Origin of the sequence: Kribbella lupini (genome assembly GCF_039529595.1) — a bacterium.
Classification (GTDB): domain Bacteria; phylum Actinomycetota; class Actinomycetes; order Propionibacteriales; family Kribbellaceae; genus Kribbella; species Kribbella lupini.
This window is the reverse complement of the sequence record NZ_BAAANC010000006.1, coordinates 1-57,671: the sequence shown is the minus strand read 5'-3', so window position 1 is coordinate 57,671 and position 57,671 is coordinate 1. Positions and strand designations below refer to the sequence as shown.

The following is a 57,671-nucleotide window of genomic DNA, read 5'->3' as shown; positions in this document are numbered from 1 at the left end:
CGTGAAGATGAACCGCAGCACCGACAGCAGCGCGATCACCGGCATCAGCTGCGGCAGCAGGATGAACCGGAACCGCTGCCACGGCGTGGTCCCGTCCATCACCGCCGCCTCCTCGAGCACCGGCGGCACGGCCTGCATCCGGGCGATCAGGAACAGGAACGCGAACGGGAAGTACCGCCAGGTCTCGAACGCGATCACCGTGAACAGCGCCATCGGGACCGGGACTCCGAGTACGTCGTACGAGCGCTGGGTCAGGAAGGCGATCGGCCGGTCCCAGCCGAGCCACTCGACACCCCAGTGGTTCACGACGCCGAGGTCGGGGCTGAGCAGCACCTGCCAGACGAACGCGACGGCGACCACCGGAGCGACGTACGGAAGCAGCATCGCGCCGCGGATCAGGGCCCGGCCGCGGAACGGCTTGCGCAGCGCGAGCGCGGCGATCAGACCGACCACGATCGAGCCGAGCGTTGAGCCGACCGTGTAGACCACGGTGGTCCACAGCGACGACCAGAAACCGGGCGAGCTGAAAACGCGTTCGAGGTTGCGCAGGGTCCAGTGGCCCCACAGCCCCTGGCTCTGGATGTCGACCAGGCGGACGTTCTGGAACGCCAGCATCACCGTCCACAGGATCGGCAGTACGACGACCACCAGGACGATCACGAGCGTCGGCGAGACCAGCGTCAGGCCGGCCCGGTTCTCCTCGCGGCGGCGGGCGTTCTTCTGCTTGCGGCGCTGCGGCGTCGGCGCCGATGCGGCCGCGGGCTTTTCGGTCACGGTTGTCATCTCTGCCTCACCCGAGCGAGTCCTGGATCGCGGCGACGTCGTCGGTCGCCTGGTGCGCGGCTTCGTCGGCATCGACCTGCCCACTGGCCAGCGCGCTGATGGCCTTCGGCACCGGAAGCTCGCCGAGCGTGGCGCCCACCAGCGCGCCCTGGCCCTCGGTGATGCCCCAGCGCTGCATCTTGCCGACGCCGTCGCGCAGTTCGTCGATCACCGGCGCCGGGTAGATCGCGGCCAGCGGCTTGCGGGTGTCGACGCCGATGTCGGCCTTGTCCCAGGCCTGGTCGAACTTGTCCGGGTCGGCCGCCGTACCGTGCCGGACCGGGAACTTGCCCTCGGCAGCCATCCCGAACCAGTCCTCGTAGCCCTGGTCGAGCATGTACCGGACGAGCTGCTCCGACGCGTCGGCCTTGGCCGTCTTCGTCACCGTCCAGCCGGTCACCTCGCCGAACTGCGCCGGCTCGGCGCCGTCCGGCCCTTGGACCGCGGTCACCACACCGGTGTTGCGGGCCAGCCAGCCCTTGTCCTTCGCGCACGGCTCGCAGCTCGGCAGCGCGTCCTCGCGCAGCCCGGCGAGCTCGTCGAGCAGGAACGACGACCAGACCACCATCGCCGACTTGCCCGCGAAGTACGCCGCGCGTGTGGAGTCGACGGTCTGTGTTCCGGCCGCGGAGTACTTGGTGGCCAGGTCACCGTAGAAGCGGAACGCCTCCCGGCACGGCGGACTGTCGAGCGTGATCTTGCCCTCGGCATCGACCAGCTGACAGCCGTTCGCCAGGGCGAAGTACTCGAAGCTCTGCTGGGTGAACGGGTCGGCCGGATCGGTGGCGATCGAGATGCCCTCGGTGCCGCCCTTGTTCAGCGTCTGCGCGGCCTTCTCGATCGCGTCGTACGACGTGGGCGCGGGCAGACCGCCCGCCGCGAACAGGTCCTTGCGGTAGTAGAGCAGCTGGGTCCAGCTGTCCGACGGTACGGCGAGCTGCTGGTCGCCGTTGCGGGTCAGGTCGAGCGCGCGCTGGTCGAAGGTCTTCGGGCCGAGCTCGTCGACCACCTTGCCCGCGGCGTCCGGGTTGAGCAGGCCGTTGCTGGACAGCTGCTGGATCGCGGCCAGCGGAACCGCGCCGATCACGTCGGGGAGCTTGCCGGCCGCGGCGGCCGACATCACCAGCTGGCTCAGCTGCGGCTCGTCGACCCCGACGAGCTTGACCTGGATGCCGGTCTCGGCGGTGAACTTCTCGAAGATCGCCCGGGTGGTCTCCAGCCGCCCGGACACGTTCTCCAGCGACCAGACGGTGATGCTGCGCTGGTCCCCGGCGCTGGAATCGTTGCCGCAGGAGCTGAGCACTCCGGCGGTCAGCAGGAGCGCGCTCGCGACGGAGAGCGCCCTGGTGAAGCGTGACATACATCCTCCTCAGGGGAGCTGACTTACGCATAACATCAGGACTATTGTGTTTTGACAAGACCTAAGTCTGGTGCTTGTCTCGTTCTTGGTCCTGGTGTTCGTCTCTGGAGGTTTCCGTGGCTCGCGTCGTGCAGTTCTCCGCTCCCCGGGTGGCCGAGGTGGTCGACTTCGACCCGCCACCGCTCCCGCCCGGTCACGTCCGGGTCCGTACGGCGTACTCCGGCATCTCGGCCGGCACCGAGCTCACGGCGTACCGGGGCACGAACCCGTACCTCACCCGCACCTGGGATCCCGAGGCCCGCATCTTCCGCGACGCGGAGGCGGGGGTCTCCTTCCCGGTCGTCGGCTGGGGCTACTCCGAGTCCGGCGAGATCACCGAGGTCGCCGCCGACGTCGACGGCCTGTCCGTCGGCGACCAGGTCTGGGGCATCTGGGGCCACCGCAGCGAAGCAGTCCTCCCCGCGGACAAGCTCGCCGGCCACCAGCTCCCCACCGGCGTCTCCCTCGCCGCCGCCTCCTTCACCCGGGTCGGCGCCATCGCCTACAACGCGATCCTCTCCGCCCGCATCACCCTCGGCGACGTGGTCGCCATCTACGGCCAGGGCGTCATCGGCCTCCTGGCCACCCGCCTCGCGACGCTGTCAGGCGCCCAAGTCCTCACCGTCGACGGAGTTGAAGCCCGCCGCGAGGAGTCGCTGAAGTACGGCGCCGTCGCCTCCTTCGCTCCCGGCACAGCCGCGGAGCAGATCCGCGAGTACGGCACCGCTGACACTGCCATCGAACTTTCCGGTGTGTACCCCGCGCTCCACGAGGCCATCCGGTCCGTCGGAGTCGGCGGGCGGGTGGTTGCCTCCGGCTTCTACCAAGGCGAAGGCAACGGTCTGCGGCTCGGTGAGGAGTTCCATCACAACCGCGTCGAGCTGATCAGCTCGCAGATCGGCGGAGTCCCGCCCGAGCTGGCCAACAGGTGGTCGGTGGACCGCCTGCAGCGCGGCTTCCTCGATCTGGTCGGCCGCGGCGCGGTCGACCCCGAACCCCTGATCACCCATCGCGTCCCGGTGGAAGACGCCGCCGACGCCTACGTCCTGCTCGACACGCGTCCCGGTGACGCCCTGCAAGTAGTACTGGAGTTCTGATGAAGATCGCATGCCAGGAGCAACTGTTGCCAGGGGCGACGTTGCAGGAGAAGTGGGAGTTCGCCACCGCCGCCGGGTACGACGGGATCGAGCTGCGCGGCAAGGGCGACCTGTCGTTCCGCGACCGCCTGCCCGAGCTGCAGAAGGCCAAGGCCGACGGCGTCGTGATGCCCACGGTCTGTGTCGACATGCTGCACTTCTTCGGCGCCTTCGACCCCGAGCAGCGCGCCGACGCGATCGTCCAGATGAAGGTCGAGCTGTCGGTGATCGCCGAGCTCGGCGGCCTCGGCGCGCAGACGCCGGCGTCGTACGGGATGTTCTCCCGCCGGCTCCCCCCGTTCGAGCCGCCGCGCGACGAGGCCGGTGACCGCGAGGTGCTGCTGGACGGCCTCCGCGAGCTCGGCGAGCACGCGGCCCGCGAGGGCGTCGAACTGTTCCTGGAACCGCTGAACCGGTACGAGGACCACATGGTCAACCGCCTCGACCAGGCCGCCGAGCTGATCCAGGCAGTCGGGCTGGACTCGGTCCGGATCGGCATCGACAGCTACCACATGAACATCGAGGAGACCGACCCCTCGGCCTCGATCGTTGCCCAGGCGCCGTACATCGGGCACGTCCAGCTCAGTGACTCGAACCGCTTCCAGCCCGGCGCCGGCCACCTCGACTGGGCCGCGTTCCTCGGCGCACTCGATGCGATCGGCTACGACCGCTACCTGGCCGTCGAGTGCCGCCTGACCGGCGACCCGATCGAGGCCGTCCGCTCGATCCCGGCGGTCGTCAGGCGGTACGTATGAGTTTGCGCCAAGCGGCGGAAAAGGTGCTGCTCGGCAACTGGACCGGCCACTCCACTGTCCCCTCCCGCTCGCTCTACCCGCACCAGTGGAGCTGGGACTCGGCCTTCATCGCCATCGGCCTGCGCCACCTCTCACCCCGCCGCGCGCAGGTCGAGCTGGAGTCGCTGCTCGGCTCCCAGTGGTCCGACGGCCGGATCCCGCACATCAGCTTCTCCCCCGCCGTCGCCCGCGACGCCTACTTCCCCGGCCCGGACTTCTGGCAGGCCACGACGACGGGCGGCGTCGAGACCTCCGGCATCATCCAGCCGCCGGTCCACGCGCTGGCCGCCTGGCTGACCCACCAGGCCGACGAGCAGGAGTCCGTACGCCGAGGCTTCCTGCCCCGCGTCTATCCCAAGCTCGTTGCCTGGCACACCTATCTGCGGACCCGCCGGGACCTCGGCGGCCGCGGACTGGTCGCGATCGTCCACCCCTGGGAGTCGGGCATGGACAACAGCCCGGCCTGGGACGCCGCGCTGGCCCGGGTCACTCCCGCGCCGCTCGACTCGTTCACCCGCCGGGACACCGACCACGCCAGCCCCGGCGACCGCCCGACCGATCTCGACTACGGCCGCTACGTCCAACTGGCCGCCACCTACCGCGACCACGCGTACGACGACGCGACGACACCCTTCCAGTTCGCCCTCGAAGACCCCGCGTTCAACGCCTTGCTGATCGCGTCCGAGCACGCGCTGGCGGACATCGCGGAGGCCCTTGATCTGGACCCCGCCCACCACCTGAAGGCAGCCGACGAGCTGACGGCGGCGCTGGGCGAGCTGTTCGCCGACGGCCTGTTCCACGCCCGCGACCTGCGCGGAACGCCTGTCACCGCCGGCACGATCTCGGGCCTGATCCCGCTGATCGTCCCCGGTCTCCCGCAAGCCGCCGAGCTGTTGACCACAGCCCGCGGAGACCGCTTCGGCCTCGGCCGCGTCCACCTCGTCCCGAGCTACGACCTGACCGGTCCCGCCTTCGAGCGCGGGCGCTACTGGCGCGGCCCGAGCTGGTTCAACACCGCCTGGCTGATCCATCGCGGGCTGACCACGCTGGGCGAGCAGCAGCACGCCGACCAGCTCCGTGACGACGTGCTGAAGCTTGCCGAGAGCACCGACTTCGCCGAGTACGTCGACCCGTACGACGGCTCGCCGCGCGGCGCCCAGACCTTCAGCTGGACGGCCGCGGTCGCGCTGGACCTGCTCAGCTGTACGTGACGTCCAGTACGCCGATCACCTTGTCGAGCCGGGCCGCGACCCGCCCGGCGTCGAACCCGTTGCCCTCGACAACGATGCGCAGCTCGCACCGCTCCAGGCACAGGGTGATCGTGCGGACGTCGTACGGGTTGAGCAGGACGGCGATCCGCGCGAGCAGCCCGCGCGTCTCGACGACCTGAGCGGTGAAGACGGTCATCGGGCGCTCGACCGGCACCTCGACGGCAGCCAGCGCGTGCCGCGGTACGTCGGCCGCCCGGCTCGGTGCGGTGACGCTCATCGCACAACCTCCTTGTGACGCAGCAGTCCGAAGGTCACTCCGTCGACGAGCGCCTCCCACGACGCCTCGACGATGTTGTGGCCGACGCCAACGGTCACCCAGGACCCCTCACCGTCGGCAGTCTGGATGAGAACTCTGATCACCGCGTCGGTCCCGTGCCCCTGGTCGAGGATCCGCACCTTGTAGTCGACCAGGTCGAACTTGTTCACCACCGGGTAGGCCCGCTCGATCGCCGCGCGCAGCGCGTGGTCCAGCGCGTTGACCGGCCCGTTGCCCTCACCGGTGACGACCTCCCGCTCACCGCCGGCCACCAGCTTCACCGTCGCCTCGGAGACGGCCTCGCCTTCGGCGCGCGACTCGGTGATCACCCGCCACGACTCGACGTCGAAGAAGCTCGCCCGCTCACCGGTGACCTCCTCGGTCAGCAGCAGCTCGAACGACGCGTCAGCCGACTCGAACGTGTACCCGCGGGCCTCCATCTCCTTGACCCGCTCGGTCACCCGCCCGACCAGTTCCTTGTCGTTGCCGAGGTCGAACCCGAGCTCGCGGCCCTTCAGCTCGACGCTCGCCCGCCCGGCCATCTCCGAGACCAGCATCCGCATGTCGTTGCCGACCAGCGCCGGATCGGTGTGCTGGTAGAGATCCGGGTCGACCTTGATCGCGCTGGCGTGCAGCCCGGCCTTGTGGGCGAAGGCCGACAGGCCGACGTACGGCTGCCGCGCGGACGGCGGGACGTTGGTCACCTCGGCGATCGCGTGCGCGATCCGGAACGACTCGGCCAGCTTGCCCGGCGGGAGCAGCTCCATCCCGCGCTTGAGCTCGAGGTTGGCGACCACGGCCAGCAGATCCGCGTTGCCGGTACGTTCGCCGTACCCGTTGATCGTGCCCTGCACGTGCGTCGCCCCGGCCTCCACGGCCGCGATCGAGTTCGCCACCGCGCAGCCGCCGTCGTTGTGGGCGTGGATGCCGAGCCGCGCCCCGGTCGTCTCCAGCACCTCCCGTACGACGTCCTGCAGCTCGCGCGGCAGCGAGCCGCCGTTGGTGTCGCACAGCGCGACCACGTCGGCGCCGGCCTCGGCCGCGACCCGAACCACCTCGAGTGCGTACGCCTTGTTGGCCCGGTAGCCGTCGAAGAAGTGCTCGGTGTCGAGGAAGACCCGCTGCCCGTGCTCCCGCAGGTGCCGCACAGTGTCGGCGACCATCCGCAGGTTCTCGTCGAGCGTCGTCCGCAGCGCCCGCTCGACGTGCGCGTCGTGGCTCTTGGCAACGAGCGTGACGACGTCCGCGCCGGAGTCGCGCAGCGCGGCGACCTGCGGGTCGTCGGCCGCGACCACACCCGGCTTGCAGGTGGCCCCGAACGCGGCGAACGTCGCGTGCCGCAGGTGCAGCTCGGTCCGCGCCCGCGCGAAGAACTCGGTGTCCTTCGGGACCGCGCCCGGCCAGCCACCCTCGATGAATCCGACGCCCAAGTCGTCCAGGTGCTGCGCGATGGCGATCTTGCCGGCCACGGACAGCGCCAGACCCTCCTGCTGCGCGCCGTCGCGCAGGGTGGTGTCGTAGACGTGGAAATCGTCGGATCTGCTCACGGGGTCACCTTCCGGTGGATGGGGGCATCAGGCAAACAAAAAACCTCCCGCAAGGTGCGAGAGGTCTGCGCGCTCAGGTACTGCTGCTGAGCGCGCCTAGCCAATAATGACCCGGAAGTTCTTCATGACATTTTTCAGTCTGCCACAGCCCGTGCCGGACCGGCTGAAATGTCTCGAAAAGCGAACATCCAGTACGCCGACCAGTACTACGGCGTGCGCCGCAGTCCAGTCCTCAGGCGGTGAGCGACCATTCGGGGGTGTCCCAAGCGGCGTAGAAGTCGTCACGCTCCAGCGCCCGCAGGCCCCAGTCGTCGCGGTCGAGTGCTTCGTCGGTCAGCCCGCCGCGCTCGTCCTCGATCCGCTGCCACCAGTACCGGGTGATCGTGCCGTCCTCGCTCACGTGCAGCTCCCGGACGACGACCCACTCCCGCTCGTGCCAGACGGCCTCGTACAGCCGGTCCGTTCCGTCCTCGTCGGCCCGCGCCCCGAACGTCCGCGCCGCCGTCCCGCGATCCAGGTCGCGGATCAGCTCGGCCGAGGCCCGGAAGGCCTGCCGGGTCTCCGCACCCCACTCCCGCTCCCGCGCAAGCTCCGCGTAGTACGCCTCGACGTCATCCGGAAAGCCGCTCATGGGCCAGACCCTACCGACACCACCTGAAAGCTTGCTGTGAATCCACCGGTGCGATGCTGGTCGCCGTGCCCGACCACTCCTCCGGCAACTCCGCCGAGACCCGCGCGCAGGACTCAGCCGACGACCGCCTCCACCCGTTGCTCCGGACCCGCTGGAGTCCGATGTCCTTCGACGCCGAGCACCGGTCCACCCGCCAGGAAACCGAGCTCCTGCTCGAGGCCGCCCGCTGGGCGCCGTCGGCGGGGAACTCGCAGCCGTGGGCGTTCATCGTCGGCTGCCGCGGCGACGACACCCACCAGCGACTCGTCAAGCACCTCGCCCGCAGCTCGTCGCGCTGGGCGCCGTCGGCCGGACTGCTGATCGCGAACCTGGCGCACCGCTACGTGGAGGACACCGACTGGGAGTACTCCGAGTTCTCGCAGTACGACCTCGGGCAGGCGGTCGCGCACATGACGATCCAGGCGCAGGCCCTCGGGCTGGCCGCGCGACAGTTCCGGGCGTTCGACCGGGACGGCCTGGCGGCCGAGTTCGCCGTACCGGACCACTGGGAGGTCACCACGATGACAGCCATCGGGAAGCCCGATGCCGCGCCGGCCGCGCCGGCCGTCGGGGACTCGTCCCGGGACCGCCGTCCCCTGCTTGACCTGCTCTGGCCCCACTGAACGCACAGCGCCCGGAGAACAGGAAGTCCTCCGGGCGCCAGGTGTCAGCAGCCACCGCTCAGCAGATGCGGGTCATCCAGCCGTGGGTGTCCGGGGTGCGGCCGTACTGGAGGTCGAGCAGCGCGCTGCGGACCGCCGCGGTGACCGGGCCACCGTTGCCGTCGGCGACCTGGACCTCGCCGCCGTTCCACTTCAGGGACGCGACCGGGGTGATCACCGCCGCCGTACCGCAGGCGAACACCTCGCGGATCCGGCCGGACGCCGCGCCGTCGCGCCACTCGTCGATCGAGATCTTCCGCTCGGTGACGGTGTGGCCGAGGTCGGTGACCAGCTTCAGGATCGAGTCCCGGGTGACGCCCTCGAGGATCGTGCCGGACAGCTCGGGGGTGACCACGGAGCCGTCGTCGAGCACGAAGTACAGGTTCATCCCGCCGAGCTCTTCGACCCACTTCTTCTCGACCGCGTCCAGGAACGCGACCTGGTCACAGCCCTGCTCGATCGCCTCGGCCTGGGCCAGCAGCGACGAGGCGTAGTTGCCACCGGTCTTGGCCGCGCCGGTCCCACCCGGGGCCGCGCGCGTGTACTCCTCGCTGAGCCAGATCCGGACCGGCTTGACGCCCTTGGCGAAGTACGAGCCGGCCGGCGACGCGATCACGCAGTACGTCACCTGCGCCGAGGGCCGGACGCCGAGGAACGGGTCCGACCCGAACATGAACGGCCGCAGGTACAGCGAGGTCTCGCCGCCACTGGGCACCCACGCCTTGTCCAGCTCGACCAGCTTGGTCAGCGAGTCGAGGAAGGCCGTCTCCGGCAGCTGCGGCAGCGCGAGCCGCTTGGCGGACCGGTTGAACCGGGCCGCGTTGGCGTCGGGCCGGAAGGTGTGGATCGAGTCGTCGGGGTGCCGGTAGGCCTTCATCCCCTCGAAGATGGTCTGGGCGTAGTGGAACACCGAGGTCGCCGGAGACAGCTCCAGCGGCCCGAAGGCGGTGATCCTCGCGTCGTGCCAGCCGTCCTCACGGTTCCACGTGGCGATCGCCATGTGGTCGGTGAAGTACTGCCCGAACCCTGGGTTCGCCAGGATCGAGGCGCGCTGGTCGTCGCTGGCCGGTTGGGTGTTGGGCTCAACGGTGAACTCTAGATCGGCGCTCATGAGCGCACCGTACCTCTCGGACAACTGGTCAGGCGAGCGCCGAAAAGCGCGCCTGACGCCGGTGTCCGGCAGTCGAGCGAAGCCATCTCATCACCCGGCCGCGCGCTTGGCGATCGCGTCACCGATCTCCGACGTGGTGCGCGTGCCGCCGGCCGTGCGCTCCTCGATGTCCGCGGTCACCGCGGCCTCGATCGCGGCCGCCGCCTCGGTCAGGCCGAGGTGGTCGCACAGCAGCGCCGCCGACAGGATCGCCGCGGTCGGGTCCGCCTTCTGCTGCCCGGCGATGTCCGGCGCGGAGCCGTGCACCGGCTCGAACATGCTCGGCGCGGTCCGGTCCGGGTTGATGTTGCCGCTCGCGGCCAGCCCGATGCCGCCGCTGATCGCCGCCGCCAGGTCGGTGAGGATGTCGCCGAACAGGTTGTCGGTGACGATCACGTCGAACCGCGCCGGGTCGGTGACCAGGAAGATGGTCGCCGCGTCCACGTGCAGGTAGTCGACCGCGATGTCGGGGAACTCGGTCGCGACCGCGTCGACGGTCCGCTTCCACAGGTGCCCGGCGTGCACGAGCACGTTGTTCTTGTGCACCAGCGTGAGCTTCTTGCGCGGTCGCGCCTGGGCCCGCGCGAACGCGTCCCGGACGACCCGCTCCACGCCGTACGCCGTGTTGACCGACACCTCGGTGGCGATCTCGGCCGGCGTCCCGACCCGCAGGGCGCCGCCGTTGCCGACGTACGGGCCCTCGGTGCCCTCGCGGACGACGACGAAGTCGACCTCGCCCGGGCTGGCCAGCGGGGAACCGACCGACGGGTAGATCTTCGACGGCCGCAGGTTCACGTAGTGGTCCAGGGCGAACCGCAGCTTGAGCAGCAGACCACGCTCGAGAACGCCGGACGGCACGGTCGGGTCGCCGACGGCGCCGAGCAGGATCGCGTCGTGCTTGCGGATCTCCGCGAGCTCGGCGTCCGGCAGCGTCTCGCCGGTCTCGTGCCAGCGCTTCGCGCCCAGGTCGTACTCGGTCCGCTCGAACGTCACGCCGTGGACCGCGCTGACCGCGTCGAGCACCTTGAGTGCCTCGGCCGTCACCTCGGGCCCGATCCCGTCGCCACCGACGACGGCCAGCGTGAAGTTCTTCTGAGTGCTCACTTCTTGGGTTCTCCCCCGTTGTCGCGGCGGTTCATGGCTTCTTGGACGGCCCGGGCCTCGGACGCGGTCTCGCTCGCCGCGCGGGCGGGCCGGCGGCGCCGGGCCGCCTTGCGCTCGGATGCGTCGATCGCCGGCCAGTTGGCTGGGTACATGTCGTACATGCTGCTCCTCCCGATCAGGGTCTCGCGGGCGGCAGGGTGCTCCAAAATTACTCTGGTGTCCGACTATTTCACCACAATGCGGGCAGCCTGTCCCACGATGTGAGATCTCAGTGACAGCACTGGACCGAAGCTGTGCAACTCTCAACCGGTGAGCGCTCCTCCAGAACTGCCGCCGCTGGTGTCGGCGGCCCTCAGCCTGTCCGGCCGGCGCGGATTCGTCAGCTCGACCCGTAACGAGACCGGCCGGCTGCTCGCGACCCTTGCGGCGTCGCGGACCGGTACGGTCGGCGAGCTCGGCACGGGCTGCGGGGTCGGCTCGGCCTGGCTGCGCAGCGGCGTGGCCGAAGGGACGAAGATCGTCACCGCCGAGAGTGACCCCGAGCTGGCCAAGGCGGTGGCCGAGCTGTTCGCCGCCGACGAGCGGATCGAGGTCGTCGAGGCGGACTGGACCGCGCTGATCGAGCGCGGCCCGTTCTCGCTGCTGTTCGTCGACGCCCGCGAGGCGAAGCTGTCCGCCCGCGACGTGGTCGCCGAGGTGGTCGAGCCCGGCGGTTTCGTAGTCCTCGACGACTTCACCCCGTCGGCGGTCTGGCCGCCGATGTACGAGGGCCGCGTCGACACCCTGCGCCAGGAGTGGCTCCAGGACAAGCGCTTCACCACCGTCGAGGTGATGGTCGCCCCCGACGCCGCCGTACTGCTGGCCACCCGCCGCTAGCTCGATGCCGCCAGGCGCCTCCCCCGGTCACCGGCGGGAGGCGCTGCTACGTCGGGCGGACAAACAGGTGGGCCCGAGCCGCACCTCCCGGGTGGGAGGGGCTCGGGCCCTGGCCGGCCGCCATGCGCCTGCGGGCGGCAGGCCGGTCCTGCTCTTCCAGTGTGACTGGCTCCTGGGGTCAGTGCGTCCCCAGGAGTGTCACGCCTGCTCAGGCCTCCAGGTCGACCGTACGCGCCGTGTCGGCCTGTACGGCGGACGCGATGTCGTCCAGCTTGGCCGGCGGGATGCTCGAGTCGACGCTCAGCGCGACCAGCGCCTTGCCGCCCTTGCGGTCCCGGCTGACCTGCATGCCGGCGATGTTGATGTCGGACTCGCCGAGGATCCGGCCGACCGCGCCGACGATGCCCGGGCGGTCCTCGTAGCTGAGGAACGCCAGGTGCGCGGACAGCTCGATCTCCAGGTCGAACCCGTCGATCTCGACCAGCCGCTCGGACTGCTTGACGCCGACCAGCGTGCCGGACACCGACACCTGCCCGCCGTCGGCCAGCGTGCCGCGCAGGGTGATCAGGTTGCGGTGCTCCGGGCTGTCGTGGTCGGTGACGAGCCGGACCTCGAGGCCCCGCTCGGCGGCCAGCAGCGGCGCGTTCACGTAGGAGACGTTGTCCTCGACGACGTCCGCGAAGACCCCCTTCAGCGCGGCCAGCTCGAGCACCTTCACGTCGTACTCGGTGATCTCGCCGCGGACCTCGACGTCGAGCTGCTGCGCGACGCCGCCGGCCAGGGCCGTGAAGATCCGGCCCAGCTTCTCGGTCAGCGCGATGCCCGGGCGGACCTCTTCGGCGATCACGCCGCCCTGGACGTTGACCGCGTCCGGGACCAGCTCGCCGGACAGCGCCAGCCGGACGGACTTGGCGACCGCGATGCCGGCCTTCTCCTGCGCCTCGTCGGTGGACGCGCCCAGGTGCGGCGTGGCGACGACGTTCTCGAACTCGAACAGCGGGGAGTCGGTGCACGGCTCCTTGGCGAACACGTCCAGCCCGGCGGCCGCGACCCGGCCCTCCTTCAGCGCGGAGTACAGCGCCTGCTCGTCGACGATGCCACCGCGGGCGGCGTTGACGATGATGACCTCGGGCTTGACCTTGTGCAGCTGCTCGTCACCGATCAGGCCGATCGTCTCCGGCGTCTTCGGCAGGTGCACGGAGATGAAGTCGGACGCGGCCAGCAGCTCGTCCAGGGACGCGAGCCGGACACCCATCTGCGCGGCGCGACCGGCCTGCACGTACGGGTCGTAGGCGATCACGTTCATGCCGAAGGCGGCCAGCCGCTGCGCGACCAGGACGCCGATCTTGCCCAGGCCGACGATGCCGACGGTCTTCTCGAACAGCTCGACGCCGGAGTACTTGCTGCGCTTCCACTCGCCGTTCTTCAGCGACTGGTCGGCGGCCGGGACCCGGCGGGCCGCGGCCAGCAGCAGCGCGACCGCGAGCTCGGCGGCGCTGACGATGTTCGAGGTCGGGGCGTTCACGACCATGACGCCGGCCTGGGTGGCGGCCTTGACGTCGACGTTGTCGAGGCCGACGCCGGCGCGGGCGACGACCTTCAGCTTCTTGGCCGCGGCCAGGGCCTCGGCGTCGACCTTGGTGGCGCTGCGGATCAGGATCGCGTCCACGTCGGCGATCGCGGGGATCAGCTCGGCGCGGTCGGCACCGTTGGCGTGCCGGATCTCGAAGTCCGGCCCGAGGGCCTCGACGGTGGCGGGAGAAAGCTCTTCGGCGATCAGGACGACGGGTCGGGTGACGTCAGTCATGACAGACAACTCCTGCTGGAAGCGGTAGGGGGCTCGATCGATCAGAGCACCGCGCTGTGCCCGCTGTCTGCGATGTTACCAGTTGCCCAGCGTCACCCTCAGTCGGTATCACACCCTGGCTGGTTGCCCTCGGTCTTGGCGCTGTCGATCCGCAGGCCCTGCTGCTCACGGACCAGGTGGTACCGGATCCGCAGCCGCCCGCAGGTGTGGCCGTTCGCCCCGGCGCTGTTCGGCGAGAAGAGCACGGTGAAGGTCAGCAGCGCGTCCGCGTTGTTGTCGCCTCCGGCCGCCGTGACCGCCTCCACCACCGGACGGAACGCGTACGACGTCAGGTGCTTCTTCGCGTCCTCCGCCGGGTCGCTGCGCGCCCGCAGGGCGTCGGAGTAGGTCGACTGCATCGCGACGAAGTCGTGCTTGTTCAGCGTGTCGAGGTACCGGCCCAGGATCTCCCGGACCTCGCCCGCCAACGGGGTGTTCGCGACCGCGAGGTCGGGCTCGACCGGGCTCTGCGGCCCGCGCGCCGGGCAGGTCCCGAGCTTCTGCGGCGTCAGCACCGCACTGCCGTCGGCGAACAGGCGCAGCTCGTCCAGGCCGATGATCTTGCTGGTGGCAACGGTTTCGCCGGCCAGCAGACCGATCACGCGGCCGTGCTTGTCCACCACCGGCGCCCCGAGCGCGCCGCCGTCGACGACCTGGCCCAGCTCGGCCGGCTGCTCCGCCGTACCGAGCTGGCGGGCGACCTGCTGACCATTGAGCTCGAAGCCGACCAGCGCCCGGTCGGCGGCCGCGTCGGGCAACTTCGGCGCGATGGTCGCCGTCGGCCGGTCGGCCGGGCCGGCCATCGCCAGAACCGCGACACCGTTGGGATTCGCGCCGCGCAGGGTCGCCCGGCGGACCTTGCCGTCCTGGGTCACGATCGCTACCGAGATCGGCTCGCGGACCGCCGACAGAGCGGTCAGCACGACACCTCCCGGCAGCATCACGCCGGACGCCTGGCCGGTGCCGTCACACGTCGTCGCCAGCACCTGCACCACCGCCGGTCCGGCCTTCGCCAGCACGTCCTCGGTGTCGAGGCTCAGGCTGTACGCCCGCACCAACCACCCGGCGGCCGCCCCGAGCACCAGCACGAACACCACCAGCGGCCAGACGAACCGCGGCCGGAACTTCGGCGGCAGCGGCTCCCCCGGCGCGTCGTCCACCGGCGCCCGGCGGCGCGGTTCGATCGTCGTCCGGGGTCCGAGCGCGGGCGGCGGATCGTCGTTCTCGACCGCCCACCCCGGCACCCGGCGCGGCGGGCGCGGCAGGTCGCTGCGACCCTGCTCAGCCATCGCTGCCCTCCCCTGTCCGGTCCAGTCCTGATTCTGTCAGACAGAAGAGCGACGCCCAGGCCACACACGGTGGCCTGGGCGTCGGTACGACGTACTGCGCGTGATCAGCGCGCCGCGGTGCCCTCGACGTAGTCGTCGGCGTCGTGCGACTTGACCCACGCCATCAGCGCGCGCAGGTCCTTGCCGACCGCCTCGATCGGGTGCGACTCGCTGGCCTTGCGGAACTCGGCGAACTCCGGCGCGCCGGCGTCCTGGTCGGCGATGAAGCGGGCCGCGAAGGTGCCGTCGGTGATGTCGTTCAGGACGTCCTTCATCCGGGCCTTCACCGACGCGTCGATGATCCGCGGGCCGGACACGTAGTCGCCGTACTCGGCGGTGTCGGAGACCGACCAGCGCTGCTTGGCGATGCCGCCCTCGTACATCAGGTCGACGATCAGCTTCAGCTCGTGCAGGCACTCGAAGTACGCGACCTCCGGCTGGTAGCCGGCCTCGGTCAGCGTCTCGAACCCGGCCTGGACCAGCGCGGAGACACCACCGCAGAGCACGGCCTGCTCACCGAACAGGTCGGTCTCGGTCTCCTCGGTGAAGGTGGTCTTGATGCCACCCGCGCGCAGGCCGCCGATGCCCTTGGCGTAGGCCAGCGCGAGGTCCCACGCCTTGCCGGTCGCGTCCTGCTCGACCGCGACCAGGACCGGGACGCCCCGGCCCTCGGAGTACTCGCGACGGACCAGGTGCCCTGGGCCCTTCGGCGCGACCATGAACACGTCGACGCCGGCCGGGGGCTTGATGTAGCCGAACCGGATGTTGAAGCCGTGACCGAACACCAGCGCGTCGCCGTCGACCAGGTTCGGCTCGATGGCCTCCTTGTAGAGCGCCCGCTGGGCCGGGTCCGGCGCCAGCACGACGATCACGTCGGCCTCCTCGCAGGCCTCCGCCGGCGTGACGACCCGCAGGCCCTGGGCCTCGGCCTTGGCGCGGCTCTTGGAGCCTTCCGGCAGGCCGACGCGCACGTCGACCCCGGAGTCACGCAGCGACAGCGCGTGGGCGTGGCCCTGGGAGCCGTAGCCGAGCACGGCCACGTTCTTGCCCTGGATCACCGACAGGTCGGCGTTGTCGTCGTAGAACATTTCTGCTGCCACTGGGAGCTCGTCTCCTTGATTCTTCTGGGTGAGGGGTCGGCGGGTGCCGGCCGAGTTACGGGGGTGGACCGCTCAGCCGTGCCTGGCCGGCGCGGCGGGACGGTGACCCGGCGGCGGCGCCGGCACCGGGTGGTTCGGGTTCGGGGTGGTGCCATTGGGGGCGGCCGGCTGACCGGTGGCCGGACGGGCCTGCAGCGCGGGGGCGCCGGAGGCCACGTGCGGCGGCGGCACCGGGACCGGGCGCAGCGAGCGGTCCGAGATGGACCGGCCTCCGCGGCCGATCGCGACCATGCCGGACTGGACCAGCTCGCGGACGCCGAACGGCTCCAGCACCCGCATCATCGCCTCGAGCTTCTCGGGGTTGCCGGTCGCCTCGATGGTGATCGCGTCCGGAGCCACGTCCACCACCTTCGCACGGAACAGCTGGACGGTCTCCAGCACCTGCCCGCGGGTGAGGGTGTCGGCCTTGACCTTGACCAGCACCAGCTCGCGCTGGACGGTCTGGGTCGGCTCCAGCTCGACGATCTTGATCACGTTCACCAGCTTGTTCAGCTGCTTGGTGATCTGCTCCAGCGGCTGCTCCTCGACGCTTACCGCGATCGTCATCCGGGAGATCTCCGGGTGCTCGGTCGGGCCGACCGCGAGGGAGTCGATGTTGAAGCCCCGCCGCGAGATCAGCGCCGCGATCCGGGCCAGGACACCGTGCTTGTTCTCGACCAGGATGCTCAGTGTGTGCTTGGACATTTACAGCTCCTCCGAGTCCCAGTTCGGGGCCATGTCGCGGGCGATCTGGATGTCGTCGTTACTGGTGCCGGCAGCAACCATCGGCCAGACCATCGCGTCGCGGTGCACGACGAAGTCGACCACCACCGGCGCGTCGGTGACCGCCATCGCCTTCTCGATCGTGGCGTCGACCGACTCCCGGTCGGAGCAGCGCAGGCCGACCCCGCCCATCGCCTCGGCCAGCTTGGCGAAGTCCGGGATCCGGGCCGAGTGCAGGTCGGTGTTGGAGTAGCGCTTGTCGTAGAACAGCGTCTGCCACTGCCGGACCATGCCCAGCGACTGGTTGTTGATCACGGCAACCTTGATCGGGATGCCCTCCAGCGCGCAGGTGACCAGCTCCTGGTTGGTCATCTGGAAGCAGCCGTCGCCGTCGATCGCCCAGACCGTCGCGTCCGGCCGGGCCACCTTGGCGCCCATCGCGGCCGGCACCGAATAGCCCATGGTGCCGAGACCGCCGGAGTTCAGCCAGTTCAGCGGCTTCTCGAACGGCAGGTAGTGCGCGGCCCACATCTGGTGCTGGCCGACGCCGCTGGTGTAGATCGCGTCCGGACCGGCGATCTGGCCGATCCGCTGGATCACGTACTGCGGGGAGAGGCTGCCGTCCTCCGGCTCGTCGTACCCGACCGGGTACTTGGCCTTGACCGAGTCCAGCAGACCGCGCCACGCGGCGTAGTCCGGAGTCTTGCCGTTGCTCGCGATCTCGGCCTTCAGCGCACCGATCAGGTCGCCGATGACCTCCTTGCAGTCACCCACGATCGGGACGTCGGCGTGCCGGTTCTTGCCGATCTCGGCCGGGTCGATGTCGGCGTGGATGACCTTGGCCTCCGGCGCGAACGACGACAGCTTGCCGGTCACCCGGTCGTCGAACCGCGCGCCCAGGCAGATCAGCAGGTCCGAGCGCTGCAGCGCGCCGACGGCTGAGACCGAGCCGTGCATCCCCGGCATGCCGAAGTGCAGCTCGTGGGTGTCGGGCAGCGCGCCGCGGGCCATCAGCGTGGTGACCACGGGGATGCCGAGCAGCTCGGCGAGCTCCTTCAGCTCGGCCGACGCCTTGGCGCGGATCACGCCACCGCCGACGTACAGCACCGGCTTCTCCGCGGCCGCGATCAGCCGGGCCGCCTCGCGCACCTGCTTGGGGTGCGGGCGGGTCACCGGGCGGTAGCCGGGCAGCGAGAGCTCGGTCGGCCACTGGAAGTCGACCATGGCCTGCATCGCGTCCTTGGTCACGTCGACCAGCACCGGGCCGGGCCGGCCGGTGGAGGCGATGTGGAACGCCTCGGCGATCGTCGAGGCGATGTCGTTCGGGTCGTTGACCAGGAAGTTGTGCTTGGTGATCGGCATCGTGATGCCGCGGATGTCGGCCTCCTGGAAGGCGTCGGTGCCGATCGAGGCGCTGGCCACCTGGCCGGTGATCGCCACCATCGGGACCGAGTCCATGTAGGCGTCGGCAATCGGCGTGACCAGGTTGGTCGCGCCCGGGCCCGAGGTCGCCATGCAGACACCGACCTTGCCGGTGGTCGAGGCGTAGCCCTGGGCCGCGTGCCCGGCGCCCTGCTCGTGACGTACCAGGATGTGGCGGATCTGGGTCGAGTCGAGCATCGGGTCGTACGCCGGGAGGATCGCGCCGCCCGGAATGCCGAAGACGGTGTCCACTCCGGCGTGTTCCAGTGCGCGGATCAGAGCCTGTGCCCCGGTCAGCTGCTCACTCATGAGTGCCTTCCCTTGTCCTGTCACGATGTTGGCTTTTCGCGACCGATCCATCCTCGCTCGTGTGGCCTTCGGCCGAACCTCTGGGTCTCAGATAGTCGCCCCGGCAACAACGGTGCCAATAAAAATGCCCCTTCTGCCGGGTTGGCTGAAGGGGCGCGCTCGACTCGGTGGTCGCGTCAGTCGGCGCGCCGCACAAGTACGAGGAGAATCGATCGCATGCAGGTAACAGTCGCCGACCACCGGCGATCTGGTCAAGTTCCCCGCTGAGTTGTCTCATTTCCTGAGATGGCTGTCTTAGATACAGACAGCCCCTTCCGAGGCCGAGCCGACCAGGCGGACGTACTTGCCGAGGACGCCGCGGGTGATCGCGGGCTCCTTGGGCGACCAGCCGTCGCGACGGCTCGCCAGCTCCTCAGCATCAACGTGCAGTTCCAGCGTGCGGTTACGCACGTCGAGAGTGATCCGGTCGCCGTCACGGACGAACGCGATCGGGCCGCCGTCGACGGCCTCGGGCGCGACGTGGCCGACGCAGAGGCCCGTCGTACCGCCGGAGAAGCGGCCGTCGGTGAGCAGCAGCACGTCCTTGCCGAGGCCCGCGCCCTTGATCGCGCCGGTGACGGCGAGCATCTCGCGCATCCCCGGGCCGCCCTTCGGCCCCTCGTACCGGATCACCACGACGTCCCCCGCCTTCAGCGAGCCGTCCTCGACCGCGTCCATCGCGCCGCGCTCGCCGTCGAAGACCCGGGCGGTGCCCTCGAACACGTCGGAGTCGAAGCCGGCGCTCTTCACGACCGCGCCCTCCGGTGCCAGCGAACCGCGCAGGATGGTGATCCCGCCAGTGCCGTGGATGGGCTTGTCGAGTGCCCGGATGATCGTGCCGTCGACGTCCGGCGGAGCGATGTCGGCAAGGTTCTCGGCCATCGTCCGGCCGGTCACCGTCAGGCAGTCGCCGTGCAGCAGCCCGGCGTCCAGCAGCGCCCGCATGACCACCGGGATGCCGCCGACGCGGTCGACGTCCGTCATCACGTACCGGCCGAACGGCTTCAGGTCGCCCAGGTGCGGCACCTTGTCGCCGACCCGGTTGAAGTCGTCGAGGGTGAGCGCGACCTCGGCCTCGCGCGCGATCGCGAGCAGGTGCAGTACGGCGTTCGTCGAGCCGCCGAGCGCCATCACCACGGCGATCGCGTTCTCGAACGCCTCCTTGGTCAGGATCTGCCGGGCGGTGATGCCCTTCTCGAGCAGCCCCACGACCGCCTCCCCTGACCTGCGGGCGAAGCCGTCCCGCCGGCGGTCCACCGCGGGCGGCGCCGCCGACCCGGGCAGCGACATGCCGAGCGCCTCGGCCGCCGAGGCCATCGTGTTCGCGGTGTACATGCCGCCGCAGGCGCCCTCGCCCGGGCAGATCGCACGCTCGACGGCGTCGACCTCCTCGCGGGTGATCAGGCCCCGCGCGCAGGCGCCGACGGCCTCGAACGCGTCGATGATCGTGACGTCCTTGTCGCCGAGCCGCCCGGGCATGATCGACCCGGCGTACAGGAAGACGCTGGCCAGGTCGAGGCGCGCGGCGGCCATCAGCATCCCGGGCAGCGACTTGTCGCAGCCGGCCAGCAGCACCGAGCCGTCCAGCCGCTCGGCCTCCATCACGGTCTCGACGGAGTCGGCGATGATCTCGCGGCTGACCAGTGAGTAGTGCATGCCGACGTGGCCCATCGAGATGCCGTCGGAGACGCTGATCGTGCCGAACTCGAGCGGGTAGCCGCTCGCCGCGTGCACACCGTCCTTGACCGCCTTCGCGAGCCGGTCCAGCGACAGGTTGCAGGGGGTGATCTCGTTCCAGCTGGAGGCGACGCCGATCTGCGGCTTGGCCCAGTCGTCGTCGCCCATCCCCACGGCTCGCAGCATCCCGCGCGAGGCGGTCGCTTCCAGTCCGTCGGTCACCGTCCGGCTGCGCGGCTTGATGTCAGTCATGCCTCGACTCTAAGCCCGCCGTCAGCGCCGGTACTCCTCCGCGAACGCCTCGAGCGGATCGCCGCTGTAGGCCCAGGGCAGGGTGCTGACCCGGTTGAACATGGCGTCCGCCGACGCCTTCCCGGCCTCCCGGTGGTTCTTCAGCAGGTACGCGTAGTAGTTGTGGGCGTCCAGGTCGGGCGCCTCGGGCGCGCGCCCCGGCTGCAGCCACTTCTCCCGTGCCACGATCAACGGATCGGCCCAGGTGCCGGCGAGTTTCGTTGCGGCGGCGATCTTCTTCACCGCGCTCGCGTCGCTGAAGTTGAACACGTGCAGCCGCGCCTCGGCGACGGCCTTGCCCAGCACGCCGCCCAGCACGCTGCCCGGAGCCGCCTTGTCCGCCGTCTCGGCGCCGAAGGCAAGCATCTCCTCGATGCTGGTCCCGTACCACTTCGGCGCGATCGCGTGCACCTTGTTGCCGTGCGCGGCGTAGCTCGTGGGGTGCCGTGCGATCGCCTCCTGGAACAGCGCCTCGTGCGTGTCCAGGTCGGCGCCGAGCCCGATCGCCACCCACTGGTAGACCGTCCACGGCGTCGCGTCGTCCGGCGCCACCTCGATCGCGAGCTCGACCACCTCGTGCGCGGTCCGCAGGATCCGGTGGAACGTCTCCGCCCGCTGCTCGGACACGTCCTTGGCCCGCCGCGCGGTCCGTACCTCCCACCCTTCGAGCACCAGCGTCTGCGCCAGCCACAGCAGCAGATCGGGGTCCTTCCCGCCGGCTTCCCCCAGCCGCGCCTCGAGCTGCTCCGACCGTCCCTTGGCCGCCTCCGAGAGACCGCCGTTCCAGACCGCCCGCCGGTCACCGGTCTGCTGCCTGAACCCGGCCAGCGCGGTGTCGAGGTCACCCGCCCCGACGGCCGCCACCGCGGCGTCCAGCTCACGGTCGGCCCAGGTGCGGTCGAGGATCAGCCCGTCGGTCTGCGGAAGGCGCTTCTTCCGCGAGAAGATTCCCATCGAGAAATCCTAGGGCTGCTTCTCGGTCGGCCCGCCCGTTCTGCAGCTTGCTGCAAAATCCTTGACCGGCAGGGGTTTCAGGCCAGCCGGAACTGCTTCGACGCGACCGCCCTGCGGACCTCGGCGGCGGTCTGCTCCGCGTCGAGCGCACTGGTGTCGATCACGTGCCGCTCGAGCTCGCCGAGATCCTTGAACGCGTCGTACAGGCCGGTGATCGCCTCGACGTCCTTCAGCTCGCCGTCGGGTCGTGCGTCGGCCCGCGCGAGCGTCGTCCCGAGGTCGGGCCGCAGCACGACGTACGACATCGCCAGCTGGTCGCGCTCGGCGGCGACGCGGAACGGCTTGAGGAACCACGGGCCGATGATCCCGTCGACGACGATGTCGTAGCCGCCGCGCGCGTAGGTCGTGGCGGTGGCGACGATCGCGTCGACCACCACCTCGTTCTGCTTCTGCGCGCCCGGCATGTACGGCGGGACGAAGCCGGTCTTGATCGCGCGGTAGTACAGGTCGGTCGTCAGGTGCACGGCCGGCCCCGCGGCGTCGGTCGCGACCAGCGCCGCGACCGTCGTCTTGCCCGACCCGGGCGAACCGGTCAGCAGGATCACTTCACCTGTCATGGCGGTGAACCTAGCGGTTGGGTGGCTCGAGCAACAGTCTTATTCCTGGTGCATGTTCTCTGGTCAGCCTCCCGCGACGCTGGGCAGGACGAGCAGCTCACAACCGTCCGGCAGCTTGGTGTCCAGGCCGTCGAGATCGCGGATGTTGTCGTTGCCGAGGTAGACGTTGACGTGCCGCCGCAGCGCGCCCTGCTCGTCGGTCAGCCGCCGGCGCAGCGCGGGGTGCTCTTGCTCCAGTTTCGTGAACGCCTCGCCGACCGTCGTCACCTCCTCGATCGCCACCTTCTCGCTGCCGCCGGCGAACGGCTGCAGCACCGTCGGCAGCTTCACCCGGACCGTCACAGCACGGCCGCGCGAACGGTGAGCACGTCGGGCAGGTGCCGGGCGACCTCGGTCCAGCTGTCGCCCGCGTCGGCGCTCGCGTAGACGCAGCCGTCCCGCGTCCCGACGTACACGCCGGCCGGCGTACCGGTGTCGGTGCAGAGCGCGTCCCGCAGCACCGGCGCGTACGACGGCACGTCGGGCAGGCCCTTGGTCAGCGCCTCCCAGGTCGCGCCCGCATCGCGTGAGCGGTACACGCGGCACTTGGCGTCGGTGGGGATCCGGTTGCCGTCGGCCACCAACGGGAAGACGTACACGGTCTCCGGTTCGTGCGGGTGGACGGCGATCGGGAAGCCGAAGTCCGAGGGCAGGCCGTCCGCGATCGACTTCCAGATCGCGCCGCCGTCGTCGGAGCGGTAGACGCCGTGGTGGTTCTGCGCGAACATCCGGTCCGGCATCGTGGGGTGACCGGCCAGCTTGTGCACGCACTGGCCGAACTCCGGATCCGGGTCGGGCATGAAGTACGCCTTGATGCCGTGGTTGGCCGGCTTCCAGCTCCGGCCGCCGTCCTCGGTCTGGTAGACGCCGCCGGTCGACATCGCGACGCTGACCCGGTCGGGGTCGGTCGGGTGCGGCAGCACGGTGTGGATCGCCTGGCCGCCGAACCCGGCGCCCCAGTCCTTGCGGTGCGGGTGGTCCCAGAGGCCGCGGACCAGCTCGAAGGTGACGCCGCCGTCGGTCGACTTCCACAGCGACGAGGGCTGCGCACCGGCGTACACGACGTTGGGCTGGTCAGCGGGTGCCGGCTGGATCTGCCAGACGCGTTCGACCGAGGCGTCGGCGTCCTTCGGGAAGCCGATCGAGCCCTCCGGCGGCTCGGCCCAGGACTTGCCGAGGTCGTCGGAGTGGAAGACGGCCGGGCCCCAGTGCTCGCTGGTCCCGCCGGCGAACAGGCGCGGCCGGTCGCCCCGCGTGTCGACGCCGACGGAGTAGATCCCCTGCATCTCGAAGTGCGGCCCGTCGAGCGTCCACAGCTGACGCTCGGCGTCGCTGCGCCCGATCCAGAGTCCCTTCTTGGTACCGATCAGCAGTACGGCCTCGGACATCGTCGTCCTCCAGGGTGTTTAGCGCGGTGGACCTGCCACCACATTGATCAGTGGTTCGTTGTTCACGTACCGCTCGAGCTGGGCCCGGACCAGCCGCGCCACCCGCGGCGGGAACGCCGTCGAGGCGCCGCCGCGGTGCGGGATGATCAGCACGTTCGGCGCCGACCAGAGCGGGTGCCCGGCCGGCAACGGCTCGGGGTCGGTGACGTCGAGCGCGGCGCGGATCCTCTGCTTGTTCAGCTCGGCGACCAGGTCACCGGTGTTCACCACGACGCCGCGGGCCACGTTGACCAGCAGGGCGCCGTCCTTCATCCGGCCCAGGAACTCGGCGTCCACCAGGCCCTTCGTCTCCTCGGTCGCCGGAGTCAGGAGGACGACGACGTCCGCGCGCGGCAGCAGCTCCGGCAGCTCGGTGATCGGGTGCACCCCGTCCCGGGCCCGCCGCGCGACCCGGATGACGTCGCACTCGAACCCGGCCAGCCGCCGCTCCAGCGCCTCCCCGATCGACCCGTACCCGAGGATCAGCACGGTCCGGTCGGCGAGCGAGTCGTCGATCCCGGCATCGGCCGGCCAGATCCCCTGCTGCTGGTTCATGACCGCCTTCGGGATCCGCCGGTACGACGCCAGGATCAGCGTCATCGCCAGCTCCGCCGTCGACGCGTCGTGCACGCCCCGCGCGTTGCACAGCGTCACCCCGTCGGGCAGGTGCGGCAGGACGTTCTCGTACCCCGCGGTCTGCGTCTGCACGACCTTCAGGTTCGGCATCTCACGGATGACCTCGACCACCTGGGAGCTGCCCATGTAACTGGGCACGTAGAACTCCACCTGGTCAGGCTCAGCGGGCAGCTCGCCACCGCCGTAGTACGTCGCCTCGACGCGCTCCGGCAGCCCGCCCAGAAACGTCCGTGGGTCCTCCCACGGCAGCCATGTGATCACCGAATCAGCCATACGCAGAAACCTACTCGCCCCCACCGACAGCAGGCGACCGCCCGGTGACGGCCACCAGCCGATCCATCAACGGCGCGTCCTCGGCCACGCTCACCGGCGTACCCCACAGCTCGGGCACCGGCGGTGCCTCGAGGAACGGCGCCACGTGGGCGTAGCAAGCCTGCACGGTTTCCTCCGGCAACCGGAGGTGCTGCCCGGTCGCCTGCGCCAGATCCCAACCGTGCACGACCAGCTCAGTCAGCGCGATCCGCCCCCACTCGGCGTTGGTGAGCCCGAGCCCGGCCAGGTCCGACGTCCCCTCCCACGCGCTAGGTTCTGCCCACGCTTCTCCCAGCCGGTCCACCCTGGCGGCAAGCGTCGCCTGCCAGCCCTCGTCGCCGACCGCCAGCGGCTCCTCGACGGCCGGCTGTCCGCCCGCCGCGGCTGCGAATCCGCGCGCTCCCTCGTCCACGTGCGCGAGCAGGTCCGTCACCGAGTACTTCTCGCAGGGCTCGGCCGGCTCAGATCTTCTGGCGTGATCCCCGCCACCACCACGGTCAGCGCACGCCCGGCCGGCCTCAGATCGATCATCGGTTCCTCCTCGTGTCGTGGGTGACGTCGGACCTGGCGGTGGCGTCTCGACATCCGGTTGAAGAAAATTCTTCTGCCCGTTGTCCGGGCGCCGTCGTACTCTGAGTGGGTGCCTTCGACATCGGGTTCGACCTCGACTGTGGAACACGATCAGGCGGTCGGACGTCTCCGAGCGTCCTACCAGCGCATTCCCCCCGGGGACCCGGTCCGCCTGGCCAAGCGCAGCTCCAACCTCTTCCGCCCCCGAACGGCGGTCGAGTCGCCCGGTCTCGACGTCTCCGGGCTGACCGGCGTCATCTCGGTCGACCCCGAGGCCCGGACGGCGGACGTCCAGGGCATGTGCACGTACGAGGACCTGGTCGCCGCGACCCTGCCGTACGGGCTCACCCCGCTCGTCGTTCCGCAGCTGAAGACGATCACCCTCGGCGGCGCCGTCACCGGCCTCGGCATCGAGTCGTCGTCGTTCCGGGCCGGCCTGCCGCACGAGTCCGTTCTCGAGCTCGACATCCTGACCGGCACCGGCGACGTGGTCACCGCCCGGCCGACCGGCGAGCACGCCGACCTGTTCCGCACCTTCCCGAACTCGTACGGCACGCTCGGCTACGCCACCCGCCTGCGGATCGAGCTGGAACGCATCTCGCCGTACGTCGCGCTGCGGCACGTCCGGCTCGACCTGGACGCGCTGGCGCCGGCCATCGCCTCGGTTGTTGCTGACAGCACCTACGACGGCGAGCCCGTGCACTTCGTGGACGGGGTCGCGTTCAGCCCCACCGAGGCGTACCTGACGCTCGGCCGCAACAGCGACGCCGCCGTCCGGACGAGCGACTACACCGGCCAGCAGATCTACTACCGCTCGATCCAGCAGCGGCCGACCGACTTCCTCACCGCCCACGACTACCTGTGGCGCTGGGACACCGACTGGTTCTGGTGCTCGGCGGCTTTCGGCGCGCAGAACCGCTGGGTCCGCCGGGTCTGGCCGCGTCGCTTGCGGCGTAGCGACGTGTACCACCGGATCGTCGGCTTCGAGAACCGCCACGGCTACGTCGCCCGCCTGAACCGCCGCCGCGGTCAGCCCGACCGCGAGCGCGTCATCCAGGACGTGGAGATCCCTGCCGACCAGCTCGCGGGCTTCCTCCGCTGGTTCGACGCGGAGGTCGGCATGCGCCCGGTCTGGCTCTGCCCGCTGCGGCTGCGCGGCACCGACACCTGGCCGCTCTACCCGCTGGCCGCCGGTACGACGTACGTCAACGTCGGTTTCTGGGGCACGGTCGCCATCGCTCCGGGTGCCGCCGACGGCGACGTCAACCGCCGCATCGAGGCCGCCGTCGCCGATTTCGGCGGCCACAAGTCCTTGTACTCCGACGCCTACTACGACCGGGACACCTTCGACCGCCTGTACAACGTCCCGGCCCTCACCGCAGTGAAGAACGTCTACGACCCCGACGCCCGCCTCACCGGGCTCTACGAGAAGGCGGTGACTCGCCGATGACCACCCTGGCGACGCAGATCTCGATCGCACAGGCCCTGACAGCCGTGACCCCCGAAGGCCTCCCGTTCCGCTTCACCGCCTACGACGGCAGCGCGGCCGGCCCCGAGGACTCCCCCATCCACATGCACCTGGCCACCGAACGCGGCCTCTCGTACGTGTTGACCGCCCCCGGCGACCTGGGCATGGTCCGCGCCTACGTCCAGGGCGACCTGGAGATCACCGGCGTCCACCCCGGCAACCCGTACGCGCTGATGCGCATGATGCTCAACCACCTCCACTTCGAACGCCCCACCCCGTCGGAGGCCCTGCGCATCGTCCGAGGCCTCGGCTGGTCCCACCTGAAGCCCCCGCCGCCCCCGCCCCAGGAACACCTCCCCAAGTGGCGCCGCACCTTCGAGGGCCTCCGCCACTCCCGCACCCGCGACAAGGCCGCCATCCACCACCACTACGACGTCTCGAACACCTTCTACGAGTACGTCCTCGGCCCGTCGATGACGTACACCTGCGCGGTCTTCCCGACCGCTTCGGCCACGCTGGAAGACGCCCAGTTCGAGAAGTACGACCTCGTCGCTCGCAAACTCGACCTGCAATCCGGCCAGCGCCTGCTGGACGTCGGCTGCGGCTGGGGCGGCATGGTCCGCCACGCCGCCCGCGAGTACGGCGTCAAGGCCCTGGGCGTCACCCTCTCCGCCGCCCAGGCGGAGTGGGCCACCGAAGCCATCAAACGAGAAGGCCTGGAAGACCTCGCCGAAGTCCGCTTCCTCGACTACCGAGACGTCACCGAGCGAGACTTCGACGCCATCAGCTCCATCGGCCTCACCGAACACATCGGCGTCCGCAACTACCCGTCGTACTTCGGCTTCCTCCTGGACCACCTGAAGCCCGGCGGCCGCCTCCTCAACCACACGATCACCCGCCCCGACAACCGCTTCCGCTCGACCGGCGCCTTCATCGACCGCTACATCTTCCCCGACGGCGAACTCATCGGCTCCGGCCGAATCATCCTCGAAGCCCAAGACGCCGGCTTCGAAGTCCGCCACGAAGAGAACCTGAGAGAGCACTACGCCCTCACGTTGGCAGGTTGGTCCGAAAACCTAGAAGCCCACTGGGACGAAGCAGTAGCCGAAGTCGGCTACCCCACCGCCAAGATCTGGGGCCTGTACCTGGCGGCCTGCCGAGTAGGTTTCGAACGCAACAACACCCAACTCCACCAAATCCTCGCCGTGAAGCTGGACGACGAAGCCAACGCCCACTTCCCCCTCCGCCCCACGTGGGGAAGCTGAATCGACTCCGACAAAGGCGCACGTTTGGCGAGGCCGCCTGAAACCACGCCATGACACTCCTTGCAACGAATTCACCCTGCCGTCGTGCCGTCCTGCGACTCCGGAGGAACCGGTCAGGCGCGGCTTTCGTCGGGTTTTCGGGGGTACTTCGGGATAGTGAGGGTGGTGGGTTGTCGACTCGGAGGAGATGGCGTGCGTACTGCGGCTCTGGTGGTGGCGGTGGGGTTGTTGGCTGCTGGGTGCTCGGACCCGGAGGGCCAGGCTGCGCCTGGTCCTTCGGCGTCGGTGGGGAGCAGTGGGACGCCGTCCAGTACGCCGACGCCGTCCGCGCCGTCGAGCAGTAGTGCCGCGCCTCAGGGGCCGGTGAAGTTGCAGGCGGCGGGGACGGTGGCTACAGGGATCGACGTGCCCTGGGGGCTGGCGTTCTTGCCGGACAAGTCGGCGTTGGTGACCGAGCGGGACTCCGGGAAGGTGAAGCGGGTTGCCGGTGGGCGGGCGGCTGAGGTGGGGACAGTGGAAGGCGTTGACGCCTCGTCCGAGGGTGGGTTGCTGGGGATCGCGGTGGATCCGCAGTACCCGAGCCGGCCGTATGTCTATGTCTACTACTCGACCGGCGAGGACAACCGGATTGCTCGGCTGACCTACCAGGGCAACAGGCTGTCGGGGCAGCAGGCCATTCTCCAAGGGATCCCGATGGCGGCGGTGCACAACGGCGGGCGGCTGCGGTTCGGATCCGACGGATTCCTGTACGCCGGAACCGGCGACGGCGGTGACCGGCCGAACTCGCAGGACGACGACTCGCTGGGCGGGAAGATCCTCCGGATCACGACCGACGGGAAGCCCGCGCCCGGCAATCCGGGCGGAAAGACTTGGTTCTCCAAGGGCCACCGCAACGTGCAGGGCCTCGCGTTCGACGGGCAGCAGCTGTACGCCGCGGAGTTCGGCCAGAACACCTGGGACGAGCTGAACGCGATCACCTCCGGCGCCAACTACGGCTGGCCGGGTGCCGAAGGAGTCTCGAGGCTCGACGGGATGGTGGATCCGATCGCGCAGTGGAAGACCGACGACGCCTCCCCCTCGGGGATCACGACCGCGCAGGGGCACGTCTTCATGGCCGGGCTCAGAGGCGAGCGGTTGTGGGCGATTCCCGTTGCCGACGGCAAGCGGACCGGTGAGCCGGTGGCGTTCCTCACCAACCAGTACGGGCGTTTGCGGACCGTCGAGGCCGCGCCGGACGGCTCGTTGTGGCTGACCACGTCCAACACCGACGGGCGCGGCGACGTACGCGACGGCGACGACCGGATCCTGCGGGTGACCATCACTCGCTGACGATGCATGGATTTTCCTCCCACCTGGTACTAGTGGAAGCACACACACTCAGGAGGGGAGACGCTGTGCCACATCAGGCGCCACTGGAATCCAGCGTGATCACGTCGACGGAGCAGTACGAGGACGCACTGCGCACTGTCGACCAGCTGCGGTCCTACGGGATGAAACAGCTGGAGATCACCGGCGCCGGACTGCGCATGGTGGACAGACGCAACGCCAACGTCGCGCGGGCCAGTGGGGTCAGCGCGCTGTCCGGTGCGGCGCTGGGGCTGGCGCTCGGTGTGTTCGTGACGCTGGTCGCCGACACGAGCATGACCGGGCTGGTCGTCGTCTTCTGGGGTCTCGTGTACGGCGCGATCCTGGGCGCCCTGGTCGGCTTCTTCAAGGCGCTGGTGCACAACCGCCCGGAGGCGCCGGCGAGCGAAGTGCGCCCGACGGAGTACGAGGTGCGCTGCGCGCCGGCCGACGTCGCCGTGGCGAAGAAGCTGCTCAGCACTCCCCCGGACCTGCACCACCAAGAAGCGGCGTGACAGACCGGTAGGCCCCAGTGATCACTGGGGCCTACCGGTTCTCTGTTACCTAGATCCCGAGCTTGGCGTTCAGCAGCTCGCGGACCTTCGCCGCGTCGCCCTTGCCGCGCAGGTCCTTCATCACGGCGCCGATCAGCGCACCCGCGGCAGCGGGCTTGCCGGAGTTGACCTTCTCCACCACGTCCGGGTTCGCCGCGATGGCCCGGTCGATCGCCTCGATCAGCGCGGAGTCGTCGGAGACCAGCGCGAGGCCGCGGGCCTCGATGATCTGCGCCGGCGTGCCCTCGCCCTTCACCAGACCGTCGAAGACCTGACGCGCGAGCTTGTCGTTCAGCGCACCGGAGTCGACGAGCTTCTGCACCTCGGCGACCTCGGTTGCGCCGACCCCCAACTCACCGAGCGCGACGCCCGACTCGTTGGCGGCCCGCGCCAGCTCACCCAGCCACCACTTCTTCGCGGCAGCCGGCGTGACGCCGAGCTCAACGGTGCCGACGACCAGCTCGAGCGCGTTGCCGTTGACGACGTCGCGCATCTCCAGGTCGGTGAAGCCCCACTCCTCCTGCAGCCGGACGCGTCGCGTGGACGGCGCCTCGGGCAGCGTCGCGCGCAGCTCCTCCACCCACTCGCGCGACGGCGCGACCGGGACCAGGTCCGGCTCGGGGAAGTACCGGTAGTCGTCGGCGTCCGACTTCTCCCGGCCCGACGTGGTGACGCCGGTGTCCTCGTGCCAGTGCCGCGTCTCCTGCAGCACCTTGCCACCGGAGGCCAGTACGGCGGCCTGCCGGGTGATCTCGTAGGTGACCGCGCGCTCGACCGAGCGGAACGAGTTCACGTTCTTGGTCTCGGTCCGCGTCCCCAGCACCGTCGAGCCGTGCGGCTTCAGCGAGACGTTGGCGTCGCAGCGCAGCGAGCCCTGGTCCATCCGGACGTCGGACACGTCGAGCGCGAGCAGCAGGTCACGCAGCATGCTCACGTACGCCTTGGCGACCGCCGCGGCCTTGTCCGGCGCGACCTCGATCGTCTTGGTGACGATCTCGATCAGCGGGATGCCGGCCCGGTTGTAGTCGACCAGCGAGTGCGAGGCGCCGTGGATGCGGCCGGTCGCGCCACCCACGTGGGTGGACTTGCCGGTGTCCTCCTCCATGTGCGCGCGCTCGATCTCGATCCGGTACGTCTCGCCGTCGACGACGACCTCGGTCCAGCCGTTGAACGCGATCGGCTCGTCGTACTGCGAGGTCTGGAAGTTCTTCGGCATGTCCGGGTAGAAGTAGTTCTTCCGGGCGAACCGGCACCACTCGGCGATCTCGCAGTTCAGCGCGAGGCCGATCTTGATCGCGGCCTCGACGGCCTTGGCGTTGACGACCGGCAGCGCGCCGGGCAGGCCTAGGCAGACCGGGCAGGTCTGTGTGTTCGGCGGGGCGCCGAACTCGGTCGGGCAGCCGCAGAACATCTTCGACTTGGTGTTCAGCTCGACGTGGACCTCGAGGCCCAGCACCGGGTCGTACTGCGCGAGTGCGTCCTCGATCGCGAAAACCTCGGCGGTCATCGGGTCACCTCCAGCTCCGGAGCCTTGGACATCAGGACGCCGCCCCACTGGTCGGCCAGGGCGGCCTCGAGCGCGCCACCGACCTGGTAGAGCAGCTCGTCACGCATCACCGGCGCCATCACGTGGAAGCCGACCGGCATGCCGTCCTCGTCGGCCAGGCCGCACGGGAACGACGCCGCCGCGTTGCCGGCCAGGTTCGACGGGATCGTGCACAGGTCGTTCTTGTACATCGCGATCGGGTCGTTCACCCGGTCGCCGATCGCGAACGCGGTCGTCGGCGTGGCCGGCGAGACCAGCACGTCGACCTGCTCGTAGGCCTTCTCGAAGTCGCGCGCGATCAGCGTGCGCACCTTCTGCGCCTGGCCGTAGTACGCGTCGTAGTAGCCACTCGACAGCGCGTGCGTGCCGAGCATGATGCGGCGCTTCACCTCGGCGCCGAAGCCTGCCTCGCGAGTCAGGTTCATGACCCGCTCCGCGCTGTTCTCGCCGTCGTCACCGACCCGCAGGCCGTAGCGCATCGCGTCGAACTTGGCCAGGTTGGACGAGGCCTCGCTCGGCAGGATCAGGTAGTACGCCGGCAGCGCGTACTGGAAGTGCGGGCAGGACACCTCGACCACCTCGGCGCCGAGCTTGGTGAGCAGCTCGACCGCCTCGTGGAAGCGGGCCTCGACACCCGGCTGGTACCCCTCGCCGCCGAGTTCCTTGACGACACCGATCCGCAGACCGGCGACGTCGGCACGACGGGCCGCGTCGACCACCGCCGGCACCGGCTGGTTGATCGACGTCGAGTCCATCTTGTCGTGCCCGGCGATCACCTCGTGCAGCAAGGCGGCGTCGAGCGTCGTCCGCGCGCACGGGCCAGGCGTGTCCAGGCTGGAGGCCAGCGCGATCAGCCCGTACCGCGAGGTGCCGCCGTACGTCGGCTTGACGCCGACCGTGCCGGTGAACGCACCCGGCTGACGGATCGAGCCACCGGTGTCGGTGCCGATCGCCAGCGGAGCCTCGTACGCCGCCAGCGCCGCCGACGAACCGCCGCCGGAGCCGCCGGGGATCCGGTTCAGGTCCCACGGGTTGTGGGTGGTGCCGTACGCCGAGTTCTCGGTCGACGACCCCATCGCGAACTCGTCCATGTTGGTCTTGCCGAGGATCACCACGCCGGCCGCCTTCAGCCGTTGCACGACGGTCGCGTCGTACGGCGGCTTCCAGCCCTCGAGCATCTTCGACCCGGCGGTCGTCGGGACGCCGTCCTGGGTCAGCACGTCCTTCAGTGCCAGCGGTACGCCGGCCAGCGGGCCGAGCTTCTCGCCGGCCGCGCGCTTCTTGTCGACGGCCGCGGCCTGCGCCAGCGCACCCTCGGTGTCGACGTGCAGGAACGCGTGCACGGCGCCGTCGACGGCACCGATCCGGTCCAGGTGCGCCTGGGTGATCTCCACCGAGCTGGCCTCACCGGACGTCATCAGCTCCGACAGCTCGACGGCTGTCTTGCGAGTCAGGTCACCCATCAGTCCTCCTCCAGGATCCGCGGCACCCGGAATCGCTGGTCCTCCGCGGCCGGCGCGCCGGACAGGGCCTGCTCCGGCGTCAGGCACGGCACGTTCACGTCCTCGCGCATCACGTTCGTGATCGGCAGGGCGTGCGAGGTCGGCGGGATGTCGTCCGCGGCCACCTCGCTGACCTGCCCGACCAGCGCGATGATCTGGTCGAGCTGCGGTGCGAGGTGGTCGAGCTCGTCGTCGGAGAGCTCGATCCGCGCCAGTCGCGCCAGGTGCGCGACCTCTTCGCGGGTAATCGATGGCATGAAGGGCATCCAATGTGTTCGATTGCTGACCGAAACGCCGAGAGGCTCTCGGTGTTTCGTGAGTCATCCTAGAGGGCACCCGTGACGGCTGTGTTGCCTGCTGCCCAAGGCTGTGGACAACGCGTTCGGGTTCATCAGTTGAGCACCGCTGGCGTGTCACTTTGCTTCGCTCTGTAACATTGGCCGCGACAGGGCGTAACTTGCGTGGTTTTGGGCTGGGAGATGATCGTTCGGTGTTCCTGCTGCGATTGATCATCCCGGACCGCCCCGGGTCCCTGGGCACGGTGGCGACCGCCCTCGGCGAGGTCGACGCCGACATCCACGCGATCGAGATCGTCGAGCACCGGCGCGAGAACGGCACGGCCGTCGACGACATCGTGGTCGACCTCCCGCCGGGCGTGCTGCCCGACCGGCTGGTCTCCGCGTGCAACGGCGTCGAAGGCGTCGAGGTGATTTGGTTCTCCCGGTACGGCGCGGGCGGCGGCCTGCACATGGACCTCGAAGCCGTGGAGCAGATGACCTCGGCCCCGGCCGAGGCGATCGACATCCTGGTCGAGCAGGCGCCCTCGGTGCTGCACGCCGACTGGGCCGCGCTGCTGGACGGCACCGGTGGTGAGGTGAAGGTCGCCCTGGAGACCAGCGCGACGCCGGAGTTCGGTGGCCTGGTCGAGCAGTGGCTTCCGCTGGAGAAGGCGACGACGCTGGCCGCGCCGGACCACAAGGGCCTGGTCGAGTCCGTGCTGGTCGCGGCTCCGCTGGAGTCCGACCGCCGCGTGCTCGTGGTCGGCCGGCGCGGTGGGCCGGAGTTCCTCGGCTCCGAGGTCGCCCGCCTCAGCTACCTGGCCAACCTCGCCGTCACCATCCACGCGACCGCGTAGTCGCTGAAGCACAAAGCCTCCTCACACCAGGTGTGAGGAGGCTTTCGCGTGGACGAGAAGGCTCAGCGCAGTTCGAAGTACGCCAGGGCGCCGAGCCCCACGATGGCCAGCAGGACGAGCCCGCCGGCCAGCGCGGTGACCAGGATCGCGGTGAGGTTCTTGCCGTCGCCCGCCGGGAGCTCGAACTGGGTCGGCCCCCAGGCGCCGCCACCGTCGACGCGCTGCAGCGCCTCGGGCGGCGGCTTGGCCACCGCCCGCGACTCACGCTTCTGCGGCTCGAACTTCACCCGGGACCCTCAGACGTAGAACGACTCGTACGAGAACTCGACCGACCGCGACCCGTAGGAGTCGTCCGCGTCGGAGAGGATCTCCACGCGCCAGCCGGACACGTACGCAGTGTACGACTTGCCGTCGTTGCGGGCGTCGACGAACGCCTTCAGCGCCGCGACGTCCGGGCCCTTCAGCACCGCGAGCCCGTCGGCGAACACCGCCGTACCGCCGGACTTCACGTCCTCGACGTCGCCGGAGGCGCGCATCTGGAACGAGCGCAGCCCGCCGCCCTGCGACCCGAAGCCGAGCACCGACAACGACCCGTACTTGCCGAGCGTCTTGCGGCACGTCAGACCGGTCTTGCAGTCGTACTTCTTCGCCTTCAGCCCGGCGACCATCGACGCCTGGGTGGTCTCGAACTCCTTGCGCGGCAGGTCGAGCTCGTCCGCGCCGGACTTCTTGCCACCGACCTGGATGGTGTCGCCGTTGTTGCGCAGCGAGAACTCGCCCCAGGTGCTGCCGACCTTCTGCGACTTCTGGCCGTTCTTGACCGCCTGCTGCACCTTGGCCACCTCCGAACCGCCGAAGGTGTCGTTGCCGAGGGCCTGCAGCGCGGCGTCGAACGTGACGCCCGCGTTGTTCACGTTGTCGTCGTTCCTCGACTTGATCAGCACCGCGATGATCGAGCCGTCGGACTGGAACTGGAACACCGTCTCGGCCTCGGTCGCACCGTCGAGCTTGAAGCAGCCACGGTGGGCGCCCTGCGCCCCGTTGAACAGGTCGCTGCACTGGTACCCGTCGGCCTGGAGCTTGTCGGTCGCGGCCTTGGCCTGACCGGTCGCCTGCCCGAGCTCACCGGCCGGCGGTGCGCTCGTCGGGTCGCCGTTCGGCGTCTCCGGACCGTCGGTCGGCTGGGAGGAGGTGGTGGTCGTCGGCTGCGTGGTCGGCTCGTCGTCACCACCGAGCGCCTTGATCCCGACGAAGACCAGCAGGCCGATCACCAGGATGCCGACGATGCCGCCGCCGATGAACAGCGGCATCTTGTCCTTGCCGCCACCGGAGCCACCCGGGCCGTTGGGCTGCCAGGGCTGCTGACCGCCCTGCTGCTGGTGCCAGCCGGTCTGCTGCGGCTTCTGCTGCTGCCACGGCTGCTGCTGGTACCCGCTGCCGCTCTGCTGCTGACCCCAACCAGGCTGTCCCTGCTGCGGCTGCTGGCCGGGCTGCTGACCCCAGCCACCCTGCTGCGGCGGCTGACCCTGCTGAGGAGGCTGCCCCTGAGAGGGCTGACCCTGCTGAGGCGGCTGGCCCGGCTGCGGCGGGCGCTGTCCCCAGCCACCACCGTCCTGGGGCGGCTGCTGTTGTCCCCAGCCACCTTGCCCCTGGTTTCCCCCGTGCTGCCCGCCCGGCTGGCCCCCCGGCTGCCCAGGACCCCACGGTCCTTGTGGCGGCGTAGTCATATTCGCTCCTTAGTGACCCACGTGTGGACGTGCAAAGTTAACAGTCGGACGGGCCAGGCCATACAACGGATCCATCGAACCGGAAATCCTTTGTGCCAAGGCGGAACAGCCGTACCGACCTAGGCCAGTTCTCCCGGCGAACCGGACGATCTACACCTCGCCGGGCTCCGGCGTGGTCGCCACCTCGGCCGCCGCGTCCGCGCCCTGCTCGATCAGGACCTGGAACCCGGCCGCGTCCAGGATCGGTACGCCGAGCTGCACGGCCTTGTCGTACTTCGACCCCGGAGAGTCACCGACCACCACGAACGACGTCTTCTTCGACACCGACCCGGCCACCTTGCCACCGCGCGACACGATCGCCTCGGTCGCCTCGTCCCGGCTGAAGCCCTCGACCGTGCCGGTCACCACGACCGACAGTCCGGTCAGCGTCTGCTCGACGGTCGGCCCGGTCCGCTCCTGCCGCAGCTGGACGCCGGCGGCCTTCCACTTGCGCACGATCTCCTGGTGCCAGTCCACCTGGAACCACTCGATCACCGCGTGCGCGATGGTCGGGCCGACGCCCTCGATCTGCGCCAGCTCCTCCTCGCCGGCCGCCTCGACCGCGTCGATGTCGTCGTACGCCGCTGCCAGCGCGGCGGCCGCGGTCGGGCCGACGTGCCGGATCGACAGCGCGACCAGACCGCGTGACAGCTGCTGCGACTTGGCCGCCTCGAGGTTGGCGAGCAGCTTCTGTGCGTTCGCCGACAGCGCCCCGGCCTTGGTGGTGAAGAACGGGCTGCGCGCCAGCGCCTCCTCGGTCAGCGTGAACAGGTCACCCTCGTCGGTGATCAGCTCGCTGCTGATCAACGCGTCGGCCGCCTTGAAGCCGAGCACCTCGATGTCGAACGCCGACCGCCCGGCCAGGTGGAAGAGCCGCTCGCGCAGCTGGGCCGGGCAGGACCGCGAGTTCGGGCAGCGGATGTCGACGTCGCCCTCCTTCATCGGCCGCAGCGTCGTACCGCAGGACGGGCACTCGGTCGGCATCCGGAACGGGTACGCCTCCTTGGGCCGCAGGTCGATCACCGGGCCGAGGATCTCCGGGATCACGTCGCCGGCCTTGCGCAGCACGACGGTGTCGCCGATCCACACGCCCTTGCGCTCGACCTCCTGCGCGTTGTGCAGCGTGGCGAACTCGACCGTCGAGCCGGCCACCCGCACCGGCTCCATCACCCCGTACGGCGTGACGCGACCGGTGCGGCCGACGTTCACCTCGATCGAGAGCAGCTTGGTGGTGACCTCTTCCGGCGGGTACTTGTACGCGATCGCCCAGCGCGGCGCGCTCGACGTCGAGCCCAGCGCGCGCTGCAGGTCGACCTCGTCGACCTTCACCACGACGCCGTCGATCTCGTGGTCGACGGAGTGCCGGTTCTCCCCGTAGTACGTGATGAAGTCGTTCACCTCGGCCAGCGTCTCGACCCGGCGGGCGCGGTCGCTGACCGGCAGGCCCCACGCCTTCAGCTGCTCGTACGCCTCGGACAGCCGGGCGATGTGATGCCCGTCGACGCGGCCGAGTCCGTGCACGACGAACCGCAGCGGGCGCTGGGCGGAGACCCGCGGGTCCTTCTGCCGCAGCGAACCGGCGGCGCCGTTGCGCGGGTTGGAGAACGGGTCCTTGCCCGCCTCAACGAGTTGCGCGTTCAGCTGCTGGAAGTCCTCGACCCGGAAGTAGACCTCGCCGCGCACCTCGAGGAACTCCGGCGGGTCGTCGGTGTCCAGCACCTCGGGGATGCTCGCGATGGTCCGCACGTTGAGCGTGACGTCTTCCCCGGTCGTGCCGTCACCCCGGGTCGCGCCGGTGACCAGGCGACCGTTCTTGTAGACCAGGTCCAGCGCCAGCCCGTCCACCTTGAGCTCGCAGAGGAAACCGCTGTCATGGATTTGTTTGACCGTGACCTCGCGCTCGAGCCGCTTGGCCCAGGCCTCCATCTGCTCGGCGGAGAACGCGTTGCCCAGGCTCTCCATCCGCTGCGGGTGGGTGACCGGCGCGAACAGCGTCGAGATCGGTACGCCGACCTTCTGCGTCGGCGAGTCCGGCGTGCGCAGCTCGGGGAACTCCTCCTCGATGCCCTGCAGCTCGTGCATCAGCGCGTCGAAGTCCGCGTCGGAGATGGTCGAGGTCGCCATGTAGTAGCGGAACCGGTGCTCCTCGATCTCGCGGCTCAGCGCGGCGTGCCGCTCCCGCACCTCGGGCGGCGCGGCAGGCTGGTCGGCGGCGTTCGTCTCGGGGATCTCCGTGCTCATGAGGAGAACTTACCGCCCGGCACCGACGTTTTCGGGCTATCCGGCCCTAGGCCTCGGCGGCTTCTCCGAGCGCGTCGACGATCCCGCGCAGCAGCTCCAGGCGCGCCCGCGCGTCAGCCGGCGACGCAGAGGCAGCGAGCCCGCACGCTGGGGTGACAACGACCTGCTTCATCAGCTCGGGGTCCAGTCCGAGGTTGCGCCACGTGCGGACCAGCGGCGCGGCAGCCTGTTCAGGGTTGAGCAGAGGGCCGGTCGTAGCAACCAGTCCGGCGTACAGGGTGGTCTTGGCCTCGACTGCGATGGCGATCTGCTCCCAGGCGGGCTCGGTGAGCAGTGAGACGTCGACGGCCACTCCCCCGGCGCCTGCTTTGGTGAACACCTCGATCGGCGGCCGAGCAGCGCAGCAGTGCACCAGAGTCGTGGCTGGTTCAGCGGCCTCGATCACTCGGGCCAGCAGCTCTACAGCACCCGGACCGTCGACCGAGCGGTGCTTGCTCCACCCACTGGCTGTCGGAACAGCTCCAGCCAGTACGGCGGGCAGCGCGGGCTCGTCCAGCTGCACCAGCAGCTCCACACCGGGCACCCGGCGTCGCACCTCGGCCACCTGCGCGTTCAGCCCGTGCGCCAGCGCGTCAGCCAAGTCCCGCCGGGCGCCGTGGTCCGCCAGCACCTTGTCCCCGCGCGGCAGCTCCACTGTCGCCGCCAGCGTCCACGGCCCGGTGAACTGGAGCTTCAGCGGCCCGGTGTACCCGTCGGCGAACTCCTCCAGGACGTCCAGGTCCTCCTCGAGCAAGGCCCGCGCCCGCCGCTGGTCCAGGCTCGACCGCGAGTCCGAGCCGCCGGTCAGCCGCCACCCCGCCGGCTGGAGGTCCGCGGAGAGCTCAGCCAGTACGGCGACCGCCCGGCTGAGCATGTCGCCGTACGGCCGGGCCGGCAGCTCCGGCAGGAACGGGATGTCGACCGCCCCGAGCACCACCTTGGTCCACTCACGGATGTCGTCCCCGGGCAGCGAGCCCAGACCGGTAGTCGTCATCAGACCTTCGCCGCGGCGCGCTGGACCGAGTCGATGGTCGCCGAGCCGATCACCCGCGTTCCGTCGTACAGGACGACCGCCTGGCCCGGCGCAACCGCGGCAGTCGGCTCGTCGAAGTCCACGAAGACCTGGTTGCCCTCGACGCGGGCGGTGACCGCCACCTCGTCGCCGTGCGCGCGGAGCTGGGCCTTGACCTGCAGCGTCTCGGTCGGCTCCGGACCGCACCAGCGCGGCTTGGACGCGACCAGGCTCTCCACGGCCAGCTCCTCGCGGGAGCCCACCGTGACCGTGCGGTCCACCGGGCTGATGTCGAGCACGAAGCGCGGCTTGCCGTCGGCCGCCGGCGTGCCGATCCGCAGGCCCTTGCGCTGCCCGACGGTGAAGCCGTGGGTGCCGCTGTGCTCGCCCAGCTTGGTGCCGCTGCTGTCGACGATGTCGCCCGGCGCCGCGCCGAGCTTCTCGGCCAGGAATCCCGGGGTGTTGCCGTCGGCAATGAAGCAGATGTCGTGGCTGTCCGGCTTGGCCGCCACCGACAGCCCGCGGCGCTCCGCCTCGGCCCGGATCTCGGTCTTGACCGTGTCACCGAGCGGGAAGAACGCGTGCTTCAGCTGCTCCTGCGTGAGCACGCCCAGCACGTACGACTGGTCCTTGGCGTGGTCGACCGCCCGGTGCAGCTCGCGGCCGGAAGCGGTCTCGACGATCTGTGCGTAGTGCCCGGTCGCGACCGCGTCGAAGTCGAGCGCGAGCGCGCGCTCCAGGACCGCGCTGAACTTGACCTTCTCGTTGCAGCGCAGGCACGGGTTCGGCGTCCGGCCGGCGGCGTACTCCGCGACGAAGTCCTCGACCACGTCGGCGTGGAAGCGCTCGGCCAGGTCCCAGACGTAGAACGGGATGCCGATCACGTCAGCGGCGCGGCGGGCGTCGCGGGAGTCCTCGATCGTGCAGCAGCCGCGCGCGCCGCTGCGGTACGACTGCGGGTTGCGGCTGAGCGCCAGGTGCACACCGACCACGTCGTGCCCGGCTTCGGCCATCCGCGCCGCCGCGACGGCGGAGTCGACTCCGCCCGACATGGCTGCGAGTACCCGCATCAGTTGTTCCTTCCCACGTTCTGCAGTCCGGCGGACATCGCCCGCTCCACCACTGGCCCGATGTTGTCCAGTACGGCGTCGACGTCGGCGTCCGTGCTGGTGTGTCCGAGGGTGAACCGCAGCGAGCCGCGGGCCCGCTGGTCGTCGTACCCCATCGCGAGCAGCACGTGACTCGGCTCCGCGACCCCGGCGTTGCAGGCCGAGCCGGTCGACACCTCGATACCGCGCGCGTCCAGCAGGAGCAGCAGCGAGTCGCCCTCGCAGTCCTTGAACGACAAGTGTGCGTTACCAGGCAAACGCCCGATCGGGTCCCCCGACAACAGCGCGCCCGGGATCGTGCTCGTGATGCCGTTGACCAGCCGGTCCCGCAGCGCGATCAGCCGCTGCGACTCGTCGGACTGGTGCTTGACGGCGTGCGCCGCCGCGACCGCGAACCCGGCCGTGGCCGGGGTGTCGAGCGTGCCGGACCGGACGTCGCGCTCCTGGCCGCCGCCGTGGACGATCGGCACGAGCTGGGTCTCCTTGTGGACCAGCAGCGCGCCGATCCCGTACGGGCCGCCGATCTTGTGCGCCGACACGGTCATCGCGTCGACTCCGAGCGCCGCGAAGTGCACCGGGATCTGCCCGATCGCCTGGACGGCGTCGGTGTGCACCGGGATCCCGTGCTCGGCCGCGATCGCCGCGACCTCCTGGATCGGCTGCAGCGTGCCGACCTCGTTGTTGGCCATCATCAGCGTGACGAAGGACACCGACGCCGGGTCCTGCTCGATCGCCGCGCGGACCTCGTCGGGACGCACCCGGCCGAGCGCGTCGACGGACAGCCACTCCAGCTCGGCGCCCTCGTGCTGCGCGAGCCAGACGGCCGGGTCCAGTACGGCGTGGTGCTCGACCCCGCTGAGCAGGATCCGGCGCCGGCGCGGGTCCTCCTTGAGCCGGGCCCACCACAGGCCCTTGAGCGCGAGATTGTCGGCCTCGGTCCCGCCGGAGGTGAACACGACCTCGCTCGGCAGCGCGCCGAGCGCCTCCGCGATCGTCTCCCGGGACTCTTCAACAGTCCGGCGGGCGGCACGCCCCGACCCGTGCAGCGACGAGGCGTTGCCGGTGCGCCCGAGGTGAGAGGCCATCGCCTCGATCGCCGCGGGCAGCATCGGAGTCGTCGCGGCGTGATCGAGGTAGACCGTACGACGGCCGGAAGAGGTCATAACACCCTCAAGAGTAAGTCCTCCGCCGGGATTCCCGTCAGGCGTCCCTGTCCGGTGCTTCGTACCGGCGGACGAAATCGGTCCGGGCCCTCGTCGTCCAGGACGAATACGCGCGGCGCGCGGCGTCTTAGCGTCGGCCCATGGCGACCCTGAACGAGATCGAGACGTGGCTGCACGACCAGTTGCCGGCCCTGCTGGCCGAGCACGAGATCCCCGGCGCCGCTGTCGGCGTCCTGTACGGCGGTGAGGTGGTCGACCACGCCGCCGGACTGCTCAGCAAGGCGACCGGCGTGGAGGCGACCGCCGACTCGGTGTTCCAGATCGGCTCGATCACCAAGGTGTGGACGACCACGCTGGTGATGCAGCTCGTCGACGAGGGCAAGGTCGACCTGGACACCCCGGTGCGGGAGCACCTGCCCGACTTCGTGCTGGGCGACGACGGCGCGGCCGCGAAGATCACCGTCCGGCAGCTGCTGAGCCACACCGCCGGGTTCGAGGGCGACATCTTCAACGACACCGGCAAGGGCGACGACGCGGTCGAGAAGTTCCTGGCCACGCTGGCCGAGGTGAGTCAGCTCTTCGGTCCAGGCGAGATGTTCTCGTACAACAACGCCGGGTTCGTCGTTCTCGGTCGGCTGGTCGAGGTGGTCCGCGGCAAGCCGTACGGCGTCGTCGTGCGTGAGCACCTGTTCAGTCCACTCGGACTGCAGCACGCGGCCACCGATCCGTACGAGGCGATCCTGCACCGGGCGGCGGTCGGCCATCTGCGAGCGACGCCTGGCGAGGCGCCGGAACCGGCACCGATCTGGGCGCTGACCCCGGCCATGGCACCGGCCGGTGCCATGCTCGCGATGCGGCCGCGGGACCTGCTCGCCTTCGCTCAGTTGCACCTGACCGGCGGCACGACGGCCGACGGGACCGTCGTACTGAGTGCTGCGAGTGCCGCGGCCATGCAGGAGCCGCAGGTGAAGCTGCCCGCGCTCGGCATGATGGGCGACTCGTGGGGGCTCGGCTGGGAGCTGTTCGACTGGGCCGGTACGACGGTGATCGGCCACGACGGCGGCACCATCGGTCAGGGCGCGTTCCTGCGCGTCGTACCGGAACACGGTCTGGCCATCGCCCTGCTGACCAACGGCGGCGACATGATCGAGGCCTACCGCGCTGTCTTCAGCCACGTGGTCAAGGAGCTCGCCGGACTCGACCTGCCCGAGATGCCCACTCCCCCGGCCACAGCCGTCGAGGTCGACGCCGAGCGGTTCCTCGGGACTTACACCTCCGACGCGCTCGACCTGACCGTCCGCCAGGACGACGACGGCAAGCTCTGGCTCGACCAGGTCCCGAAGGGCATCTTCGCCGAGCTCGGTCCCGCACCTGAGCCGGTCGAACTGGTCGGCCGCGACGAGCACAGCCTGATCGCGGTCGAGGCGGAGAACGGCCTGCACACTCCGCACGTCTTCCTCGGCGACGACGGCACCGGTCGCGCCCTGTACCTGCACAGCGGCCGTGCTCTGCGCCGCGCCACAGCCTCGGAGGCATGATGAAATCCGCACTCACAGTCCTGGTGGCCGGCGTACTGACTCTGTCGGCCTGCAGCTCGGGCGGCGAAACCACCACGGCCGGCGGCGGCCAACCGGTCGCGGGCAAGACGCTGACGATGGCCGTCGGCGGCGATCCCGGCAACCTCGACCCGCAGTTCACCTCGCTCTCGGTCACCATGCAGGTCGACTGGTTCCTGTACGACGCGCTGCTGAACATCGACTCCAGCGGCAAGCCGGTGGCGGGGCTGGCGGAGAAGTGGGAAGGCACGACGACCAGCGCGAAGTACACGCTGCGCAAGGGCATCACCTGCTCCGACGGCACGCCGCTGACCGCGAGCACGGTCGCGCAGAACATCAACTTCGTCGGCGATCCCGCCAACAAGTCGACCAGGATCGGTGTCTTCGTCCCGGCCGGCGCCAAGGCGGTCGCCGACGACGCGGCCGGCACGGTCACGGTGACCGCGGCGGCTCCGGACGCCTTCCTCGCCCGCAACGTCGGCGGCCTGCACATCGTCTGCGCCAAGGGGATGAAGGACCGCAGCATCCTCAAGCAGGGCTCGGACGGCACCGGTCTGTACACGGTCAGCGAGGCCGTGCCCGGCGACCACTACACGCTGACCCGGCGCAAGGACTACGCCTGGGGCCCGGGTGACTTCAAGGCCGACCAGACCGGCGTACCGGAGAAGGTGACGATCAAGGTCGTCGCCAACGAGACGACCTCGGCGAACCTGCTGACCGCCGGTCAGGTGAACATCGCGTCGATCGCCGGACCGGACAAGCAACGGCTCGCGGCTCAGCAGCTGTTCAAGCGCGAGGTCGGCGCACCGCTGGGCCAGCTCTGGTTCAACCAGAAGGCGGGCCTGCCGACCGCGGATCTCGCCGTACGGCGGGCGCTGACGCAGGGTCTCGACCTGACCCAGCTGGGCAAGGTCGTGACCAGCGGATCCGGTACGCCGCCGACCGACTTGGTTGCCCCGGGCATGGGTCCGTGCAAGGTCGACACGATCACCGGCAATCTGCCCGGCCACGACCTGAACGCGGCCAAGTCCGCGCTCGATGCGGCGGGCTGGAAGCCGGGAGCCGGTGGGGTCCGGGAGAAGGGCGGCAACAAGCTGTCGCTGGTCTTCTACTACCCGACGACGCTCGGCCCGACCATGCAGTCGGCGGCTGAGCTGCTGCAGAAGTCCTGGACCGAGCTGGGCGTCGAGGTCTCGTTGAAGGCGGTCGCGACCGCCGAGATCAGCACCGTGGTTCTTGCCGGTCAGGGCACGTGGCACGCGGGACTCATCCCGCTGACTGTCTCCCTGCCGAGCCAGTTGGTGAGTTTCCTGTCCGGCACAACGCCGCCGAACGGGACCAACTTCTCCTGGATCAAGAACCCCGCGTACGACGCCGCGATCGCCAAGGCCTCCAAGATCGCCGGGACCGACGGCTGCGAGGACTGGGCGGCCGGCGAGCGGGCGCTGTTCGAGCAGGTCAACCTGGTGCCGTTCGTGAACACGGTCGTGCCGATCTTCGGCAAGAACGCGACCTTCGACCTGAGCCAGGGCAGCGTCGTCCCGAGCTCGGTGCGGATGCTGGGGTGAGCCGGTGACGACGGTTCCTGCCCCGCCCGTCGCGCCCGGCGCTGCTGCCGCCGGCTCCCGCTCGGAGCTGAACCCGTGGGTGCGCTTCGCGATCCGCCGGTTCGCCCGGCTGGTCGTCTCGGTCCTGACTCTGCTCAGCGCGTCCTTCCTGATGATCCACCTGATTCCCGGTGACCCGGTCCGCGCCGCGTTCGGGCCGGTCGCCGCGCAGAGCGTCGTCGAAGCGCAGCGCGAGTCGCTCGGTCTGAACGACCCGCTCTGGCTGCAGTACCTGCACTTCCTGCAGCATCTCTTCACGGGCAATCTCGGAACGTCGATCACCACCGGTCTCCCGGTCTCCGACGTGATCCGCGACCGGCTGCCCGCGACCGTTCAGCTCGCCGTCGCCGCGTTCCTCGTGGCGGTTCTGATCGCGCTGCCGCTCGGCCTGGCGATGGGGGTGCTCACCCGCGCCGGTCGCCGGCCGAAAGCCGAGTTGACGTTCACGTCGACCTCGGTGGTGCTCGCCGCGATTCCCGAGTTCCTGCTCGCGGTCGGGCTGGTCTACGTGTTCGCGGTGCAGTTGCACTGGTTCCCGGTCGCGGGTCGAGGCAACGTCTCGTCGTACGTGCTGCCGGTGCTGTCCCTGGCGGTCGGACCTGCCGCCGTACTGGCCCGCATCTGTCGCGTCGAACTGCTCGCGGTCCTGCAGACCGACTATCTGCGGACCGCCCGCGCGAAGCGTCTGCCGGCGATCGCGATCTATCTGCGCCACGCGCTTCCCAACGCCGTCACGGCCACGATCACGCTGGGCGGCCTGCTGCTCGGCGGGATGGTCGCCGGGACCGTGCTGGTCGAGAACGTCTTCGGCTGGCCCGGGCTCGGCAGCACGATCGTCTCGTCGATCCTCGCCAAGGACTACCCGCTCGTGCAGGGCGTCGTGCTCGTGTACGGCGTCGGCGTGCTGCTGGTGAACCTCGCCGTGGACGTCGCGCTGGCCCTGCTCGATCCCCGTTCGACGATCCGGGAGAGCTGATGGCCCGACGAACCCGCTGGATCGCAGTCCTCCGTACGCCGGTCGGCGCCGGTGCCGGCGTACTTCTGCTCGCCGTCCTGGTGCTGGCGGTTCTTGCGCCGTTGCTCTGGTCGAACCAGGCCGGCGCGATCGACACCGAGCACCTGCTCGAAGGCACGTCGTCCCAGCACTGGCTCGGCACCGACAGCCTCGGCCGGGACATCTTCTACCGCGTGCTCGTCGCATCCCGTACGTCGATCGTGCTCGCGCTGCTGGCGACCGCTCTCGGCGTCTTCGCCGGTCTGCTGCTCGGCACCGCGCCGGTACTGGTGGGACGGCGCTTCGGGCGCTTGACGACGGCGATCGTGAACATCGCCGTGGCCTTTCCCGGCCTGCTGCTCGCGCTGTTCTTCGCGGTGATCTTCGGAGTGGGCGCGAAGGGCGCGGTGCTCGCGATCGGCCTGGCCGGCGCGCCGACGTTCGCGCGGCTGACGCAGACGCTGGTCGCGGGAATCGCCGAGCGGGACTTCGTCGCGGCGGCGCGCATCGCGGGCGTCGGGCGGTTCCGGATCCTGCTGCGGCACATCCTGCCCAACATCGCCGAACCGCTGGTGGTGAACGCGACCATCGGTGCGGGCGGCGTACTGCTGGCCTTCGCCGGGCTGTCGTTCCTGGGCCTCGGCGTGCAGCCGCCGGCGTACGACTGGGGCCGGTTGATGGGTGAGTCGCTGAACGGGATCTACGTCCATCCCGCGGCCGCGCTCGCACCGGGTGTGGCCGTGGTGATCGCCGGGCTCGCGTTCAACCTCTTCGGCGAGGCTGTGGCGAAGGGGCTCGGCGTGCCGGCGCTGGTCGGGCCGCGGGTGCGTGCGTCGGTGCCGGAGACTGTTCCGGCAGCGCCTGTCGACGACGAGGCGGTGCTGGTCGTGAAGGATCTGCGGGTCAGCTTCCCGGGGCCGATCACGCCCGTGCGCGGTGTCAGCTTCACCATCCACAAGGGCGAGATCGTCGGGGTGGTCGGTGAGTCCGGTTCGGGCAAGAGCCTCACGGCGCTGGCCGTCGCCGGGTTGATCGAGTCGCCCGGTCAGGTCTCGGCTTCCGAGTTGTCCTTTCTCGGGGCGCCGTTGCTCGGGCGGCTCGCGGACCGCGCAAGCGCGGCGATCCGGCGACGGTTGCTGGGGACCTCGTTCGCGATGGTGTTCCAGGACCCGATGACGTCGTTCAACCCGACCAAGCGGATCGGCGTGCAGCTTGCCGAAGGTGCTCGTGAACATCAGGGACTCAGCCGGCGGCAGGCGATGGCTCGGGCCGTCGACCGGTTGCGCGCGGTCCGGGTCCCGGCGGCGGAACGGCGGGCGCGCCAGTACCCGCACGAGTTCTCCGGCGGAATGCGGCAGCGCGCGATGATCGGGATGGGCCTGATGGGAGCGCCGGCGTTGATCGTCGCCGACGAGCCGACGACGGCCCTGGACGTGACCGTGCAGCGTCAGGTGCTGCGGCTGCTGGAGACGATCCGGGAGACCGACGAGGTCGCCGTGCTGCTGATCAGCCACGACATCACTGTGGTCGCACAGGTTTGCGACCGGGTGCTGGTGATGTACGCGGGACGGATCGTCGAGGACCTGCCCGCTGCCGAGCTCGCTTCGGGAGCACGGCATCCCTACACGCGGGCGTTGCTGGCCGCCGTACCGGATCTGGACACACCGCTCGACGAACCGCTGGCGGTGATCCCCGGACGGCCTGTTGATCCGTCAGGCGTTGACGCGGGATGTGCCTACAGAGTGCGTTGTGAGTTCCTTGTCGGGGCCTGTGCGTCGAAGGATCCTGAACTGGTAGGCGAAAGCCATCGGGTGGCCTGTTGGAATCCTCAGGGCCAGCCGTTGCTGAGCATCGAATCGATCCGGACGGGGCAGCGATGAGTGAGCTGAGGTTCGACCAGGTGACGGTCCGGTACGGCGCGGGCAGCCGTGCGCTGACCGCGGTCGACGGGGTCGACCTGACCGTGCCGGCCGGCCAAGTCGTCGGGCTGGTCGGCGAATCGGGATCGGGCAAGTCGACGCTGGCACGGGCCGCGGTCGGGCTGGCCGAGGTGTCGTCCGGTCGGATCCTGCTGGACGGCGAACCGTTACGCCGCAGGCCACGCGGACGTCGTCCGCTGCAGATGGTCTTCCAGGATCCGTACTCGTCACTCGATCCACGGATGACTATCGGCGACTCGATCGCCGAGGCCGTGCCACGCCTGGGCGCGCCTCGTCGGCAGGAGGTGACCCGGCTGCTCGAACTCGTCGGGCTCGAAGCGGATCGCGCACTGACGTACCCAGGAGCGCTCTCTGGTGGCCAGAGGCAACGAGTCGCGATCGCGCGAGCGCTCGCCGGGCAGCCCGACGTCCTCATCGCGGACGAGATCACCTCGGCGCTGGACGTGTCGATCCAAGGCACGGTGCTGAACCTGGTCCGCTCACTGCAACGTGAGCTGCAGCTGTCGATGCTCTTCATCTCCCACAACCTGGCGGTGGTGCGCTACGTCAGCGACTTCATCGCCGTCATGTACCTGGGCCGCATCGTCGAGTTCGGCCCTGCCGCGGAGGTGCTCGCCGATCCACAACACCCGTACACCAAGGAGTTGCTCGCGGCCGCGCCCCACCGGGGATCGACGACGCTGCTCGATCCTGTGGCCCAACTACTCGCCGATCCCGCGGCACAGGCTGTTGCCGAACGCGCTGCCCAGGTGGTCGCCGACGCCGAACCGGCCGACCCGCACCATCCACCCGGCGGATGCCGGTTCCACCCTCGTTGCCCGATCGGACCGTTGGTGTTCGCCGATCGCGAGCACTGCCTGACGATCGACCCCACCACCGACGCCGACCGCCGACGTCATCGCGCCGCCTGCCACCACGTGGCCGGCGCTCTGCAGCCGGTGACCGCCGGTTCCGTAGCCAAGGAGGACTCCCTGTGACCCGACGCCTGCGCATCGACGAGCTGACCGACCTGTCCGTGCCGGAGCAGCCGGCATTGTCGCCGGATGGCTCTCAGCTCGTGTACGTCCTGCGGACCACCGACCGCGCCGCCGACCGCACTCTGCGGAACCTCTGGCGCGTACCGGTGTCCGGAGGCGAGCCGCAGCAGCTGACCCGAAGCGACGGCGACAGCTCACCGACGTGGTCTCCGGACGGCACGCAGCTGGCCTTCCTCCGTGGCAAGGACGGGCCTGCTCAGCTCTGGGTGCTTCCGGCCGGTGGCGGTGAGCCGGAGCAGCTGACGACGCTTCCCCTCGGCGCGGGCGCTCCGCGCTGGAGTCCGGATGGCACGCGCATCGCCTTCAGCGCTCCGGTCGACATCGCTGCCCTTGCCGGTGAGGACGACACAGCGCGCGAGACGCGTGGCCACGCACCGATCGTCACCGAGCGCCTGGACTACCAGGCCGATGGCGCGGGCTGGTTGCGCACCTACCGCCAGCACGTCCACCTGCTCGACGTCGGGACGAAGAAGTGCCGGCAGGCAACCGAGGGCGACTGGCACGCAGGCGACCCGGACTGGTCGCCCGACGGGACCAAGGTCGCGTTCGGCGCGGGCACGGCACCCGACGCGGACCTGGTCCCGACCGCGCCGGCGTACGTGCTCGACGCGACCGACGAGAAGGCCGAGCCGCAGGTGGTCGGTCTGAAGGAAGGACTGACAGGCCCGGTGCGGTGGACCAGCGATGGCGAGTCTCTGCTGATCGTCGGTAGCACCACCGGACCGGTGGGACATGCCGGGTTGCTGCGACTCTCGCTGGCCGACGGCGACGTGGTGAACCTGTCGGCGCCGCTCGATCGCAATGTGATGCCCGGCGGACCGGCGTACCCGGGAGCCCTTCCCACGCTGATCGAAGACGGCAAGACGGTGCTGTTCTGCGTCCGCGACCGCGGCTGCAGCCATCTGTACGCCGTGCCGGTGGCCGGCGGTACGCCTCGACGGGTGCTCGGTGAGGCGGGTCAGAACGTGTCAGGTCTGTCGGTCGCCGGAGGGGTCGCAACCGTCGCGCTGGCGACGGAGACGTCGTACGGGGAGATCGTGACGGTCGACCTGGCTGACGGATCGGTGACGCAGCAGACGTCGTACGGGCTCGAGGACGTCGAGACCTTCGTGCGGGAGGAACGCGAGTTCACGATCTCGGACGGGACGGTGGTGAACGGGTGGATCGTCCGCGATCCGTCGGCCACCGGAGCGCAGCCGCTGCTGCTCGACGTGCACGGCGGTCCGCACAACGCGTGGAACGCCGTGGCCGACGAAGTGCACCTGTACCACCAGGAGCTTGCCGCACGCGGCTGGACCGTCCTCCTGCTGAACCCGCGGGGCAGCGACGGGTACGGCGAAGACTTTTACAACGGGGTGGTTGGCGGCTGGGGCACGTCGGACGCCAACGACTTCCTCGAGCCGATCGACCAGCTCGTTGCCGAAGGCATCGCCGACGCCCAGCGGCTCGCGATCGCCGGCTACAGCTACGGCGGCTTCATGACCTGCTACCTGACCAGTCGCGACAACAGGTTCGCCGCGGCCGTCGCGGGTGGCGTGGTGAGCGACCTGACCAGCATGAGCGGCACGTCGGACGCCGCCCACTTCCTGAACGTCTACGAGTTGAACGGCCCTGGCGACTTCAGCGCGATGTCTCCGTTGAGCAAGGTCGACCAGGTTAAGACGCCGACGCTGATCCTGCACGGCGACGCGGACGTCCGTTGCCCGGTCGGCCAAGCCCAGCAGTGGCACACCGCGCTCCGCGAGCAGGGCGTGCCAACTCAGCTGGTGCTCTACCCGGAGGCCAGCCACCTGTTCATCGTCGAGGGCCGTCCTTCGCACCGCATCGACTTCGGCCGCCGCATCGTCGACTGGATCGAGCAGTACGCCGGTGACCCGCGTGGACCGCAGCGGCCCCGGATCGATGCCGCGCACTGGCAGCGTCGGCTGACGACGCTCGCGGCCAAGCACAAGGTGGTCGGTGCATCGCTGGGGATCCTGCGCTTCAAGACCGGCCAGGAGGACGAGCTGGTGGAGGCGGCGACCGGCGTACTGCACAAGGAGATCGGCGTCCCGGTGACCACCGACTCGATCTTCCAGATCGGCTCGATGTCGAAGGTGTGGACGGCGACGCTTGCCCTGCAACTCGTCGACGAGGGGCTGCTCGACCTGGACGCACCGCTCATCCAGGTGCTGCCCGAGTTGCAGCTCGGTGATCCCGATGTCGCCAAGCAGGTGACGATGCGGCAGCTGCTGACGCACACGAGCGGAATCGACGGCGACGTGTTCACCGACACCGGCCGGGGCGACGACTGCCTTGAGAAGTACGTCGACGGGCTGGCCGAAGTCGGCCAGAACCACCCGCTCGGTGCGACCTGGTCGTACTGCAACTCCGGCTTCTCGCTGGCCGGCCGGGTGATCGAGAAGCTCACCGGCAAGACCTGGGACACCGTCCTGCGCGAACGGATCTTCACGCCGCTCGCCCTGCGCCGTACGGTGACGCTGCCGGAGGAGGCGCTGCTGCATCGCGCCGCCGTTGGTCACGTCGGCGAGGACGAGCTCTCACCGGCGCCGGTGTGGGGACTCCCCCGCTCGCTCGGTCCGGCCGGCCTGATCACGTCGACCGCAGCCGAGGCACTGGCCTTCGCTCGCATGCACCTGAACGACGGTCTCGCCCCGGACGGCACGCGGGTGCTCAGCTCGGAGTCCGTGGCGGCGATGGCCGACAAGCAGGCCGAGCTGCCCGACAAGCACACGCTCGGCGACTCGTGGGGACTGGGCTGGATCCGCTTCGACTGGGACGGCCACCGGCTGATCGGCCACGACGGGAACACGATCGGCCAGGCCGCGTTCCTCCGCGTCCTGCCTTCGCAGGGATTGGCTGTCTCGCTGCTGACGAACGGCGGCAACACGCGCGACCTGTACGAGGAGCTGTACCGGGAGATCTTCCGGGACCTGGCTGGGGTCGCCATGCCGTTGCCGCTGAGCCCGTTGTCCGAGGCGCCGGAGATCGACCTGCACCGGCACGTCGGGCGGTACGAGCGAGCGAGCACGCTGCAGGAGGTCTACGTGGAGGACGGGCAGTTGAAGGTGCGGGTCACGTTGACCGGGCCGTTGGCAGAGTTGATGCCTGAGCCGGCGCAGGAGTTCGTGATGAAGCCGGCGGATGCGAGCGGCGATCTGTTCGTCGTCCGGCAGCCGGGGTCGTTGACCTGGTCGGCGATCACCTTCTACGCGTTGCCGACCGGGGAGAAGTACATGCACTTCGGGGTCCGCGCCACACCGAAGGTGGGCTGATGACGTCCTCGTTGCCCTTGATGCTGGCAGATCTGGAGACCTTGGTGACGTGCGAGTCGCCGTCGTCGGATCTCGCGGCGGTGGCGCGCAGCGCCGACGTGGTAGCCCAGCTCGGGGCCGAGCGGCTCGGCGGCAAACCGTCGTACGAGGTGGTGGACGGGCGGACGCACCTGCGCTGGAAGTTCGGCGACGGGCCTTCGCGGGTGCTCGTGCTCGGGCACCACGACACGGTCTGGCCGCTCGGTTCACTGGCCACTCATCCGTTCGTGGTCACTGACGGGATCGTCCGTGGGCCGGGCTGCTTCGACATGAAGACCGGTCTGGTGATGGCGTTCCACGCCTTGTCGGCGTTGCCGTCCTTGGACGGCGTCACCCTGCTGGTGACCGGCGACGAGGAACTGGGATCGCCATCGTCACGTGCGTTGATCGAGGCGGAGGCGGCCGGTTGTGCCGCGGCGTTGGTGCTGGAGGCTTCTGCGGACGAAGGCGCTCTGAAGCTGGAGCGCAAGGGAGTCTCCAACTACGAGATCCGCATCGGCGGCCGCGCCGCGCACGCCGGCCTGGAACCGGAGCTCGGCGTGAACGCGAGCATCGAAGCCGCCCACCAGATCCTCGCGATCGCCGCGCTGGGTGATCCGTCAGTGGGGACCACCGTCACCCCGACTGCGCTCACGTCCGGGACCACTCGCAACACGGTCCCGGCGTCCGGCAGCTTCCTGGTCGACGTACGAGCGCGCACCGTCGACGAGCAACTCCGCGTCGATGCCGCCCTGCATGCCCTGAAGCCGGTCCTTCCCGGGGCAACGATCGAGATCGTCGGCGGCCCCAACCGGCCGCCGCTCGAACGCAAGATGTCCGACGCGTTGTACCGGCGCGCCGGCGAGCTGGCGTCCTCACTCGGGCTGCCTCCGCTCCGCGAAACATCCGTGGGCGGTGCCTCCGACGGGAACTTCACCGCCGGAGTCGGCACCCCGACCCTCGACGGCTTGGGCGCGGTCGGCGGCGGCGCCCACGCCGACGACGAACACGTCGTGGTCGCTGAGATCCTCCCGCGCACGTCGCTGCTGACGGCGCTGATCGCCGATCTGCTGGACAGACCATGAGCACGCCGATCACGGACGTCAGCCCGTCGACAAGTGCTGCTGACCAGGCCTCCGACGCAGCTGCGGCCTCGGCCGGGGTCCAGGTCCGAATGCTCTCCGAACTGTCGGAGTTGGAAGGCGTCTACCAGCTCTACGACTCGATCTGGCGCCCCGACCCGAAGAACCCTCCGGTCACCACGGAGCTCCTCCGCGCCCTCACCAAGGCCGGTAACTACGTCTCCGGCGCGTACGACGGCGACGAACTGGTGGGAGCCTGCGTAGGTTTCTTCTCCGCCCCGGCGGAAGTCGCGATGCACAGCCACGTCGCCGGAGTCTCGGCCGCAGCCCGCGGCCGCAACGTCGGCTTCGCCCTCAAACTCCACCAACGCGCCTGGGCCCTGCAACGCGGCGTCACCGCGATCTCCTGGACGTTCGACCCGCTGATCCGCCGCAACGCGTACTTCAACCTGGTCAAACTCGCCGCCCACCCGGCCGAGTACCTGACCAACTTCTACGGCGGCATGCACGACAGCATCAACCACGGCGACGACACCGACCGCCTCCTGGTCCGCTGGGACCTCGACGCTCCGACCGTCACCACAGCCGCCACCACCCACCCCACCGGCCTGACCATCCAGTCCATGCCCGAAGCAACAATCGCCCTGAGTCGATCAGCAGATGGCCATCCGGTGATCGGACCGGCAGGGTTCGGCGGCGGCACGGTGCTGGTCGCCGTACCGGAAGATGTCGAAGGGCTGCGTCAGACCGATCCAGCCTCCGCGAAGGCCTGGCGGGCGGCTCTCCGCGAAGTGCTCGGCGGATTGCTGGCCGACAGCGCACAGGTGATCGGTTTCGACCGCACCGGCTGGTACGTACTCGAACTCCCCGCGAGAGGACTCATCTGATGAAGCTGACCGGAGTCGAGCTCCGGCGGATCTCTTTGCCGCTGGTCTCCCCGTTCCGCACGTCGTTCGGCACCGAGACCACCCGCGACGCGCTCCTCGTCCGAGTCGTCACCACGGAAGCCGAAGGCTGGGGCGAATGCGTCGCCATGGCCGGCCCGCTGTACTCCTCCGAGTACGTCGACGCCGCCGCCGACGTACTCCGCCGCTTCTTCGTCCCCACCCTTGCGGCGGTCGACCACCTCACCGCGATCGGCGTCGCCCCGGCCCTGGCCAAGTTCCACGGCCACCGCATGGCCAAGGCCGCCCTCGAAACCGCCGTCCTGGACGCCGAACTCCGTGCCGAAGGCCGCCCCCTGTCCCGCGAACTGGGCGCCGTCCACGACCGAGTCCCCTGCGGGGTCTCCGTCGGCATCATGAGTTCGACCGACGAACTACTGGACGCCGTAGGCAACTACCTCGACGAGGGCTACCTGCGCATCAAGCTGAAGATCCAGCCAGGCTGGGACATCGAGCCCGTGGCCGCCGTCCGCGAGCGCTTCGGCGACGACATCCTCCTCCAGGTCGACGCCAACACCGCGTACGCCGTCTCCGACGCCCGCCACCTGGCCCGCCTCGACCCGTTCAACCTGCTCCTCATCGAGCAACCGCTCGACGAGGAAGACATCCTCGGCCACGCCGAACTGGCCCGCCACCTCAAGACGCCGATCTGCCTGGACGAGTCCATCACCTCAGCCCGAGCCGCCGCAGCCGCCATCTCCTTGGGCGCCTGCTCGATCATCAACGTCAAACCCGGCCGAGTCGGCGGCTACCTGGAGTCCCGCCGAATCCACGACGTCTGCCAGTCCCACGGCATCCCCGTCTGGTGCGGCGGCATGCTCGAAACCGGCCTCGGCCGAGCCGCCAACCTGGCCCTCGCCGCCCTCCCCGGCTTCACCCTCCCCGGCGACACGTCAGCCTCCTCCCGCTACTACCAAACCGACATCACCCCACCCTTCACCCTCACCGACGGCCACCTCTCAGTCCCCACCAGCCCCGGCATTGGCGTCGACCCCCTAGAACCTGAACTGAACGCCGTAACCACCCATACCGAGTGGCTAAAGCTCTAACCCCGACCAGGCGATCCACACCCACTTCGACCTCCGCGCCCTCCCGCCCTCGACCTCCTCACCTTCCAAACAGGCCGCACCTGCACCTCGCTCCCCCGGCCGACGGCCACGCCCGTGGCGAGGCCGACCCGCCCTCGACCTCCTCACCGCCCCTCCCTCTTCTCAACCCCCTCACACAGCCGCCGCCCTCAATCTCCTCGCGCAGTCCAACGTCCACTTGAGGCAGCGTTGTTGTTCGGAGCTACCAAACTGGGGGCTGAAGTTGTGGGGTGGGACGAACTAGGGTGGAGTTCGGGGATCTAGGGTCGGGAAGGTGATGCGTTCCGTGACTAATCGGCCTCGGGCGAGTCTTGGGCGGGTGCTGGATGACTTGGGCGCCACCTTGCTCGAACTGGTGGATGGAGATGCCGACCGGCCGGTGGAGATCGGCGGGGTGGTGATCAATGATCCGGTCGACGAGCCGGTGCTGCCGTCCAACGCGTTGGTGTTAGGGGTGGGGCTGCAGGAGCCGAGTTTGATCGCGTGGACGCTGCGGGATCTGGGGCGGCAGCAGGCGGCTGGGTTGGTGGTGCGGGCTCCGGTGCCGAGGGAGGCGAGTATTACTGAGGCGGTCGCCGAGTCGGGAGTGGCGCTGCTGGGGCTCACTCGCGGAGCATCGTGGGATCAGCTGGCGGTGTTGCTGCGGTCGCTGCTGGCTGACGGGGACGTGGGGGTAGCTGAGCCGGAGACCTTGGGTGGGATGCCGTCCGGGGATCTGTTCGCGTTGGCCAATGCGACCGCGGCGTTGCTGGATGCTCCGGTGACGATCGAGGACCGAAGCTCCCGGGTGCTCGCGTTTTCCGGCCGGCAGGACGAGGCTGACACTGCGCGGGTCGAGACGGTACTGGGGAGGCAGGTGCCTCAGCGGTACTCGCGGTTGCTGGCCGAACTGGGGATCTTTCGTGAGCTCCATCGGACCGATCGGCCGGTACACGTGCCGCCGTTGCCGATCACTGCGACGGAGTCCACGATTCCGCGGGTGGCTGTGGCTGTTCGGGCCGGCGACGAGATTCTCGGGTCGATCTGGGCGGCCGTTCGCGATCCGCTGACGGACGAACGCACCCAGGCACTGTGTGACGCCGCCAAGCTGGTGGCGCTTCACATGCTTCGGATTCGGGCCGGAGCTGATGTCGAACGCCGGCTGCGCGCTGACCTGGTCAGTACGGCGCTGGAAGGCGGGGCTGGGGCTCGGGATGCTCTTGATCGCCTAGGGCTCGCTGACCAGCCGGTCGTCGTCCTGGCGTTGGCGGTGCGAATACGGCGTACGACTGAAGACCAGAGCGGTCCTAGAGGCAGGGCTCGCACGGCGACTGCTGATCTCAAGGACACTCTGGAAGCCGTTCAGGAATCACTGGTTGGTGAGGCGGGGTTGGCTACCGAGCGACAGCGGTTGGCGGACGCGTTTGCGATGCACCTGGGCGCGGTGCATCCGCGGTCGGCGGCGGCGCTGGTGGGCGATGTCGCATACGGGTTGCTGCCGGTTCGCGCTGATCGCGGAGACGGGGAGGAACGGGCGGTACGAATCGCCAAGGACTTCCTGGAACGGATCGGGGACCGGGTGACGGTGACTGTGGGAATCGGGCCGGTGGTGCGGGAGACGGCCCGGCTTCCGCATGCTCGGGCTGGTGCTGACCGGGCTCTTCGGGTGCTTCGTACGGGGTCTCAACGGGTTGCGCGGTTGGCGGATGTTCACGTGGAGACGCTGCTGCTCGAGCTGCGGGACCTGATTGAGGCTCGGGGAGATCAGCCAACCGGGCCGATTGCTCGGTTGGTTGCGTACGACCGCGAGCACAACACCAGCCTGGTGGAGACCTTGCGGGCTTGGTTGGATGCGTTCGGCGACGTGATCGCGGCTGCGGCCGCGGTGTACGTGCACCCCAACACCTTCCGGTACCGCCTGCGACGCCTGGCAGAGGTCGCCGACCTGGACCTGGCCGACCCCGACACCCGGTTCGCAGCGATGCTCCAACTGAGGGTCGTAACACCTCCCCGCTCCCACCGGGCGTAGCCAGTCGCTCGCGAGAATCCGGCGGACTAAGAGGTGGGCCGGGCGGGGCTGTTCGATCGCGCGTAGTCAGTTGGAGATCAGGCCGCCCAGAAGTGGGCTGGTCGATCGCGCCTAATCGATCGCTCTTGGAAATCGGACCGCCCAGAGTACGAGCTGCTCTAGCCGGCATCGAGCTGCTTCGGCCTGGGGACGACGCGCTTTGGCCTTCTGGGGACGGGGTGCTCGGCCGGCGTACGAGCTGCTCTGCCCTTCTGGGGACGAGGGGCTTTGCTGCATGCGCCGATCCTCACACCTCGGAGGTTTGCGAGGATTCGGCATGAGACTCACGAACCCCTGGTTGGCCGGTCCGGCTCCTACGAAGCGGCTCGAGTTCGGCGTGCTGTCGGAGCGGATCCTGAATCTGCTGAGTAGCCAGAACATGTGTGTGCTGGCGACCGCCGGCGAGGACGGTCCGCTGGCTACGCCGGTGCGGTACTACCACCTGGACTTCACCCTGCTGTTCACCGCGGCGGCGGGGTCGCCGAAGATGCGGAACCTGGCGGTGGATCCCCGGGTCTCGGTGGGTGTCTTTGCGCCGTTGGTAGGGCAAGCCAGTAGTCGTGGTGCGCAGGTGTTCGGGCGTGCCGAGGTCTTGATGCCTGAGGACCGGGGCTTCGCGCCGTACTGGGAGGCTTATCGGTGGCAGTCCGATCACGTCGAGCGGGGACGGTCGCTCGAGGAACCGCCGGTCGGGCCATTGGTGGCGATCGCGGCGGAGAAGATCGTGTACACGGAGCACTGGTTACGGAGGACGGGACATGCGCCTCGGCAGGTGTGGCGTGCTCGGCAATAGGTAATTCGGGGGAAAATGTTAAGGGCCACCCCGATGGGGTGGCCCTTAACAGTGTGAATGTCCGGCGACGTCCTACTCTCCCACGACCTCCCGGTCGCAGTACCATCGGCGCTGAAGGGCTTAACTTCCA

The 57,671-nt window shown here is 69.7% G+C and carries 49 protein-coding genes, 1 rRNA gene and 1 pseudogene (1 of these 51 running past the window's edge); 21 read left to right on the top strand and 30 right to left on the bottom strand.

The window, feature by feature from the left end:
- Positions 1 to 783, bottom strand: the 5' portion of a protein-coding gene (locus ABD235_RS38750; RefSeq protein ID WP_344183514.1) for a carbohydrate ABC transporter permease. Its footprint begins 207 nt before the window's first position; the window shows 783 of its 990 coding nt (coding positions 1–783); it begins with the start codon at positions 781 to 783; its stop codon lies beyond the left edge, outside the window.
- Between the two features lie 7 nt (positions 784 to 790).
- Positions 791 to 2,182: an ABC transporter substrate-binding protein gene (locus ABD235_RS38745; protein WP_344183512.1), complete on the bottom strand. Its 1,392-nt coding sequence runs from the start codon at positions 2,180 to 2,182 to the stop codon at positions 791 to 793.
- Between the two features lie 116 nt (positions 2,183 to 2,298).
- Here ABD235_RS38745 and ABD235_RS38740 point away from each other — a divergent pair, with 116 nt between their 5' ends.
- The 3 genes from ABD235_RS38740 to ABD235_RS38730 are packed head-to-tail and all read left to right on the top strand — an operon-like array spanning position 2,299 to position 5,362.
- Entirely contained in the window at positions 2,299 to 3,318 is a 1,020-nt protein-coding gene (locus ABD235_RS38740; RefSeq protein WP_344183510.1) for a zinc-binding dehydrogenase, read from the top strand.
- The gene (locus ABD235_RS38735) at positions 3,318 to 4,112 is read left to right on the top strand and encodes a sugar phosphate isomerase/epimerase family protein (RefSeq protein WP_344183508.1); all 795 of its coding nucleotides are present in this window, start codon (positions 3,318 to 3,320) and stop codon (positions 4,110 to 4,112) included. Before ABD235_RS38740 ends, ABD235_RS38735 begins: the two co-directional genes overlap by 1 nt.
- Positions 4,109 to 5,362: an MGH1-like glycoside hydrolase domain-containing protein gene (locus ABD235_RS38730; RefSeq protein ID WP_344183506.1), complete on the top strand. Its 1,254-nt coding sequence runs from the start codon at positions 4,109 to 4,111 to the stop codon at positions 5,360 to 5,362. Before ABD235_RS38735 ends, ABD235_RS38730 begins: the two co-directional genes overlap by 4 nt.
- Here ABD235_RS38730 and ABD235_RS38725 read toward each other — a convergent pair.
- The 3 genes from ABD235_RS38725 to ABD235_RS38715 form a co-directional block, all read right to left on the bottom strand.
- The gene (locus ABD235_RS38725; protein WP_344183504.1) at positions 5,349 to 5,639 is read right to left on the bottom strand and encodes a hypothetical protein; all 291 of its coding nucleotides are present in this window, start codon (positions 5,637 to 5,639) and stop codon (positions 5,349 to 5,351) included. The genes ABD235_RS38730 and ABD235_RS38725 overlap by 14 nt on opposite strands.
- Positions 5,636 to 7,225, bottom strand: a complete 1,590-nt coding sequence (gene cimA / locus ABD235_RS38720; RefSeq protein WP_344183501.1) for a citramalate synthase — start codon at positions 7,223 to 7,225, stop codon at positions 5,636 to 5,638. The genes ABD235_RS38725 and cimA overlap by 4 nt, the downstream gene beginning before the upstream one ends.
- 232 nt (positions 7,226 to 7,457) lie before the next feature.
- Entirely contained in the window at positions 7,458 to 7,856 is a 399-nt protein-coding gene (locus tag ABD235_RS38715; RefSeq protein WP_344183499.1) for a hypothetical protein, read from the bottom strand.
- Positions 7,857 to 7,921: 65 nt separating this feature from the next.
- Here ABD235_RS38715 and ABD235_RS38710 point away from each other — a divergent pair, with 65 nt between their 5' ends.
- Positions 7,922 to 8,518, top strand: coding sequence for a nitroreductase family protein (locus ABD235_RS38710; protein WP_344183496.1), 597 nt, complete (start codon positions 7,922 to 7,924; stop codon positions 8,516 to 8,518).
- A 58-nt stretch (positions 8,519 to 8,576) separates the two neighbouring features.
- Here the strand turns inward: ABD235_RS38710 and ABD235_RS38705 are convergent, their stop codons facing one another.
- The 3 genes from ABD235_RS38705 to ABD235_RS38695 form a co-directional block, all read right to left on the bottom strand.
- Positions 8,577 to 9,668: a branched-chain amino acid aminotransferase gene (locus ABD235_RS38705; protein WP_344183494.1), complete on the bottom strand. Its 1,092-nt coding sequence runs from the start codon at positions 9,666 to 9,668 to the stop codon at positions 8,577 to 8,579.
- Between the two features lie 90 nt (positions 9,669 to 9,758).
- Positions 9,759 to 10,811 (bottom strand): 3-isopropylmalate dehydrogenase, encoded by a 1,053-nt coding sequence (locus ABD235_RS38700; protein WP_344183492.1) that lies wholly within the window; start codon positions 10,809 to 10,811, stop codon positions 9,759 to 9,761.
- A complete protein-coding gene (locus tag ABD235_RS38695) occupies positions 10,808 to 10,972 on the bottom strand; it encodes a hypothetical protein (protein WP_344183491.1) in 165 nt (54 codons plus the stop codon). The genes ABD235_RS38700 and ABD235_RS38695 overlap by 4 nt, the downstream gene beginning before the upstream one ends.
- 148 nt (positions 10,973 to 11,120) lie before the next feature.
- Between ABD235_RS38695 and ABD235_RS38690 the strand changes: the two genes are divergently transcribed.
- The gene (locus tag ABD235_RS38690; protein WP_184796113.1) at positions 11,121 to 11,687 is read left to right on the top strand and encodes a class I SAM-dependent methyltransferase; all 567 of its coding nucleotides are present in this window, start codon (positions 11,121 to 11,123) and stop codon (positions 11,685 to 11,687) included.
- Between the two features lie 208 nt (positions 11,688 to 11,895).
- Here the strand turns inward: ABD235_RS38690 and serA are convergent, their stop codons facing one another.
- From serA to ABD235_RS38630, 12 genes and pseudogenes are all read right to left on the bottom strand, one after another.
- A complete protein-coding gene (gene serA, locus ABD235_RS38685; RefSeq protein ID WP_344183490.1) occupies positions 11,896 to 13,494 on the bottom strand; it encodes a phosphoglycerate dehydrogenase in 1,599 nt (532 codons plus the stop codon).
- Between the two features lie 98 nt (positions 13,495 to 13,592).
- Entirely contained in the window at positions 13,593 to 14,822 is a 1,230-nt protein-coding gene (locus ABD235_RS38680; RefSeq protein WP_344183488.1) for a S1 family peptidase, read from the bottom strand.
- A 104-nt stretch (positions 14,823 to 14,926) separates the two neighbouring features.
- On the bottom strand, positions 14,927 to 15,949 hold the full coding sequence (gene ilvC, locus ABD235_RS38675) for a ketol-acid reductoisomerase (protein ID WP_184806177.1): 1,023 nt from the start codon (positions 15,947 to 15,949) through the stop codon (positions 14,927 to 14,929).
- A gap of 84 nt (positions 15,950 to 16,033) precedes the next feature.
- Entirely contained in the window at positions 16,034 to 16,705 is a 672-nt protein-coding gene (ilvN, locus tag ABD235_RS38670; RefSeq protein WP_425553223.1) for an acetolactate synthase small subunit, read from the bottom strand.
- Positions 16,706 to 18,508, bottom strand: a pseudogene (locus tag ABD235_RS38665) (acetolactate synthase large subunit); the annotation flags it as partial. It abuts the gene before it with no gap.
- Positions 18,509 to 18,748: 240 nt separating this feature from the next.
- Complete coding sequence (ilvD, locus tag ABD235_RS38660; protein ID WP_344183487.1) at positions 18,749 to 20,422, bottom strand: dihydroxy-acid dehydratase; 1,674 nt, start codon at positions 20,420 to 20,422, stop codon at positions 18,749 to 18,751.
- A 21-nt stretch (positions 20,423 to 20,443) separates the two neighbouring features.
- Positions 20,444 to 21,415: a hypothetical protein gene (locus ABD235_RS38655; protein WP_344183485.1), complete on the bottom strand. Its 972-nt coding sequence runs from the start codon at positions 21,413 to 21,415 to the stop codon at positions 20,444 to 20,446.
- A 77-nt stretch (positions 21,416 to 21,492) separates the two neighbouring features.
- Positions 21,493 to 22,032 (bottom strand): AAA family ATPase, encoded by a 540-nt coding sequence (locus tag ABD235_RS38650; RefSeq protein ID WP_344183484.1) that lies wholly within the window; start codon positions 22,030 to 22,032, stop codon positions 21,493 to 21,495.
- Between the two features lie 63 nt (positions 22,033 to 22,095).
- A complete protein-coding gene (locus ABD235_RS38645) occupies positions 22,096 to 22,362 on the bottom strand; it encodes a ubiquitin-like small modifier protein 1 (protein WP_344183483.1) in 267 nt (88 codons plus the stop codon).
- An 8-nt stretch (positions 22,363 to 22,370) separates the two neighbouring features.
- Entirely contained in the window at positions 22,371 to 23,459 is a 1,089-nt protein-coding gene (locus ABD235_RS38640) for a WD40/YVTN/BNR-like repeat-containing protein (RefSeq protein WP_344183481.1), read from the bottom strand.
- Positions 23,460 to 23,477: 18 nt separating this feature from the next.
- Complete coding sequence (locus ABD235_RS38635) at positions 23,478 to 24,407, bottom strand: 2-hydroxyacid dehydrogenase (RefSeq protein ID WP_344183479.1); 930 nt, start codon at positions 24,405 to 24,407, stop codon at positions 23,478 to 23,480.
- Positions 24,408 to 24,417: 10 nt separating this feature from the next.
- The gene (locus ABD235_RS38630) at positions 24,418 to 25,125 is read right to left on the bottom strand and encodes a TIGR03086 family metal-binding protein (protein WP_344183478.1); all 708 of its coding nucleotides are present in this window, start codon (positions 25,123 to 25,125) and stop codon (positions 24,418 to 24,420) included.
- On the opposite strand from ABD235_RS38630, the gene ABD235_RS38625 reads away from it, so the two are divergent.
- From ABD235_RS38625 to ABD235_RS38610, 4 genes are all read left to right on the top strand, one after another.
- On the top strand, positions 25,087 to 26,466 hold the full coding sequence (locus ABD235_RS38625; RefSeq protein ID WP_344183477.1) for an FAD-binding oxidoreductase: 1,380 nt from the start codon (positions 25,087 to 25,089) through the stop codon (positions 26,464 to 26,466). The two genes, ABD235_RS38630 and ABD235_RS38625, sit on opposite strands and share 39 nt — an antisense overlap.
- Positions 26,463 to 27,749: a class I SAM-dependent methyltransferase gene (locus ABD235_RS38620; protein WP_344183475.1), complete on the top strand. Its 1,287-nt coding sequence runs from the start codon at positions 26,463 to 26,465 to the stop codon at positions 27,747 to 27,749. Before ABD235_RS38625 ends, ABD235_RS38620 begins: the two co-directional genes overlap by 4 nt.
- Before the next feature lie 192 nt (positions 27,750 to 27,941).
- Positions 27,942 to 29,078, top strand: coding sequence for a PQQ-dependent sugar dehydrogenase (locus ABD235_RS38615; protein ID WP_344183473.1), 1,137 nt, complete (start codon positions 27,942 to 27,944; stop codon positions 29,076 to 29,078).
- 95 nt (positions 29,079 to 29,173) lie between these two features.
- Entirely contained in the window at positions 29,174 to 29,608 is a 435-nt protein-coding gene (locus ABD235_RS38610) for a hypothetical protein (RefSeq protein ID WP_344183471.1), read from the top strand.
- A 49-nt stretch (positions 29,609 to 29,657) separates the two neighbouring features.
- Here the strand turns inward: ABD235_RS38610 and gatB are convergent, their stop codons facing one another.
- Genes gatB through gatC form a run of 3 tightly spaced genes read right to left on the bottom strand, consistent with a single transcriptional unit; the run spans position 29,658 to position 32,952 of the window.
- Complete coding sequence (gene gatB / locus ABD235_RS38605; RefSeq protein WP_344183468.1) at positions 29,658 to 31,154, bottom strand: Asp-tRNA(Asn)/Glu-tRNA(Gln) amidotransferase subunit GatB; 1,497 nt, start codon at positions 31,152 to 31,154, stop codon at positions 29,658 to 29,660.
- Complete coding sequence (gene gatA / locus ABD235_RS38600; protein WP_344183466.1) at positions 31,151 to 32,656, bottom strand: Asp-tRNA(Asn)/Glu-tRNA(Gln) amidotransferase subunit GatA; 1,506 nt, start codon at positions 32,654 to 32,656, stop codon at positions 31,151 to 31,153. Before gatA ends, gatB begins: the two co-directional genes overlap by 4 nt.
- Complete coding sequence (gatC, locus tag ABD235_RS38595) at positions 32,656 to 32,952, bottom strand: Asp-tRNA(Asn)/Glu-tRNA(Gln) amidotransferase subunit GatC (RefSeq protein ID WP_344183464.1); 297 nt, start codon at positions 32,950 to 32,952, stop codon at positions 32,656 to 32,658. The genes gatA and gatC overlap by 1 nt, the downstream gene beginning before the upstream one ends.
- A 233-nt stretch (positions 32,953 to 33,185) precedes the next feature.
- On the opposite strand from gatC, the gene ABD235_RS38590 reads away from it, so the two are divergent.
- Positions 33,186 to 33,830, top strand: a complete 645-nt coding sequence (locus ABD235_RS38590) for an ACT domain-containing protein (RefSeq protein ID WP_344183462.1) — start codon at positions 33,186 to 33,188, stop codon at positions 33,828 to 33,830.
- 62 nt (positions 33,831 to 33,892) lie between these two features.
- Here the strand turns inward: ABD235_RS38590 and ABD235_RS38585 are convergent, their stop codons facing one another.
- The 6 genes from ABD235_RS38585 to ABD235_RS38560 form a co-directional block, all read right to left on the bottom strand.
- On the bottom strand, positions 33,893 to 34,117 hold the full coding sequence (locus ABD235_RS38585) for a hypothetical protein (protein WP_344183460.1): 225 nt from the start codon (positions 34,115 to 34,117) through the stop codon (positions 33,893 to 33,895).
- A 9-nt stretch (positions 34,118 to 34,126) separates the two neighbouring features.
- On the bottom strand, positions 34,127 to 35,557 hold the full coding sequence (locus tag ABD235_RS38580) for a hypothetical protein (protein WP_344183458.1): 1,431 nt from the start codon (positions 35,555 to 35,557) through the stop codon (positions 34,127 to 34,129).
- 150 nt (positions 35,558 to 35,707) lie between these two features.
- Positions 35,708 to 37,837: an NAD-dependent DNA ligase LigA gene (gene ligA, locus ABD235_RS38575; RefSeq protein ID WP_344183456.1), complete on the bottom strand. Its 2,130-nt coding sequence runs from the start codon at positions 37,835 to 37,837 to the stop codon at positions 35,708 to 35,710.
- Positions 37,838 to 37,883: 46 nt separating this feature from the next.
- Positions 37,884 to 38,870: a uroporphyrinogen decarboxylase/cobalamine-independent methonine synthase family protein gene (locus ABD235_RS38570; protein ID WP_344183455.1), complete on the bottom strand. Its 987-nt coding sequence runs from the start codon at positions 38,868 to 38,870 to the stop codon at positions 37,884 to 37,886.
- Positions 38,870 to 39,958: a tRNA 2-thiouridine(34) synthase MnmA gene (gene mnmA, locus ABD235_RS38565; RefSeq protein WP_344183453.1), complete on the bottom strand. Its 1,089-nt coding sequence runs from the start codon at positions 39,956 to 39,958 to the stop codon at positions 38,870 to 38,872. Before mnmA ends, ABD235_RS38570 begins: the two co-directional genes overlap by 1 nt.
- On the bottom strand, positions 39,958 to 41,160 hold the full coding sequence (locus ABD235_RS38560; RefSeq protein WP_344183450.1) for a cysteine desulfurase family protein: 1,203 nt from the start codon (positions 41,158 to 41,160) through the stop codon (positions 39,958 to 39,960). The genes mnmA and ABD235_RS38560 overlap by 1 nt, the downstream gene beginning before the upstream one ends.
- 140 nt (positions 41,161 to 41,300) lie before the next feature.
- Between ABD235_RS38560 and ABD235_RS38555 the strand changes: the two genes are divergently transcribed.
- The 11 genes from ABD235_RS38555 to ABD235_RS38505 all read left to right on the top strand — a co-directional run bounded on the left by ABD235_RS38555 (position 41,301) and on the right by ABD235_RS38505 (position 57,541).
- Entirely contained in the window at positions 41,301 to 42,698 is a 1,398-nt protein-coding gene (locus tag ABD235_RS38555) for a serine hydrolase domain-containing protein (protein ID WP_344183448.1), read from the top strand.
- Positions 42,695 to 44,284: an ABC transporter substrate-binding protein gene (locus ABD235_RS38550; protein ID WP_344183446.1), complete on the top strand. Its 1,590-nt coding sequence runs from the start codon at positions 42,695 to 42,697 to the stop codon at positions 44,282 to 44,284. The genes ABD235_RS38555 and ABD235_RS38550 overlap by 4 nt, the downstream gene beginning before the upstream one ends.
- 4 nt (positions 44,285 to 44,288) lie before the next feature.
- Positions 44,289 to 45,299, top strand: a complete 1,011-nt coding sequence (locus tag ABD235_RS38545) for an ABC transporter permease (protein WP_344183444.1) — start codon at positions 44,289 to 44,291, stop codon at positions 45,297 to 45,299.
- A complete protein-coding gene (locus ABD235_RS38540) occupies positions 45,299 to 47,197 on the top strand; it encodes a dipeptide/oligopeptide/nickel ABC transporter permease/ATP-binding protein (protein ID WP_344183442.1) in 1,899 nt (632 codons plus the stop codon). The genes ABD235_RS38545 and ABD235_RS38540 overlap by 1 nt, the downstream gene beginning before the upstream one ends.
- The gene (locus ABD235_RS38535) at positions 47,194 to 48,234 is read left to right on the top strand and encodes an ABC transporter ATP-binding protein (protein ID WP_344183440.1); all 1,041 of its coding nucleotides are present in this window, start codon (positions 47,194 to 47,196) and stop codon (positions 48,232 to 48,234) included. Before ABD235_RS38540 ends, ABD235_RS38535 begins: the two co-directional genes overlap by 4 nt.
- Positions 48,231 to 51,569 carry a serine hydrolase gene (locus ABD235_RS38530; protein WP_344183438.1) on the top strand — a complete coding sequence of 1,113 codons (3,339 nt, stop codon included), beginning with the start codon at positions 48,231 to 48,233 and terminating at the stop codon, positions 51,567 to 51,569. The genes ABD235_RS38535 and ABD235_RS38530 overlap by 4 nt, the downstream gene beginning before the upstream one ends.
- Positions 51,569 to 52,672 carry a M20 family metallopeptidase gene (locus ABD235_RS38525; protein WP_344183436.1) on the top strand — a complete coding sequence of 368 codons (1,104 nt, stop codon included), beginning with the start codon at positions 51,569 to 51,571 and terminating at the stop codon, positions 52,670 to 52,672. Before ABD235_RS38530 ends, ABD235_RS38525 begins: the two co-directional genes overlap by 1 nt.
- Positions 52,669 to 53,556 (top strand): GNAT family N-acetyltransferase, encoded by an 888-nt coding sequence (locus ABD235_RS38520; protein ID WP_344183435.1) that lies wholly within the window; start codon positions 52,669 to 52,671, stop codon positions 53,554 to 53,556. The genes ABD235_RS38525 and ABD235_RS38520 overlap by 4 nt, the downstream gene beginning before the upstream one ends.
- Positions 53,556 to 54,662 (top strand): o-succinylbenzoate synthase, encoded by a 1,107-nt coding sequence (gene menC, locus ABD235_RS38515; protein ID WP_344183433.1) that lies wholly within the window; start codon positions 53,556 to 53,558, stop codon positions 54,660 to 54,662. Before ABD235_RS38520 ends, menC begins: the two co-directional genes overlap by 1 nt.
- A gap of 358 nt (positions 54,663 to 55,020) precedes the next feature.
- Positions 55,021 to 56,709 (top strand): PucR family transcriptional regulator, encoded by a 1,689-nt coding sequence (locus ABD235_RS38510; protein WP_344183432.1) that lies wholly within the window; start codon positions 55,021 to 55,023, stop codon positions 56,707 to 56,709.
- Positions 56,710 to 57,025: 316 nt separating this feature from the next.
- Complete coding sequence (locus ABD235_RS38505) at positions 57,026 to 57,541, top strand: pyridoxamine 5'-phosphate oxidase family protein (RefSeq protein ID WP_344183431.1); 516 nt, start codon at positions 57,026 to 57,028, stop codon at positions 57,539 to 57,541.
- Positions 57,542 to 57,600: 59 nt separating this feature from the next.
- Here the strand turns inward: ABD235_RS38505 and rrf are convergent.
- A 5S ribosomal RNA gene (gene rrf / locus ABD235_RS39990) occupies positions 57,601 to 57,671 on the bottom strand; the annotation flags it as partial.

Coding starts and splice junctions, on each gene's coding strand:
- ABD235_RS38620 (WP_344183475.1), top strand. CDS start 26,463: ATGACCACCCTGGCGACGCAGATCTCGATCGCACAGGCCCTGACAGCC.
- ABD235_RS38680 (WP_344183488.1), bottom strand. CDS start 14,822: ATGGCTGAGCAGGGTCGCAGCGACCTGCCGCGCCCGCCGCGCCGGGTG.
- ABD235_RS38715 (WP_344183499.1), bottom strand. CDS start 7,856: ATGAGCGGCTTTCCGGATGACGTCGAGGCGTACTACGCGGAGCTTGCG.
- ABD235_RS38745 (WP_344183512.1), bottom strand. CDS start 2,182: ATGTCACGCTTCACCAGGGCGCTCTCCGTCGCGAGCGCGCTCCTGCTG.
- ABD235_RS38650 (WP_344183484.1), bottom strand. CDS start 22,032: ATGACAGGTGAAGTGATCCTGCTGACCGGTTCGCCCGGGTCGGGCAAG.
- ilvC (WP_184806177.1), bottom strand. CDS start 15,949: ATGTTCTACGACGACAACGCCGACCTGTCGGTGATCCAGGGCAAGAAC.
- ABD235_RS38550 (WP_344183446.1), top strand. CDS start 42,695: ATGATGAAATCCGCACTCACAGTCCTGGTGGCCGGCGTACTGACTCTG.
- ABD235_RS38735 (WP_344183508.1), top strand. CDS start 3,318: ATGAAGATCGCATGCCAGGAGCAACTGTTGCCAGGGGCGACGTTGCAG.
- gatA (WP_344183466.1), bottom strand. CDS start 32,656: ATGGGTGACCTGACTCGCAAGACAGCCGTCGAGCTGTCGGAGCTGATG.
- ABD235_RS38520 (WP_344183435.1), top strand. CDS start 52,669: ATGAGCACGCCGATCACGGACGTCAGCCCGTCGACAAGTGCTGCTGAC.
- ABD235_RS38555 (WP_344183448.1), top strand. CDS start 41,301: ATGGCGACCCTGAACGAGATCGAGACGTGGCTGCACGACCAGTTGCCG.
- ilvN (WP_425553223.1), bottom strand. CDS start 16,705: ATGTCCAAGCACACACTGAGCATCCTGGTCGAGAACAAGCACGGTGTC.
- ABD235_RS38540 (WP_344183442.1), top strand. CDS start 45,299: ATGGCCCGACGAACCCGCTGGATCGCAGTCCTCCGTACGCCGGTCGGC.
- menC (WP_344183433.1), top strand. CDS start 53,556: ATGAAGCTGACCGGAGTCGAGCTCCGGCGGATCTCTTTGCCGCTGGTC.
- ABD235_RS38580 (WP_344183458.1), bottom strand. CDS start 35,557: ATGACTACGCCGCCACAAGGACCGTGGGGTCCTGGGCAGCCGGGGGGC.
- gatC (WP_344183464.1), bottom strand. CDS start 32,952: ATGCCATCGATTACCCGCGAAGAGGTCGCGCACCTGGCGCGACTGGCG.
- ABD235_RS38655 (WP_344183485.1), bottom strand. CDS start 21,415: ATGGGAATCTTCTCGCGGAAGAAGCGCCTTCCGCAGACCGACGGGCTG.
- serA (WP_344183490.1), bottom strand. CDS start 13,494: ATGACTGACGTCACCCGACCCGTCGTCCTGATCGCCGAAGAGCTTTCT.
- ABD235_RS38505 (WP_344183431.1), top strand. CDS start 57,026: ATGAGACTCACGAACCCCTGGTTGGCCGGTCCGGCTCCTACGAAGCGG.
- ABD235_RS38635 (WP_344183479.1), bottom strand. CDS start 24,407: ATGGCTGATTCGGTGATCACATGGCTGCCGTGGGAGGACCCACGGACG.
- ABD235_RS38525 (WP_344183436.1), top strand. CDS start 51,569: ATGACGTCCTCGTTGCCCTTGATGCTGGCAGATCTGGAGACCTTGGTG.
- ABD235_RS38705 (WP_344183494.1), bottom strand. CDS start 9,668: ATGAGCGCCGATCTAGAGTTCACCGTTGAGCCCAACACCCAACCGGCC.
- ABD235_RS38695 (WP_344183491.1), bottom strand. CDS start 10,972: ATGTACGACATGTACCCAGCCAACTGGCCGGCGATCGACGCATCCGAG.
- gatB (WP_344183468.1), bottom strand. CDS start 31,154: ATGACCGCCGAGGTTTTCGCGATCGAGGACGCACTCGCGCAGTACGAC.
- ABD235_RS38560 (WP_344183450.1), bottom strand. CDS start 41,160: ATGACCTCTTCCGGCCGTCGTACGGTCTACCTCGATCACGCCGCGACG.
- mnmA (WP_344183453.1), bottom strand. CDS start 39,958: ATGCGGGTACTCGCAGCCATGTCGGGCGGAGTCGACTCCGCCGTCGCG.
- ABD235_RS38640 (WP_344183481.1), bottom strand. CDS start 23,459: ATGTCCGAGGCCGTACTGCTGATCGGTACCAAGAAGGGACTCTGGATC.
- ABD235_RS38730 (WP_344183506.1), top strand. CDS start 4,109: ATGAGTTTGCGCCAAGCGGCGGAAAAGGTGCTGCTCGGCAACTGGACC.
- ABD235_RS38570 (WP_344183455.1), bottom strand. CDS start 38,870: ATGACGACTACCGGTCTGGGCTCGCTGCCCGGGGACGACATCCGTGAG.
- ABD235_RS38535 (WP_344183440.1), top strand. CDS start 47,194: ATGAGTGAGCTGAGGTTCGACCAGGTGACGGTCCGGTACGGCGCGGGC.
- ABD235_RS38725 (WP_344183504.1), bottom strand. CDS start 5,639: ATGAGCGTCACCGCACCGAGCCGGGCGGCCGACGTACCGCGGCACGCG.
- ligA (WP_344183456.1), bottom strand. CDS start 37,837: ATGAGCACGGAGATCCCCGAGACGAACGCCGCCGACCAGCCTGCCGCG.
- ilvD (WP_344183487.1), bottom strand. CDS start 20,422: ATGACTGACATCAAGCCGCGCAGCCGGACGGTGACCGACGGACTGGAA.